Source organism: Luteibacter jiangsuensis (genome assembly GCF_011742555.1).
GTDB classification, from domain to species: domain Bacteria; phylum Pseudomonadota; class Gammaproteobacteria; order Xanthomonadales; family Rhodanobacteraceae; genus Luteibacter; species Luteibacter jiangsuensis.
Genome location: NZ_JAAQQR010000013.1, coordinates 1 through 54,379 on the forward strand (window position 1 = coordinate 1; position 54,379 = coordinate 54,379).

The 54,379-nt window shown below is 66.7% G+C and carries 45 protein-coding genes; 36 read left to right on the forward strand and 9 right to left on the reverse strand.

Features of this window, described 5'->3' with window-relative positions; genetic code table 11:
* Window positions 1-288 precede the first annotated feature (288 nt).
* From HBF26_RS18820 to glpK, 4 genes are all read left to right on the forward strand, one after another.
* On the forward strand, window positions 289-1,059 hold the full coding sequence (locus tag HBF26_RS18820; protein ID WP_240151431.1) for a DeoR family transcriptional regulator: 771 nt from the start codon (window positions 289-291) through the stop codon (window positions 1,057-1,059).
* Window positions 1,060-1,285: 226 nt separating this feature from the next.
* Window positions 1,286-2,773 carry a glycerol-3-phosphate dehydrogenase gene (glpD, locus tag HBF26_RS18825; RefSeq protein WP_167129688.1) on the forward strand — a complete coding sequence of 496 codons (1,488 nt, stop codon included), beginning with the start codon at window positions 1,286-1,288 and terminating at the stop codon, window positions 2,771-2,773.
* Between the two features lie 69 nt (window positions 2,774-2,842).
* Window positions 2,843-3,547, forward strand: coding sequence for an MIP/aquaporin family protein (locus HBF26_RS18830; RefSeq protein WP_167129690.1), 705 nt, complete (start codon window positions 2,843-2,845; stop codon window positions 3,545-3,547).
* Window positions 3,548-3,563: 16 nt separating this feature from the next.
* On the forward strand, window positions 3,564-5,075 hold the full coding sequence (gene glpK, locus HBF26_RS18835) for a glycerol kinase GlpK (protein WP_338039709.1): 1,512 nt from the start codon (window positions 3,564-3,566) through the stop codon (window positions 5,073-5,075).
* Window positions 5,076-5,236: 161 nt separating this feature from the next.
* Here glpK and HBF26_RS18840 read toward each other — a convergent pair whose 3' ends face one another.
* A complete protein-coding gene (locus HBF26_RS18840) occupies window positions 5,237-6,172 on the reverse strand; it encodes a carbohydrate kinase family protein (RefSeq protein WP_167129694.1) in 936 nt (311 codons plus the stop codon).
* Window positions 6,173-6,441: 269 nt separating this feature from the next.
* Between HBF26_RS18840 and HBF26_RS18845 the strand changes: the two genes are divergently transcribed.
* The 18 genes from HBF26_RS18845 (at window position 6,442) to HBF26_RS18935 (ending at window position 30,514) form a co-directional block, all read left to right on the forward strand.
* Entirely contained in the window at window positions 6,442-7,488 is a 1,047-nt protein-coding gene (locus tag HBF26_RS18845; RefSeq protein WP_072322142.1) for a rod shape-determining protein, read from the forward strand.
* Between the two features lie 50 nt (window positions 7,489-7,538).
* Window positions 7,539-8,525 carry a rod shape-determining protein MreC gene (mreC, locus tag HBF26_RS18850; RefSeq protein WP_167129696.1) on the forward strand — a complete coding sequence of 329 codons (987 nt, stop codon included), beginning with the start codon at window positions 7,539-7,541 and terminating at the stop codon, window positions 8,523-8,525.
* Window positions 8,522-9,013 (forward strand): rod shape-determining protein MreD, encoded by a 492-nt coding sequence (mreD, locus tag HBF26_RS18855; protein ID WP_167129698.1) that lies wholly within the window; start codon window positions 8,522-8,524, stop codon window positions 9,011-9,013. The genes mreC and mreD overlap by 4 nt, the downstream gene beginning before the upstream one ends.
* Complete coding sequence (gene mrdA / locus HBF26_RS18860; protein WP_167129700.1) at window positions 9,010-10,989, forward strand: penicillin-binding protein 2; 1,980 nt, start codon at window positions 9,010-9,012, stop codon at window positions 10,987-10,989. The genes mreD and mrdA overlap by 4 nt, the downstream gene beginning before the upstream one ends.
* Window positions 10,986-12,101: a rod shape-determining protein RodA gene (gene rodA, locus HBF26_RS18865; protein ID WP_167129702.1), complete on the forward strand. Its 1,116-nt coding sequence runs from the start codon at window positions 10,986-10,988 to the stop codon at window positions 12,099-12,101. Before mrdA ends, rodA begins: the two co-directional genes overlap by 4 nt.
* A gap of 186 nt (window positions 12,102-12,287) precedes the next feature.
* Window positions 12,288-13,319, forward strand: coding sequence for a lytic murein transglycosylase B (gene mltB / locus HBF26_RS18870; RefSeq protein ID WP_167129704.1), 1,032 nt, complete (start codon window positions 12,288-12,290; stop codon window positions 13,317-13,319).
* Between the two features lie 179 nt (window positions 13,320-13,498).
* Window positions 13,499-14,803, forward strand: a complete 1,305-nt coding sequence (locus tag HBF26_RS20000; RefSeq protein ID WP_425483012.1) for a septal ring lytic transglycosylase RlpA family protein — start codon at window positions 13,499-13,501, stop codon at window positions 14,801-14,803.
* Between the two features lie 39 nt (window positions 14,804-14,842).
* Complete coding sequence (locus HBF26_RS18885; RefSeq protein WP_167129705.1) at window positions 14,843-16,066, forward strand: D-alanyl-D-alanine carboxypeptidase family protein; 1,224 nt, start codon at window positions 14,843-14,845, stop codon at window positions 16,064-16,066.
* Between the two features lie 13 nt (window positions 16,067-16,079).
* Entirely contained in the window at window positions 16,080-16,370 is a 291-nt protein-coding gene (locus tag HBF26_RS18890; RefSeq protein WP_167129707.1) for a DUF493 family protein, read from the forward strand.
* 227 nt (window positions 16,371-16,597) lie between these two features.
* Window positions 16,598-17,266: a lipoyl(octanoyl) transferase LipB gene (lipB, locus tag HBF26_RS18895; RefSeq protein ID WP_167021763.1), complete on the forward strand. Its 669-nt coding sequence runs from the start codon at window positions 16,598-16,600 to the stop codon at window positions 17,264-17,266.
* A 12-nt stretch (window positions 17,267-17,278) separates the two neighbouring features.
* A complete protein-coding gene (lipA, locus tag HBF26_RS18900) occupies window positions 17,279-18,277 on the forward strand; it encodes a lipoyl synthase (protein WP_167129709.1) in 999 nt (332 codons plus the stop codon).
* Between the two features lie 28 nt (window positions 18,278-18,305).
* A complete protein-coding gene (locus tag HBF26_RS18905) occupies window positions 18,306-20,633 on the forward strand; it encodes a carboxy terminal-processing peptidase (protein WP_167129711.1) in 2,328 nt (775 codons plus the stop codon).
* Window positions 20,634-20,852: 219 nt separating this feature from the next.
* Complete coding sequence (locus tag HBF26_RS18910; RefSeq protein WP_167129713.1) at window positions 20,853-21,731, forward strand: mechanosensitive ion channel family protein; 879 nt, start codon at window positions 20,853-20,855, stop codon at window positions 21,729-21,731.
* Between the two features lie 376 nt (window positions 21,732-22,107).
* Window positions 22,108-23,805: a dihydrolipoyllysine-residue acetyltransferase gene (gene aceF, locus HBF26_RS18915; RefSeq protein WP_167129714.1), complete on the forward strand. Its 1,698-nt coding sequence runs from the start codon at window positions 22,108-22,110 to the stop codon at window positions 23,803-23,805.
* 15 nt (window positions 23,806-23,820) lie between these two features.
* The gene (gene lpdA, locus HBF26_RS18920) at window positions 23,821-25,632 is read left to right on the forward strand and encodes a dihydrolipoyl dehydrogenase (RefSeq protein ID WP_167129716.1); all 1,812 of its coding nucleotides are present in this window, start codon (window positions 23,821-23,823) and stop codon (window positions 25,630-25,632) included.
* Between the two features lie 62 nt (window positions 25,633-25,694).
* Entirely contained in the window at window positions 25,695-26,150 is a 456-nt protein-coding gene (locus tag HBF26_RS18925) for an REP-associated tyrosine transposase (RefSeq protein ID WP_167129718.1), read from the forward strand.
* A 665-nt stretch (window positions 26,151-26,815) separates the two neighbouring features.
* Window positions 26,816-28,147: an APC family permease gene (locus HBF26_RS18930; RefSeq protein WP_167129720.1), complete on the forward strand. Its 1,332-nt coding sequence runs from the start codon at window positions 26,816-26,818 to the stop codon at window positions 28,145-28,147.
* 165 nt (window positions 28,148-28,312) lie between these two features.
* Window positions 28,313-30,514, forward strand: coding sequence for a beta-agarase (locus HBF26_RS18935; protein WP_167129722.1), 2,202 nt, complete (start codon window positions 28,313-28,315; stop codon window positions 30,512-30,514).
* On the opposite strand, the gene HBF26_RS18940 is transcribed toward HBF26_RS18935, so the two are convergent.
* The 4 genes from HBF26_RS18940 to HBF26_RS18955 all read right to left on the reverse strand — a co-directional run bounded on the left by HBF26_RS18940 (window position 30,500) and on the right by HBF26_RS18955 (window position 32,606).
* Window positions 30,500-30,679, reverse strand: a complete 180-nt coding sequence (locus HBF26_RS18940; protein ID WP_167129724.1) for a DUF2061 domain-containing protein — start codon at window positions 30,677-30,679, stop codon at window positions 30,500-30,502. The two genes, HBF26_RS18935 and HBF26_RS18940, sit on opposite strands and share 15 nt — an antisense overlap.
* A gap of 91 nt (window positions 30,680-30,770) precedes the next feature.
* Entirely contained in the window at window positions 30,771-31,181 is a 411-nt protein-coding gene (locus HBF26_RS18945) for a hypothetical protein (protein ID WP_167129726.1), read from the reverse strand.
* 10 nt (window positions 31,182-31,191) lie between these two features.
* Window positions 31,192-31,659 carry an Mpo1 family 2-hydroxy fatty acid dioxygenase gene (locus HBF26_RS18950; RefSeq protein WP_167129728.1) on the reverse strand — a complete coding sequence of 156 codons (468 nt, stop codon included), beginning with the start codon at window positions 31,657-31,659 and terminating at the stop codon, window positions 31,192-31,194.
* Window positions 31,660-31,709: 50 nt separating this feature from the next.
* Window positions 31,710-32,606: a phosphoribosylaminoimidazolesuccinocarboxamide synthase gene (locus HBF26_RS18955; protein ID WP_167129730.1), complete on the reverse strand. Its 897-nt coding sequence runs from the start codon at window positions 32,604-32,606 to the stop codon at window positions 31,710-31,712.
* Window positions 32,607-32,858: 252 nt separating this feature from the next.
* Between HBF26_RS18955 and HBF26_RS18960 the strand changes: the two genes are divergently transcribed.
* From HBF26_RS18960 to HBF26_RS19010, 11 genes are all read left to right on the forward strand, one after another.
* On the forward strand, window positions 32,859-33,170 hold the full coding sequence (locus HBF26_RS18960) for a c-type cytochrome (RefSeq protein WP_167129732.1): 312 nt from the start codon (window positions 32,859-32,861) through the stop codon (window positions 33,168-33,170).
* Complete coding sequence (gene djlA / locus HBF26_RS18965; protein WP_167129733.1) at window positions 33,167-33,973, forward strand: co-chaperone DjlA; 807 nt, start codon at window positions 33,167-33,169, stop codon at window positions 33,971-33,973. Before HBF26_RS18960 ends, djlA begins: the two co-directional genes overlap by 4 nt.
* 142 nt (window positions 33,974-34,115) lie before the next feature.
* Window positions 34,116-34,787 (forward strand): ribulose-phosphate 3-epimerase, encoded by a 672-nt coding sequence (gene rpe, locus HBF26_RS18970; RefSeq protein WP_167129735.1) that lies wholly within the window; start codon window positions 34,116-34,118, stop codon window positions 34,785-34,787.
* A 197-nt stretch (window positions 34,788-34,984) separates the two neighbouring features.
* Window positions 34,985-35,731: an SEL1-like repeat protein gene (locus tag HBF26_RS18975; RefSeq protein WP_167129737.1), complete on the forward strand. Its 747-nt coding sequence runs from the start codon at window positions 34,985-34,987 to the stop codon at window positions 35,729-35,731.
* A gap of 96 nt (window positions 35,732-35,827) precedes the next feature.
* Complete coding sequence (locus HBF26_RS18980; RefSeq protein ID WP_167129739.1) at window positions 35,828-36,595, forward strand: SEL1-like repeat protein; 768 nt, start codon at window positions 35,828-35,830, stop codon at window positions 36,593-36,595.
* 587 nt (window positions 36,596-37,182) lie between these two features.
* Complete coding sequence (gene pdsR / locus HBF26_RS18985; RefSeq protein ID WP_167021781.1) at window positions 37,183-37,872, forward strand: proteobacterial dedicated sortase system response regulator; 690 nt, start codon at window positions 37,183-37,185, stop codon at window positions 37,870-37,872.
* Between the two features lie 123 nt (window positions 37,873-37,995).
* Window positions 37,996-39,993 (forward strand): ATP-binding protein, encoded by a 1,998-nt coding sequence (locus HBF26_RS18990; protein WP_167129741.1) that lies wholly within the window; start codon window positions 37,996-37,998, stop codon window positions 39,991-39,993.
* Window positions 39,994-40,158: 165 nt separating this feature from the next.
* On the forward strand, window positions 40,159-41,634 hold the full coding sequence (gene trpE / locus HBF26_RS18995) for an anthranilate synthase component I (RefSeq protein WP_167129742.1): 1,476 nt from the start codon (window positions 40,159-40,161) through the stop codon (window positions 41,632-41,634).
* A gap of 209 nt (window positions 41,635-41,843) precedes the next feature.
* Complete coding sequence (locus HBF26_RS19000; RefSeq protein WP_167129744.1) at window positions 41,844-42,503, forward strand: hypothetical protein; 660 nt, start codon at window positions 41,844-41,846, stop codon at window positions 42,501-42,503.
* A gap of 160 nt (window positions 42,504-42,663) precedes the next feature.
* Window positions 42,664-43,158 (forward strand): DUF4019 domain-containing protein, encoded by a 495-nt coding sequence (locus HBF26_RS19005; RefSeq protein WP_167129746.1) that lies wholly within the window; start codon window positions 42,664-42,666, stop codon window positions 43,156-43,158.
* A 170-nt stretch (window positions 43,159-43,328) separates the two neighbouring features.
* Window positions 43,329-43,619 carry a hypothetical protein gene (locus tag HBF26_RS19010; protein ID WP_167129748.1) on the forward strand — a complete coding sequence of 97 codons (291 nt, stop codon included), beginning with the start codon at window positions 43,329-43,331 and terminating at the stop codon, window positions 43,617-43,619.
* 136 nt (window positions 43,620-43,755) lie between these two features.
* Here the strand turns inward: HBF26_RS19010 and HBF26_RS19015 are convergent, their stop codons facing one another.
* The 4 genes from HBF26_RS19015 to HBF26_RS19030 form a co-directional block, all read right to left on the reverse strand.
* On the reverse strand, window positions 43,756-45,129 hold the full coding sequence (locus HBF26_RS19015) for a leucyl aminopeptidase family protein (RefSeq protein ID WP_167129750.1): 1,374 nt from the start codon (window positions 45,127-45,129) through the stop codon (window positions 43,756-43,758).
* 69 nt (window positions 45,130-45,198) lie between these two features.
* A complete protein-coding gene (locus HBF26_RS19020) occupies window positions 45,199-45,897 on the reverse strand; it encodes an HAD-IA family hydrolase (protein WP_167129752.1) in 699 nt (232 codons plus the stop codon).
* A gap of 3 nt (window positions 45,898-45,900) precedes the next feature.
* Window positions 45,901-47,382, reverse strand: coding sequence for a LysM peptidoglycan-binding domain-containing protein (locus HBF26_RS19025; protein WP_167129754.1), 1,482 nt, complete (start codon window positions 47,380-47,382; stop codon window positions 45,901-45,903).
* Between the two features lie 369 nt (window positions 47,383-47,751).
* Window positions 47,752-49,122, reverse strand: a complete 1,371-nt coding sequence (locus tag HBF26_RS19030) for a Do family serine endopeptidase (RefSeq protein WP_167129756.1) — start codon at window positions 49,120-49,122, stop codon at window positions 47,752-47,754.
* 375 nt (window positions 49,123-49,497) lie between these two features.
* On the opposite strand from HBF26_RS19030, the gene HBF26_RS19035 reads away from it, so the two are divergent.
* The 3 genes from HBF26_RS19035 to HBF26_RS19045 are packed head-to-tail and all read left to right on the forward strand — an operon-like array spanning window position 49,498 to window position 53,425.
* The gene (locus HBF26_RS19035) at window positions 49,498-51,645 is read left to right on the forward strand and encodes an adenosylcobalamin-dependent ribonucleoside-diphosphate reductase (protein ID WP_167129758.1); all 2,148 of its coding nucleotides are present in this window, start codon (window positions 49,498-49,500) and stop codon (window positions 51,643-51,645) included.
* A gap of 22 nt (window positions 51,646-51,667) precedes the next feature.
* On the forward strand, window positions 51,668-52,588 hold the full coding sequence (locus HBF26_RS19690) for a hypothetical protein (protein ID WP_240151432.1): 921 nt from the start codon (window positions 51,668-51,670) through the stop codon (window positions 52,586-52,588).
* 57 nt (window positions 52,589-52,645) lie between these two features.
* Entirely contained in the window at window positions 52,646-53,425 is a 780-nt protein-coding gene (locus HBF26_RS19045; protein ID WP_167129760.1) for a TSCPD domain-containing protein, read from the forward strand.
* The last annotated feature ends 954 nt before the right edge of the window (window positions 53,426-54,379 follow it).

Genomic DNA, 54,379 nt, shown 5'->3' on the forward strand with positions numbered 1-54,379 from the left:
GAAGTGAAACGCGCATGCGCCGATGGTAGTGTGGCTCAAGCCATGCAAGAGTAGGTCACCGCCAGGGGCTTTATCCTAAAAACCCGGTCTCGAATGAGGCCGGGTTTTTTCTTTGCCTGTGGGAGCCGGCTTTGCCGGCGATCCCGGGGCAGCGGGCATCCCTTGCCGCCAGCACCCATCGCCGCTGAGGCGGCTCCCACACAAAGCGCGCTACACATAGCGCGACTGCGGCATGACACTCCTGCGGCAACAGGTCATCATGTCCGTGTGCGGCGAAACGGGAAACCCATGGATCCACGACTCAACCGACGGCAGGAAGAACTGATTGCCATCGTTCAGCGCGAAGGCTTTGCCGGCGTGGACGAGCTGGCCAGCCACTTCGACGTGGCGCCGCAGACGATCCGCCGCGATCTGAACCTGCTGGCCGACGCCGGACTGATCCGGCGTTATCACGGCGGCGTCAGCGCGCAGTCCAGCGTGGAAAATGTCGCCTATGCCGCAAGGCAGTCCCTGCAGGCCGCGGAGAAGAATCGCATCGCGGCGTCGATCGCCAGGGAGATTCCCGATGGCTCCTCGCTCTTCATCAACCTTGGCACCACCAACGAAGGTGTCGGTCGCGCGCTGCTCGACCATCGCGACCTCAGGGTCATCACCAACAACCTCAATATCGCCATCCTGCTGAGTGACAACCCCACCTTCGAGGTGATCGTCGCCGGCGGCGTCGTGCGTGGCCGGGATCACGGGGTGACAGGGGAGGCCACGATCGAGCTGATCCGTCAGTTCAAGGTGGACTTCGGCATCATCGGCATCTCGGGCATCGAGCTCGACGGCACCCTGCTCGATTTCGACTTCCACGAGGTACGCGTCGCGCAGGCGATCATCGAGCACTCGCGGCAGGTGTTCCTCGGTGCGGACCACAGCAAGATCGGCAGGAATGCGATGGTCCGGCTCGGCGATTTCTCCCACGTCGACGCCTGGTTCACCGATCGGCCGCCTCCCGACGCGCTTCTTCCCATCCTCGAGGCGGCGGGCACGCAGGTGCACGTGGCCGGAGGCTGACCGCGACAGAGCGCCCCGGCCGATAGCCGGGGCGTTTTACGCTGCACTGCGGCGTGCGATGTTCGGTAATGTTCGAATATGCTCGCTTTGGCTCGATAGCGGCTTATCGATGTCGTAAGAATGTTCGTTTTCGCTGCGAACGTGTTCTTAACGACTGGAAACGAACATGGCGGGCGCGTGCGCCACTGAGCGAACGCGCCTCGTCCCCTGCAGAACGGAGCACCCGATGGTCGAGCAGGTCGATGTACTGGTGGTCGGCGGTGGCGTGAACGGCGTCGGTATCGCTCGCGATGCCGTGGGCCGCGGGCTGAGCGTCTGGCTCTGCGAGCGCGACGACCTCGCTTCCCATACGTCCAGTGCCGCCACCAAGCTGATCCACGGCGGCCTGCGTTACCTGGAGCAGTTCGAATTCGCGCTGGTCGGCAAGGCGCTCGCAGAGCGCGAGGTACTGCTGCGCGCGGCGCCGCACATCATCTGGCCGCTACGCTTCGTGCTGCCGCACCAGCCTCACTTGCGCCCGGCGTGGATGATCCGCATCGGCCTGTTCCTGTACGACCACCTCGGCCGAGGCCGTCGTACGCTTCCCGGTTCGCGCAGGGTCCGTTTCGGTAAGCATGTAACCGGGGCGCCACTGCGCGACGAGTTCGCCGTCGGTTTCGTGTACTCGGACGCCTGGGTGCAGGATGCGCGCCTGGTGGTCCTGAATGCGATGGATGCCGCGCGCCGCGGTGCGCGCATCGAAACCCATACCACCTGCGTCAGCGCCCGTCGCGACGGTGACGGCTGGACGGCGGAACTGGCGGCACGTGACGGAACGCGGCACTTCGTGCGGGCCCGCGCGCTGGTCAACGCGGCGGGTCCTTGGGCCGCGAGCTTCCTGGACGAGGTGGTGCATCTCAAGCACAAGCACACCCTGCGCCTCATCAAGGGTAGCCACATCGTGGTCCCGAAGATCTTCGAACACCGCTACGCGTACATCTTTCAGCAGCCCGACCGCCGCATCGTCTTCGCGATTCCCTACGAGCGCGACTTCACGCTGATCGGCACCACGGACATCGAGTATCACGACGACCCTTCGCATCCGCGCATCGACGCAGACGAAAGCAGCTATCTGTGCGACGCCGTCAATCGCTACTTCAAGAAGCAGCTGACTCCGTCCGATGTCGTCTGGAGCTACAGCGGTGTGCGTCCGCTGTTGCAGGACGAAGCCGGCAGCGCGTCGGAAGTTACGCGCGACTACCTGCTCGACATCGACGAGGACGGTGCGCCGCTGCTCAACGTCTTCGGCGGCAAGCTCACCACCTATCGCAAGCTCTCGGAAGAAGCGCTCGACCGGCTTGCCCCCCTGCTTGGCAACAACAAGCCGGCCTGGACAGCGGACGCGCCGCCGCTGCCCGGGGGTGGCGAACGTGACACGGACGAATTGCTGGCCGACATACGGTCGACCCGTCCGTGGCTGCCCGAAAAACTCGCCTGGCGTCTCGTGCACAGCTACGGCACCCGCGCGCGCGACCTGCTTGGCGAGGCTCGCGGGCTCGACGCCCTGGGCGAGAACTTCGGCTCCGATCTCTACCAGGCCGAGGTCGACTACCTCGTGCGTCACGAATGGGCCACCGAGGCCGAGGACATCCTCTGGCGCCGCACCAAGGTCGGCTTGCGCGTCACGCCGCCCGATGTGGAACGCCTGTCCGCTTATCTCGCGGGAAAGCGCTGACGCGCGAGCCTGCTAGTCCACCCTGCGCGGTCGCACTGATGACCTGCCGCGCGACGAAGGAGTATTGGCATGTCGGTGTACCTGAGTGAATTCCTCGGAACGATGGTGATGATCCTCCTGGGCGACGGCGTAGTCGCCGGCGTCCTGCTGAAGGATTCCAAGGCGGAGAATGCGGGCTGGGGCGTGATCACGTGGGCGTGGGGCCTCGCCGTGCTCATGGGTATCTTCGTCGCTGCGAAGAGCGGCGCGCATATGAATCCCGCGATCACGCTGGCCATGGCTGCCATCGGCAAGCTTTCCTGGTCGCTCGTTCCCGGTTACATCGCAGCGCAGATGGCCGGTGCGTTCACCGGCGCCGTGCTGGTGTACCTGGCGTATCTCGCGCATTGGCGCGGGACCGACGATCCGGCGAAGAAGCTCGGCATCTTCTGCACGATCCCGGCGATCCGCTCGTTCCCCGCCAACATTCTCACCGAGGTGATCGGCACCTTCGTTCTGGTGTATTGCGTACTCGCCATCGGCAGCAACGATCTTTCCAAGGGCATCGCGCCCATCGCCGTCGCGCTGCTCGTGGTGGTGATCGGCATGTGCCTCGGTGGCCCGACCGGTTACGCCATCAACCCGGCGCGCGACTTCGGGCCGCGTGTCGCGCACGCGCTGCTTCCCATTCCCGGCAAGGGCGGTTCCGACTTCGCCTATGCACCGGTTCCCATCGTCGGTTCGATCATCGGCGCCTTGCTCGCCGCCTTCGCCTACACCGCTCTCGCGGCCTGATTCGAGAGGACCTATCGTGACCAAGAAGACCTACATTCTCGCCATCGACCAGGGTACGACCAGTTCGCGCACGATCCTGTTCGACCACGACGGCAACATCGCCGGCACCGCGCAGCGCGAGTTTCCGCAGATCTTTCCGCAACCGGGCTGGGTGGAGCACAACCCGCGGGAGATCATGACCAGCGTGCTGTCGACCATGACGGAGGTGATCAGCAGTTCGCAGATCGATCCGGCCGCGATCGAAGGCATCGGCATCACCAACCAGCGCGAGACCGCCGTGGTCTGGGACCGGCACACGGGTCAGCCGATCTACAACGCGATCGTGTGGCAGTCGCGCCAGACGGCGGAAATATGCGAACGGCTGAAGGCCGAAGGCCATGAAGCCATGGTCCGCGAGAAGACGGGACTGCTCATCGACGCCTATTTCGCAGGCACGAAAGTGCGCTGGATCCTCGACCATGTCGACGGCGCGCAAGCCCGGGCCGAAGCGGGCGACCTGCTGTTCGGCACCATCGACACGTGGCTGATCTGGAACCTCACCGGCGGCAAGGTCCACGTCACCGACTACACGAATGCCTCGCGCACGTTGATGTACGACATCCACAAGCGCGAGTGGGACGACGAGTTGCTGAAGATGCTGAACGTACCGCGTGCCATGCTGCCCGAGGTGAAGTCCTCGAGCGAGGTGTACGGCAACACGTTGGCGAAACATTTCTTCGGACGGGAAGTGCCCATTGCGGGCATCGCGGGCGATCAGCAGGCCGCGTTGTTCGGCCAGGCGTGTTTCGAGGAAGGGCTGGCCAAGAACACGTACGGCACCGGTTGCTTCATGCTGATGAACACGGGCGAAAAAGCCGTGCGTTCGAAGAACGGGCTGCTGACCACCATCGCCTGGGGCGTCGACGGCAAGGTGGAATATGCCCTGGAAGGCAGCATCTTCGTGGCGGGCTCGGTGATCCAGTGGTTGCGCGACGGCCTGCGCATGCTTGGCAAGGCATCCGATTCGCAGGAGTACGCGGAGCGGGCGAAGGACAACGACGGTGTGTACTTCGTGCCTGCCTTCGTCGGTCTCGGTGCGCCGTACTGGCAAAGCGACGTGCGTGGTGCCGTGTTCGGCCTGTCGCGTGGCACCTCGAAAGAGCAGTTCATCCGAGCGGCACTGGAATCGATGGCCTACCAGACACGCGACGTCCTTGAAGCGATGCAGGCCGATTCGGGGATCCAGCTGAAGGAGTTGCGCGCGGACGGCGGCGCCATCGCCAATGACTTCATGGCGCAGTTCCAGGCCGATATCCTCGACGTGACGCTGCTGCGGCCAAAGGTGCAGGAAACCACGGCGCAGGGTGCGGCGTATCTCGCCGGCCTCGCGGTCGGGTTCTGGAAGGACAAGCAGGACATCGCAAGCCGCTGGGCCGTCGATCGCGAGTTCAAGCCGGCGATGACGAAAGAGCGCCGCGACGAACTCTACGACGGCTGGAAGCGCGCGGTGAACGCCACGATGGCTTTCAAGCCCGGCAAGGCGGGCTGACGACTGTGGGAGCCGCTTCAGCGGCGATCCCGCGGTAGCGTGAGCGGGCAAGCTCGCCGCGCGCACCCGTCGCCGCTGAAGCGGCTCCCACACAAAGCGCACAACAAGAAGGGGCGGCGCATCGCTGCGCCGCCCCTTCGTTCGAGCACAGCGGCGAGCGCTCAGCCCAGCGCGTAACCGAACTGATCCTGGAACTCCGCAGCGAACTGGTCGTACGTGAAGTACTGGTTCTGCGTGCCCGGATGCTCGACCTTCAACGCGCCCATCAGCGAGGCCATGCGACCGATGGTGGGCCAATCGTAACCCTTCATGATGCCGAAGATGAGGCCGGCGCGGTATGCGTCGCCGCAACCGGTGGGGTCCACCACCTGGCGTTCGCGAGCCGGCGGAATCTCCGTCGTCTGGCCGTCCACATGGATGAGCGAACCGCGCGGGCCCTGCGTGACGATATAGGCGGTGACCTTCGACGCGATCTCCGCGGCACTCCATCCCGTGCGCTGCTGCAACAGCTGCGACTCGTAGTCGTTGACGATGACGTAGTTGGCCTTCGTGATCATCGAGCGGAATTCCTCGCCGTTGAACAACGGCATGGCCTGGCCCGGATCGAAGATGAAGGGCACGCCGCGCGCGGCGAATTCGTCCACGTGCTGCAACATGGCCTCGCGGCCGTCCGGCGCCACGATGCCGAACGTGCAATGCGCGATGTCGCGCACGTGGTTTTCCTGCGCGCTGGACATCGCGCCGGGATGGAAAGCGGTGATCTGGTTGTTGTCCAGGTCGGTGGTGATGAAGCACTGCGGGGTGAACTGGTCGTCGAACTGGCGGACGCCGTCGAGACGGATGCCGTGTTTCTCCAGGTGCGCGCGGTACGGCGCGAAATCCTGGCCCACCGTGGCCACCGGCATGGGTTCGCCACCCAGCAACTTGAGGTTGTACGCAATATTGCCTGCGCAGCCGCCGAACTCGCGGCGCATGGCCGGCACCAGGAACGACACGTTCAGGATATGCACCTGGTCCGGAATGATGTGGTTCTTGAACTGGTCCTGGAACACCATGATGGTGTCATAGGCGAGCGATCCGCAGATTACGGCAGTCATGCGTTGGGTGGCCCTGGATATGGATTGGCACGACCGGCGAGGTCGCGAGAAGCGCCGCCCGCATGGGGTCCGGCAAACCTGACGATCCTACCGAAAAACCTTCCCCGAGGCGACCGGCCCGGCACCCCCGACCCCACCCCGAAAGGGCAGATTCCGCTCGCATCATCCGGACTTACAAGGCTTTCTTAACGACTCCGCCCTTGCGTGGGGAAGGGCGCCAATCTAGACTCGCACGCTTACTTTTTCCCGCTATGGGCGCCCGCCGCATCATGTTTAAGAAGTTCCGCGGACTCTTTTCGAACGACATCTCCATCGATCTCGGCACGGCGAATACGCTTATTTATGTGCGCGGGCAGGGCATCGTCCTGAACGAACCCTCGGTGGTGGCGATCCGCCAGGACCGCGGCCCGGGCGGCCCCCGCGCCGTGGCGGCGGTGGGCGGCGATGCCAAGCGCATGCTCGGCCGCACCCCGGGCAACATCGCCACGGTGCGCCCCATGAAGGACGGCGTCATTGCCGACTTCACCATGACCGAAGCGATGCTGCAGCACTTCATCAAGCAGGTGCACCGGTCGCGCATGCTGCGCCCGAGCCCGCGAGTGCTCGTTTGCGTGCCGTGCGGGTCCACCCAGGTGGAGCGCCGCGCCATCAAGGAATCGGCCGAAGGCGCCGGTGCCCGCGACGTCTTCCTCATCGAAGAGCCCATGGCCGCCGCGATCGGCGCCGGTATCCCGGTGCACGAGGCCCGCGGCTCCATGGTGCTGGACATCGGTGGCGGCACCTCCGAAGTGGCAGTCATCTCGCTCAACGGCATCGTCTACTCGCAGTCCGTGCGCGTGGGCGGCGACCGCTTCGACGAGGCCATCATCAACTACGTGCGCCGCAACCACGGCACGCTGATCGGCGAGTCCACCGCCGAGCGGATCAAGCTCGAAATCGGCTGCGCCTTCCCGCAGAGCGAGGTGCGCGAAATCGAGATTTCCGGCCGCAACCTCGCCGAGGGCGTGCCGCGCATGTTCACCATCAACTCCAACGAGGTGCTGGAAGCCCTGCACGAGCCGCTCTCCGGCATCGTGGCGGCGGTGAAGGCCGCGCTGGAGCAGACGCCTCCGGAGCTCTGCTCCGACGTGGCCGAGCGCGGCATCGTGCTCACCGGTGGCGGTGCGCTGCTGCGCGACCTGGATCGCCTCATTTCCGAGGAAACCGGCCTGCACGTGCAGGTAGCCGACGACCCGCTCACCTGCGTGGCGCGCGGCGGCGGCAAGGCCCTGGAGATGATCGACCAGCACGGCAGCGACTTCTTCGCGTTCGAATGATGAGGGCGCGCACGGGCTGGATGTCCGAGCGCACGGGGACCTCCTGACCCATGGCCCTCAATCGCGACGACCAGTCGCCCCTGTTCGCGGCCGGCGTGGTGGGCACGCTCCGGCTCATCGTCTACCTCGCACTCGCCTGCGTGCTGATGGTCCTCGACCATCGCGGCGGCTGGCTGCCCAGCGTGCGCTATGGCTTGTCCCTCGTGGTCGAGCCGGTCTACCGCATTGCGGGGCTTCCGTCGCAGGGCTTCCATGCGGCGACGGTGGCCTTCGCCGATCGCCAGCGCCTCACCGACCAGAACCAGCGGCTGCGTGAAGACCTGCTGCTGGCGAACGCCAAGCTCAACCGCATGGCCTCGGTCGCGGAGCAGAACCAGCGCCTGAAGGAACTGCTCGACACCCAGCACAGCCTGTCGCTCAACGTGCAGCTTGCGCGCCTCATCGGTGTGGACCTCGGCAGCTTCCGCCACCGCATCGTCCTGAACGTGGGCGCGCGCGACAAGGTGCGCCCCGGGCAGGTGGTGATCGATGCGCGGGGCGTCATGGGCCAGATCGTGGAGGTACTGCCGACCACGTCGGTGGCCATGCTCATCACCGACCCGAACCATGCCATCCCCGTGACGATCGAACGAACCGGCCTGCGCACCATCGCCTACGGCTCGCGCGCGGGCGACATGCTCATGCTGCCCAATATCCCCGTCTCGGCCGATGTGCAGGTGGGCGACAAGCTGGTCACATCCGGTCTGGGCGGACGCTTCCCACCTGGTTTCCCCGTGGGCGAGATACGCGACGTGGCACAGACGCCCTCCGGCACCTTCCTGTCGGCACAGGCGCGGCCCGCGGCGGACCTCGATCGCAGCGAGGATGTGCTCCTGCTGCACGACCTGGCCGAAAATGCCGGCCCGCCGGAGCCGGCGCAGGAAGCGGGTCCGCCCGCCAGCCTGGCGCCGGACCCCAATGCGCCGCCTGCGGCCACGCCGGCGCCGGCACCGACGGGCGCGTCCACCGCTGCCGCACCAGCGGGAGGGGCGCCATGAACAAGACGCGCGTTCGTCAGCTGTGGTTTGCCGCCACGCTGCTCATCTCGCTGTTCCTCATGCTCATTCCGCTGCCGGGGCCGCTCATGCCGCTGAAGCCGTACTGGCCCGCGCTGGTGCTGCTCTACTGGTGCCTGCAGTCGGGCGATCGGGTCACGCTGGGGCTGGCCTTCTGCCTTGGTGTGGCCGCGGATCTATTCGACGGGGTGCTACTCGGCGAACAGGCGCTGCGCCTCACCGCCATGGTGTTCATCGCGCTGCGGTTCCGGTCGCGCCTGCGCTTCTTCCCCATGTGGCAGCAGTCGCTGGCGGTGCTGGGCCTGCTCGTGAACGACCGCATCCTGCTGATGCTGGTGCGCGTGTTCAGCGGCGATCCCCTGCCGCCGCCCGAATATTGGATCTCGCCGCTGGTCGGCGCGGCGCTCTGGCCGTTCCTGTTCCTCATCCTCGACGACCTGCGCGCGCGCCTGCGCATCCACGAGGCATGAGCCGGCGGCGCGCCTCGATCAAGGAGGTCCGCGGCGAGGTGGCGCTGTTCCGCCGCCGCGCCCTGACGGGCTTCGCGCTGATCCTGCTGGGGCTGGCAGGCGTCTGCGTGCGCTATGTGTATCTCCAGGTGCTGCACCACGACGAATTCGTGGTGCGCTCGGACCAGAACCGCGTGAAGCCGCGTGCGATCCCGCCAGCACGCGGGCTCATCTACGACCGCAACGGCGTGCTGCTCGCCGACAACGTGCCGGCGTTCCGGCTCGAAGTGACGCCCGAGCAGGTGACCGACATGGACCGCATGCTGGCGGACCTCGGCCAGGTGGTGCCTCTCTCGGACGAGGACATCGCCAGCTTCAAGAAACAGGTGAAGCAGAGCCGCCGCTTCGAGGGCGTGCCGCTGAAGCTGAAACTCAACGAGGACGAGATCGGCCGCTTCGCGGTGAACCGCTGGCGCTTCCCCGGCGTGGACGTCGTGCCTTACCTCACACGGCGCTATCCGATGGGCGCGCAGATGGCCCACGTCATCGGTTACGTCAGCCGTATCGACGCCGAAGACCTCGAGGCCATGGACGAAGAGGAAGAGGCGAGCTACAAGGGCACCACGCACATCGGCCGCATCGGCATCGAGCGCTACTACGAGAAATTGCTGCATGGCGAGCCCGGTTACGAACTGGTCGAGGTGAATGCCGACGGCCGCACGCAGGCCGTGCTGGACACTACGCCGCCCACGCCGGGCAAGAACATCTACCTCAGCATCGACGTGCGCCTGCAGAAGGCGGCGGAGGAAGCAATGAATGGCCGCGCCGGCGCCGCCATCGCCATCGATCCGCGCAATGGCCAGGTGCTGGCCTTTGCCAGCGAGCCGAGCTTCGATCCGAACCTCTTCGTGAACGGTATCAGTTCGGCCGATTACAAGGCGCTGACCACGGCGCCGGACAAGCCGCTGTACAACCGCGCACTGCGCGGTGTCTACCCGCCGGGTTCCACGGTGAAACCGTTCCTTGCCCTCGGCGGCCTTGCGCTGGGTATTCGTCGGCCCAGCGACACCGTGCTTTCCACGGGCGAATTCTGCATTCCGGGGCAATCTCGCTGCTACCGCGACGACAAGCGCGGTGGCGACGGCACGGTGAACCTCCAGCGCGCCATCGAGAAATCCACCAATACGTATTTCTACCGCCTCGCGCTCGACATGGGCATCGACCGCCTTTCCGCCTGGATGTCCCGTTTCGGCTTCGGCCAGAAGACCGGCATCGACCTGGTGGGCGAAGTGGAAGGCATCCTGCCGTCGCGGGAATGGAAGGCGACCCGCAGCAAGAACGGCTGGTACCCAGGAGAAACGATCATCGCCGGCATCGGGCAGGGCTATTGGGCCGTGACCCCGCTGCAGCTCGCGCATGCCACCGCGACCTTCGCGGGCCATGGCATCCCTTACAAGCCGCATTTCCTGCTGGACACGCAGGACGGCGTGGACAGCCCGCGCGTGCGGCAGTCGTTTCCCCCTACCGGCCCCTCGCTCGTCAAGAAAGCAGCGGACTGGGATGCGGTGGACGAAGGCATGATCGCGGTGATCAACGGCGAGGGCACCGGCAAGGGTCTCGGCAAGGGATTCCCTTATGTCATCGCGGGCAAGAGCGGCACCGCGGAACGTTTCTCCCGCACCACCAATGCGTATAACGAGAACAAGAACACCGCCTATCTCGCCTCCCGTCACCGCGCGCTCTTCATCGCCTACACGCCCGCCGAAGACCCGCGCATCGCCGTGGCGGTGGTGCTCGAAGCCGGCGCATGGGGTGCGAAGGATTCCGGCCCCATCGCCCGCAAGATCCTCGACCAGTGGGTGGTGGACGAAGGCGGCGCGAGGCCGGAAGACCCGTCGCCCACCGATATCGTGACCTCGGACGCACTGCCGGAGGCGGCACCCTCGGGCGAAAACCCGGCGCAGGGCGACGACAGCGGCGAGGAGCCGGCGCAATGATCCGAAACCTCACCGTGCGCATGCGCCGCTTCGGCATGCGGCTTCTCAGCCGCCCGCGGCTCGACCTGCCGCTGCTGCTGGCGCTGGTTGTCCTCGCCTGCGCGGGCCTGGCCACGCTCTACAGCGCAGGCGGCGGCAATTACTCGCTGGTGGGCGGGCAGGCCGCGCGCTTCGCGCTCGGCGGCGTGCTGTTGCTGATCATCTCTCGCATCCCGCCGCCGGTACTGCGGTCGTGGACGCCTTGGCTCTACATGGGCAGTACGGCGTTGCTGGTGGTAGTGGCGGTGCTGGGCGAGGGGAGGGGTGCCTACCGCTGGCTCGATCTCGGCGTCATGCGTTTCCAGCCGTCCGAACTGCTGAAGCTGACCATGCCGATGATGGTGGCCTGGTACCTGCACCCCCGCCAGTTACCGCCCAGCTGGAAAGACATCGTGGTGGTGGGGCTGCTCATCGCGGTGCCGGCGGGGCTTATCGCCGAACAGCCAGACCTCGGCACGGCCCTGCTCGTGGCCGGTGCCGGCGCCTTCGCGTTGTTCCTGTCGGGCATGGCGTGGTGGCGCATCGGGCTGCTGGTGGGCGGTGTGGCGGCCGCGGTTCCCGTGGCCTGGCAATTCCTCCACGAGTACCAGCGCAATCGCGTGCGCACCATGTTCGATCCCGAATCCGACCCGCTGGGCAACGGCTGGCACATCATCCAGTCGAAGATCGCGGTGGGCTCGGGCGGCGTGTTCGGCAAGGGCTGGCAGCACGGCACGCAGTCGCGCCTCGACTTCCTGCCCGAGCACACCACCGACTTCATTTTCGCGGTGTTCTCGGAAGAATTCGGCCTGGTGGGCGTCGTCGCCATCATGCTGCTCTACGCCTTCATCATCGGCCGCTGCCTGTGGATTGCGATGAACGCACGCGACACCTATTCGCGCCTGCTGGCCGGCGCCATCGGCATGAGCTTCTTCGTCTACGTGGCCGTGAATGGCGGCATGGTGGCCGGCATCCTGCCCGTGGTGGGCGTGCCCATGCCGCTGGTGAGCTACGGTGGCACCTCCGCCGTATCGCTGCTCACGGGCTTCGGCGTGCTGATGTCGATCCACGCGAACCGCAAACTGCACGATTAGCGCCGCCCCGGCGACATGTAGGAGCGCGCCCTGCGCGCGACAGGTTTTCGCACCTGTCTCCAACCTTGCGCGCCAGCTCCGGGTCACGGCCTCAAAACCTGTCGCGCGCAGGGCGCGCTCCTACAGCCTGAACGCGCGCCCAGCCTCGCCCGGGACACGCCAGAAACGCGTGTTACGCTTCGGTCCATGGATGAAGTTCTCTCCGCGCGCCGCGCACGACCCGCACGCCGTTTTCCGCGCCTCGCCGGCGCGTTGATCGCTCTCCCCCTCCTGTTTACCTCCACCGCCCATGCCGCCACCCATCCGGGGCAGGAGCAACTGGTGCGCGAAGTGGCGAAGGACACGGGCAAGAGCAAGGCCTCGCTGAATGCGCTGCTCGACGGCGCGAAGAAGCAGCAGGCCATCCTCGATGCGATCAGTCGGCCCGCCGAGGGCAAGCCGTGGCGCGATTACCGGCCCATCTTCCTCACCGAAAAGCGCATCGAGGCGGGCGCCGACTTCTATCGCGAGCATCGCGCGCTGCTCGAGGCCATCGGCCGCAAGTACGGCGTGCCACCCGAGTACATCGTGGCCATCGTGGGCGTGGAAACCTTCTACGGCCGCAACACCGGCAAATGGAAGGTGCTGGACGCGCTGACCACGCTGGCTTTCTACTACCCGAAGCGCGCGCCGTTCTTCCGCGAGCAGCTGAAGGTGCTGCTTGAGCTTCCCTCGAACCACCTCGGCGGCCCGCTCGATACGCTCACGGGTTCGTACGCGGGCGCACAGGGCTGGGGCCAGTTCATGCCCTCGTCCATCCGCGACTGGGGCGTGGATTACGACCACGACGGCCGCATCGACATGAAGGGCTCGATGGGCGACATCTTCGCAAGCGTGGCGAATTATTTTGCGCAGCACGGTTGGGAAGCCGGCGGCCCTGTCGCCGCACGTGCCCAGCCCGACGCGCGCGCCGTGGCACCGGGCGTGCCCAAGGACTGGCGCCCTGCGGCGCCCGTGGAATCCTTCGTGGCCGAGGGCTTCGCCCCTTTGCAGCACCTGAACCCGGGGCGCGACGCGCAGCTGGTGCGGCTCGACGGCCCCGCCGGCGACGAATACTGGTTCGTGTTCCAGAACTTCTACGTCATCACCACCTATAACCGCAGCCCGATGTACGCCATGGCCGTGGACCAGCTCGCGCAGGAAATCCGCGCACGTGTGAAGGGGCCGGGCGCGCGATGAAGCAGGGCGCCGTGGGGGCGGTGACGACGACGAGTGCCCTGTGGGAGCCGGCTATGCCGGCGATCCCGCGGCAGCGGGCAATTCTGTCGCAAGCACCCATCGCCGCTAAAGCGGCTCCCACACAGAGCCCACCTGTCTTGGTAGCTCCCACGAGGGGGCGCGTCGCGCAAGTCCTCCTCATGGTTCTGATCGCCATGGCCCTCACCGCCTGCGGCGGCTCGAAGAATTCCCGCCCGTCGTCCCGGGGCGGCGGCTCGGTGTCTTCGCCGCGCGGGGGTTACGACGACATCCGCAAAGGGCAGTCCAGCCGCTACCGCAGCCGCAGCGACAGCGTTCCCACCGACATCCCCGACGTCAGCAAGCTGCCGGAGCCGGTGCCGAAAGTGGAGCCGCGTTCGCTCTACGGCAACAAGTCGCCGTATTCGGTGCTCGGGCAGACCTACCGGGTGCTGCCCAGCCCGCATGGCTATGTCGAGCGCGGCATCGCGTCGTTCTACGGCAACAAGTTCCACGGCTACAAGACCTCCAGCCTGGAGGAATACGACATGTACCAGTTCTCCGCGGCGCACAAGACCTTGCCGCTGCCGAGCTACGCACGGGTCACGAACCTGGAGAACGGCAAGAGCGTCATCGTCCGCATCAACGACCGCGGGCCGTTCCACGAAAACCGCATCATCGACCTCTCCTTCGCCGCAGCCGTGAAGATCGGCGTCTGGCCCAAGGGCACGGGCCTCGTGGAAGTGCGCGCCATCGATCCCGGCGATCCCGGCAGCGAACGCAGCGCGCCCTACGTGAACACGGCGCCGAAGCCCGCTCCCGTCACGGCGCCCCGACCGCCCGTGGCTTCGACGGTGGGAGCCGCTTCAGCGGCGATGGGTGCTCGCGACAAGACTGCCCGCTGCCGCGGGATCGCCGCTGAAGCGGCTCCCACAGGAAGCGGCTGCGGCACATCGTCCTCCAGCGCTTCCGTGGCGCCCCGCACGGTCGCGACGCCCGCGGCTGCCGTGGGCGCCATGGGCGCGGCAGCCGCCCCATCAGGGGATGCTGCCGACGACTACGGCGATGGCAGCGTGGCCGGCATGACCGATGCCACCCCGGCCGAGGCCCTGCCACCCGCGCCAGGAAGCACGGCGCGGGCCGCGGGCGCGACCACGCGCATGGCCGCCGCGACGCCGCCGGGCACCGGTGCGGCAACCGCGGCTGCGGCGGTGCCGACGACGGGCAGCATCACGCCCCCCGTGCCCGGCAAACCCAGTATCTACCTCCAGGTGGGCGCCTTCTCCGACGTGGCGAATGCCCAGCGGGTGGCCGACCAATTGAACCGCGCGGGCCTCGGGCCTGTCAGTGTCGTCGAGACCCAGATCGGCGGCCGCAACGTGCGCCGCGTGCGCGTGGGGCCCCTCTCCGACGTGGACACCGCCGACCGCGTTACCGACCAGATCGCAGGCATGGGCCTGCCCAGGCCGCAGGTCGCGGTAGACTGACCTTCTTTTTTTTCTTGCTTTGACTGGACCGCTGACACGATGAAGCTCTTGCCCCGCTCCCTGTTCGCTTTCGCCGCCGCCGCGCTCGTCGCCGGTGTGACCGTGGCGCAGCAGACGCCGCCCCGTCCCTCCGTGCCGCGCCCCGTGGTCCCCGAGGCGCCGGTGCCGCCGCCGCCGGACGTGGAGGGCAAGAGCTGGGTCCTGATGGACTACAACACCGGGCAGATCATCGCCTCGAAAGACCCGGACATGCAGGTGGAGCCGGCCTCCATCACGAAAGTGATGACCGACTACGTCGTGTCCGCCGAGATCGGCAACGGCAAGATCCACATGACCGATCCGGTCACCATCAGCGAGAACGCGTGGCGTGGCGGCGGTGCGGGCACCGACGGTTCCACCAGCTTCCTGAAGCTCAACAGCCAGGTGCCGCTGAAGGATCTGCTGTACGGCATGATCATCCAGTCGGGTAACGACGCCGCCATCGCACTGGCCGAGCACACCGCCGGTTCCGAGCCCGCGTTCGCCAACCTGATGAACGCGTACGCGAAGCAGCTGGGCATGACCCACTCGAACTTCCAGAACGCGTCCGGCTACCCCATCGCCAACCACTACACCACGGCTCGCGACATCGCGATCCTCTCGCGTGCGCTCATCCACGACTTCCCCGAGGACTACGCCATCTCCGCGGTGAAGGAGTTCGAGTGGAACGGCATCAAGCAGCACAACCGCAATCTGCTGCTGTGGCGCGACAACACGGTGGACGGCATCAAGACCGGCCACACCGCCGCCGCCGGCTACTGCCTGGCTGCTTCGGCGAAGCAGGGCGACGCACGCATGATCGCCATCGTGATGGGTGCGAACAGCGAGAAGGGCCGCGCCGATGCCGCGCTGGCGCTGCTCAACTACGGCTTCCGTTTCTACGAGTCGCACAAGCTGTATGAGGCCAACAAGCCGCTGGCCACGCCGAAGCTCTGGAAGGGCGCCGAGAACACCATTCCGCTGGGCCTTACCGAAGACGCCATGGTGTCGGTCAAGCGCGGCGACTACGACAAGCTCAAGGCCAACCTCGACATTCCCGCCACCCTGATCGCCCCCTTCAAGAAGGGCCAGCAGGTGGGCACGCTGCGCGTCACGCTCGACGGACAGCCGGTGCTGACAAAGCCGCTGGTAGCACTGGCCGATGCACCCGAGGGCGGGTTCTTCTCGCGCCTGTGGGACACCATCATGCTGTGGTTCCACAGCGACGACGGCGACAAGAAGTAAGAGGGCATTCGTTATGCGCGAGATCGATTTCAGCCAGGCGCAGAAGGAAGGGAAGGGATTCCAGTTCCCCGGCGAGTTCGAGATCACCGCGATCGGCAACGCCAACGCGGGGCTGGACAAGCAGGTGCCGGCGCTGCTCCTGGGCATCGGCGTGGAGGTTCTCCACGAAACGCTGTCGACCAAGCTCACGCCCGCCGGCAATTACCAGTCCGTGACCGTCACCTTCGTGGCGGTCACCCGCGAGAAGTACCTCGAGGCGCACAGCACGCTGCGGGCGGACGAGAATATTCGTTTCACGATGTGAGTGAGTCGGCCGCTGCGCGGCCTGTAAGTCGGCCGCGAAGCGGCCTGTGAACCGTAAGAAGAGTGCTCTTACGCACTGGCCGCGCAGCGGCCGCTGACGGTTCACAGGCCGCTAGCGGCCGACTCGCAGGCGCGATGCGCCGACTCACACAACCCAACCCTTGCATCCCCGGGCCGCCACCCGCAAATTGCCAGAACCCGCCCGCTCAGGCCTCACCGCTCATCCCCATGACCCTCCCCCTCAACGTCCGCCGGCTGGGGCGCGTCCCCTACGAATCCACCTGGAAGGCCATGAGCGCCTTCACCGACAACCGCACCGACGACACCGTCGACGAGTTGTGGCTGCTGGAGCACGATCCGGTGTTCACGCTGGGCCAGGCGGGCCTGGAGGAACACGTGCTGTTCGCCGGGGACATCCCGGTGGTGCGCGTGGATCGCGGTGGCCAGGTGACCTATCACGGCCCCGGCCAGATCGTGGCCTACCCGATGATCGACCTGCGCCGCACCGGCGTGGGCGTGCGTGAACTGGTCCACCGGATCGAGCAGGCCATCATCGACACCCTGGGCGAATGGAACATCGGGGCCGACCGCCGCGAGGGCGCCCCGGGCGTCTACGTGGCGGAGGCCAAGGTCGCCGCGCTGGGCCTGCGCATCCGCCGTGGCTGCAGCTTCCACGGCCTGGCCTTCAACGTCGACATGGACCTCGAACCCTACCACCGCATCAATCCCTGCGGGTACAAGGGTTTGGAAGTCACCCAGGTGGTAGACTTAGGTGGTCCGTCGCGGTTGGCGGACGTGGAAGACGTCCTGGTTCAGGAATTCTGCAAGCAGTTCGGCTTCCACGCCGTGCCGGCCGATCCCATCCTCCCCGAACTCCCCGCGCGCCTTGCGGTCTGAGGCTGTAGCCCCATGAGTCAGACTTCCGCTTCCCCCTCCCGCAGCATCCCCATTGCCGTGGTCGACAAGCCCGGTGAGAAGATGCTCGGCAACGACAAGATCGGCCTCAATCGCGCCGGTTTCGACGCGTCGCAGCCCGCGCTGCGCAAGCCCGGCTGGATCCGCGTACGCCTGCCGCAGGGCAACGCCGTGCAGCAGCTGAAGGCGCGCCTGCGCGAGAACTCGCTGGTCACGGTGTGCGAGGAAGCCTCCTGCCCGAACATCCACGAGTGCTTCTCCAAGGGCACGGCCACCTTCATGATCCTCGGCGAGGTCTGCACCCGCCGCTGCTCCTTCTGCGACGTGGCCCATGGCCGCCCGCTGCCTCCCGATCCGCTTGAGCCAGCGCGCCTGGCCGAGACCATCCGCGACATGCGCCTGCGCTACGTGGTGATCACCTCGGTCGACCGCGACGACCTCCGCGACGGCGGTGCCGAGCATTTCGCCTCGTGCATCCGCGCGGTGCGCCACGCCAGCCCCGACATCCGCATCGAGATCCTCACACCGGATTTCCGCGGCAAGGGCCGCATGGAGCGCGCGCTGGACGTCCTGAAGGACTTCCCGCCCGACGTCTTCAACCACAACCTGGAAACGGTGCCGCACCTCTACCGCGAGGTCCGCCCCGGTGCCGACTACCAGTGGTCGCTCGACCTCCTGAAAAACTTCAAGGCCCAGCACCCCACCGTGCCCACCAAGTCCGGCATCATGCTGGGCCTGGGGGAAACGATGGAACAGGTCCTGGAAACCATGCGCGATCTACGCGCCCATGACGTCGACATGATCACCATCGGCCAGTACCTGCAGCCGACGGCGCACCACCATCCGGTGGTCCGTTACTGGACGCCGGACGAGTTCGAAGCCCTGCGTGTCGCCGGCGAAGCCATGGGTTTCTCCCATGTCGCCTCCGGTCCGCTGGTGCGATCCTCCTACCATGCCGACCTGATGGCTCACGCCGCCGGTGTCGTCGAATAACCGCCAAGCACACCGAGGCTCCGACTACATGACTCTCCGCCCCGCGATCGCCCTCCTGCTGGCCTTGTCGGCCGCGGGCGTCCAGGCACAGGCCGCCGCCCCGCAGCAGCGGCCCGACACGACCGCGCCGGCGACGAAGTCCGCCCCGCAGCCGAAGGATGCTTCCGAGGCCGCCACCTCGCCTCAGCCGCAGCGGAAAGAGTCCACCCTTCCGTTGAAGCCCACGTCGGCCGAGACGCAGGCGGCGCAGTTGTCGGCGCGCTTCCTCACGCGGTTCCACTACCAGGCCCAACCGCTCGACGACGCCATGTCGGGCAAGATCTACAAGGCCTACATCGAGTCGCTCGACGGCGAGAAAGTCTTCTTCACCCAAGAAGACCTCGCGAAGTTCGAGCCCCTGAAGACGCAATTCGACGACGCCATCTGGAACCAGGACCTCTCCGGTCCGTTCTCGGTGTTCAACCTGTACATCACGCGTGCGGTCGAACGCATGGAATACGCGCGCAGCCTGCTGAAGAAGGGCTTCGACTTCAGCGGCAACGAGAGCTTCAACTTCGACCGCAAGAAGGCCGCGGCGCCGAAGAATCAGGCCGAGCTCGACGACGTGTGGCGCAAGCGCACGATGAACGACTGGCTGCGCCTCAAGCTGGCCGGCAAGAACGACGACGACATTCGCAAGACCCTCGACAAGCGCTACGCCACCTACATCACGCGCGTGCGCCAGCTCGACGACGAGGACGCCACGCAGGCCTTCATGACCGCGTACGCGAACTCCACCGATCCGCACACCGACTACCTCGGTCCCCGCGCGGCCGATGCGTTCGACATCGCCATGCGCCTGTCGCTGGAAGGCATCGGCGCGGTGCTCCAGGCGCGCGACGACTACACCACCATCCGCGAGCTCGTTCCCGGCGGGCCGGCCATCAAGTCCGGCAAGATGAAGCCGGGTGACCGCATTGTGGCCATCGGCCAGGGCGAAACCGGCCCCATGGTCGACGTGGTCGGCTGGCGCCAGGACGACGTGGTCAAGCTGATCCGCGGCAAGAAGGACACCACCGTTCGCATCGAGATCCTCCCGGCCGACGCCGGCGTGGACGGCAAGCATGAAATCGTCACCCTTGTCCGCAAGAAGGTCACGATGGAAGAGCAGGCGGCGAAGTCGAAGGTCATCGACGTGAAGGACGGCGACGTCACGCGCAAGATCGGCGTGATCGAACTGCCCACCTTCTACCAGGACTTCGGCGCGCGCCGTAACGGCGACGCCAACTTCAAGAGCGCCACTCGCGACGTCTCCAAGCTGCTCACCGAGCTGAAGGCGCAGAAGGTGGAAGGCGTGATCATGGATCTGCGCAACAACGGCGGCGGTTCGCTCAACGAAGCCACCGAACTCACCGGCCTGTTCATCGACACCGGCCCCGTGGTGCAGGTGCGCGACGCGCGCGGCCAGGTCGAGGCCCAGGGCGACGACGCGCCGGGCATGGCCTGGGACGGCCCGATGGCCGTGCTGGTGAACCGCGGTTCTGCGTCCGCGTCGGAGATCTTCGCGGCCGCCATCCAGGACTACGGCCGCGGCATCATCATCGGCGAGCCCACCTTCGGGAAGGGCACCGTGCAGAACCTGGTGGACCTCGACCGCTTCGGCAAGGCCACCACCGGCGAAGACGCCAAGTACGGCGAGCTCAAGATGACCATCGCCGAGTTCATCCGCATCAACGGCGACAGCACGCAGTTGCGTGGCGTCACGCCCGACGTGCAGTTCCCGCAGAACGGCGACGCCAAGGAATTCGGCGAATCCACGTACGACAACGCGCTGCCGTGGCGGCATATCGATCCGGCCGATTACAAGCCGGTGGCCGACCTCAAGCCGATCGTCGGGCCGCTGAACCAGAAGCACCAGGCGCGCGTGGCGAATTCGCCAGCGTGGAAACTGATGCTCGACGAACTGGCCCAGTACCAGAAGCTGCGCGACAAGACCGACATCTCGCTCAACTTCGCCACCCGTCAGGCCGAGCGCAAGCAGTACGAGGCCACGCAGGCCGACTTCCGCGCCCGCCGCAAGGCGATCTTCGGCGGCGACGGCAGTCCCGCGGAACTGGGCGACACCGGCGATACCGCCGACGACGGCCTGAACCCGAACGAGCGCAGCATCAAGTCGGAGATCAAGCAGGAAGCCGAGGCGAAGAAGGCCAAGGACACTCCGCTGGACGAAGCCGCACACATCGTTGGCGACGAGGTCGCGATGATCAAGGCGGATCCGAAGCTCGCTGCGGAAGTGCTGCCCTACGGCGGCCGCAAGATCGACGCGCCGCAGACGGCGCAGGTGCCCGCGAAGCCGACAGGCGACAGCACGCCGTAAGAACGAAGGCGCCGCAAGGCGCCTTTTTTCTGCTGCCGTATCGTCTATCAAGGACACTGTGGGAGCCGGCTGCGCCGGCGATCCCGCGGCAGCGGGCCGGCTTGTCGCAAACGCCCATCGCCGCTGAAGCGGCTCCCACACAAAGCCGGGGCAACTGCACTTTCAACGGCGCCCTGCTAGCCTCGTTGCGGATTTCAAACGCAACAAAGGCAGGGACACATGATCGACTTCCTCGACCGCCTCGGTATCGACCAGGCCATGCGTGCGCTGGCCCTCACTTACGCCATCCGCATCGGTCTGGCGATCCTCCTGCTGGTGGTCGGCTTCTGGATCGCCGCCCGGCTCGCCAACTTCGGTCGCCGTGCCCTGGAGCGCGCCCGCGTCGACGTCACCCTCGCGCTGTTCCTGCGCAACCTCATCTACGGCGTTCTGCTCGCGCTGCTCTTCATCCAGGTGCTGGGCACCATGGGCGTGCCGACAGCCTCATTCATCGCCGCCATCGGTGCCGCCGGGCTGGCCATCGGCCTTGCGCTGAACAGCTCGCTGTCCAACCTTGCGTGGGGCGTGCTGCTGATCCTGTTCCGTCCGTTCCGCGTGGGCGACTTCGTGACGGTGGGCGGTATCGACGGCACGGTGGAGAGCGTGAATCTCATGCACACGTACCTCGTCACGCCCGACAACCGCCAGGCCGTGGTGCCGAATGCCAAGGTGGGCGGCGATGCCATCATCAATTACAACGTGCGCGGTACGCGCCGTTTCGAACTGAAGGTGGGCATCGGCTACGGCGACGATATCGGCAAGGCGATGCAGGTGGTGCAGGAACTATTCGCCGAAGACGCCCGCATCCTCAAGAACCCCGCGCCGGGCGTATGGACCGAAGGCCTCGGCGATTCCAGCGTGAACCTGGTGATCCGCGGCTGGACCACGGTGCCGGACCTCTGGGAGGCGCAGACCACGCTGCTCCGCCGGATCAAGGAACGCTTCGCCGAGGAAGAGATCACCATCCCGTACCCGCAGAGCGAGATTCGCCTGGTGGGGCCGGCGTCCGGTCAGGAAGGGAAGACCCCGTCGCCGCAGGCATCGTCGAACGACGGTTAGATCGGGCGCCTCCCCCAAAAGCATGGCCTTTTCGCAAGCAGGCTCTGTGTGGGAGCAACTGTCTTTTTCGGAAGCCCCCCCAAGCACAGAGGTTTCCCACAGGAATGCGAGCTTTGTGTGGGAGCCGCTTCAGCGGCGATGGGGGCTCGCGACAAAGCTGCCCGCTGCCGCGGGATCGCCGGCATAGCCGGCTCCCACAGGCTCATGACCTCCACGCGGACGGGAATCCGCCCCAAACGACCGTTTTAATCGTGGAAAACGGGTCCGGGCGCGCTCCTGAGGGATTACAATCGTCCGGTTGCGCCGCAGCACGGGCGCCCATCTTCCCCCGCCAGCGGGTTCGTCCGCCCGCAAGCGCCTGTTTCTAGGAGGTTCCATGGCCGACGTCAAAGAAGCCCGCATTCCCGATATCGGCGGCAAGCCGGTGCCGATCATCGAAATCATGGTCAAGGCAGGAGACCGCGTCGAGAAGGACCAGAGCCTCCTCACGCTCGAATCCGACAAGGCCACGATGGAAGTGCCGGCGCCTTTCGCTGGCGTCATCAAGGAATTGAAGGTGAAGGTCGGCGACGAAGTCGACGAGGGCGCGATCATCGCGCTGATCGAGGCCGAGGGCGATGCCCCCGCCGCTGCGCCGAAGGCTGAAGCCGCCGCCGCCCCGGCACCCGCTCCGGCTCCGGCTCCCGCCCCGGCCCCCGCGGCCGCCAAGGCGCCGTCCGCGTCGAAGTCGTCGGGTCCGGTGGACGTGAAGGTGCCGGACATCGGCGGCAAGCCGGTGCCGATCATCGAGATCATGGTGAAGGCCGGCGACCGCGTCGAGAAGGACCAGAGCCTGATGACGCTCGAGTCCGACAAGGCCACGATGGACATTCCCGCGCCCGCCGCGGGCACGATCAAGGAACTCAAGGTCAAGGTCGGCGACGAGGTCAACGACGGCCACGTCATCGCCATCCTGGACAGCGAGGGCGGCGAGTCCGCCGCGGCTGCCGCAGCCGATACGCAGCCCGCGCCGTCCACGGATAAACCCGGCATCGCCGAGGCACCCGCGCCGGCGCCGCAGCGCGAAACCGCAGCGGCTCCCGCATCCGACACTCCGGCCGGTGGCGCGCCGCGCACGCCGCCGGTGTCCTTCGACGCCAGCGTCATCATGCCGGCCAACGCGCCGTACGCCAGCCCGGCCGTGCGCGCCTTCGCGCGCGAGCTCGGCGTCGACGTGGCGCAGGTGAAGGGCAGCGGCCGCGGCGGCCGCATCCAGCGCGAAGACGTCAGCAACTACGTGAAGCAGGTGATGACCTCCGGCGCGGCACCGTCCGCCGGTGGCGCGGTGGCCGCAGGCGGCGGGCTCAGCCTGCTGCCATGGCCGAAGGTGGACTTCTCCAAGTTCGGCGAAGTGGAAGAGAAACCGCTCGGCCGCATCCCGAAGATTTCGGCAGCGAACCTCGCGCGCAACTGGGCGATGATTCCGCACGTCACGCAGTTCGAGGACGCCGACATCACCGAACTGGAAGCCTTCCGCAAGAAGCTCGGCGAAGAGAACAAGGACCTCAAAATCACCCCGCTCGTCTTCCAGATCAAGGCGGTGGTCGCGGCGCTGAAGAAGTTCCCCACTTTCAACGCGTCGCTCGACGCGTCGGGCGAGAACCTCACGCTGAAGAAGTACTTCAACATCGGCATCGCCGTGGACACGCCGGACGGCCTCGTCGTGCCGGTCATTCGCGACGCCGACAAGAAGGGTCTGCTCGAACTCGCCGCTGAACTGGCGGAGATCTCGAAGAAGGCGCGCGACAAGAAGCTCACCGCCAACGACATGCAGGGCGGCTGCTTCTCCATCTCCTCGCTCGGCGGCATCGGCGGTACGGCGTTCACGCCGATCATCAACGCACCCGAAGTGGCCATCCTCGGCGTGTCGAAGGCGCAGATGAAGCCCGTCTGGAACGGCAAGGAATTCGCGCCGCGCCTCATGCTGCCGCTGTCCCTGTCGTACGACCACCGCGTGATCGACGGTGCCCTGGCCGCGCGCTTCGCCGTGTACCTCGCCACCCAGCTCGGCGACATCCGTCGCCTCTTGCTCTGACGGAGGCCGGCACGCATGGCTAACACGATCGAACTCAAGGTTCCCGATCTCGGCGGCTCGCACGACGTACCCGTCATCGAGATCCTGGTGAAGGTCGGCGACACCGTCGCCAAGGACCAGAGCCTCATCACGCTGGAATCCGACAAGGCCACGATGGACGTGCCCGCCTCCCAGGGCGGCAAGATCGTCGAACTGAAGGTCAAGGTCGGCGACGAGGTCAACGATGGCACCGTCATCGCCCTCGTCGAGGCCGAGGGTGGAGCGCAAGCGCCGGCTGCGGAGAAAGTGGTCGGGCAGTCCGTGACGAAGGACGCGCCCCCGCCGGCACCGCCGTCGCCCGCGCCCGCACCGCCGAAGCAGGCGGCCGCCGCTTCGGCTCCCACGCCCACGGCGGCCGGCGACTCCGGCCGCAAGGCCGACATCGAATGCGAACTGGTCGTTCTCGGCTCCGGCCCGGGCGGCTATACGGCGGCGTTCCGCGGCGCGGACATCGGGCTGGACACCGTGCTGGTCGAGCGTTTCGAATCGCTCGGCGGCGTGTGCCTCAACGTGGGCTGCATTCCGTCGAAGGCACTGCTGCACGCGGCCGCCGTCATCGACGAAGCGGCCGCCATGGAAGCCCACGGCATCGCGTTCGGCAAGCCGAAGATCGACCTCGACAAGCTCCGCACCTTTAAGGAGAAGGTGGTCGGCAAGCTCACCGGTGGCCTCGCGCAGATGGCGAAGGCACGCAAGGTGCGTACCGTCACCGGCGTCGGCAGCTTCATTTCGCCGAACGAAATGGAAGTCCAGACGGCCGAGGGCACCAAGCTCATCCGCTTCCGCAACGCGATCATCGCGGCAGGCTCGCAGCCGGTGAAGCTGCCTTCGGTCCCGTGGGACGACGAGCGCATCATCACGTCCACCGGCGCGCTCGAACTGCGCGACGTGCCGAAGAAGCTGCTCGTCGTGGGCGGCGGCATCATCGGCCTGGAAATGGCCACGGTGTATGCCGGTCTGGGCTCCGAGGTCACGGTGGTCGAACTCGCCGATCAGCTCATCCCGGGCGCCGATGCCGATCTCATCAAGCCGCTGCAGGCGCGCATCGCCAAGCGCTACAAGGGCATCCACCTGAAGACGAAGGTGGTGGAAGCCAAGGCCACGAAGAAGGGCATCGAAGTCACCTTCGACGGCGAGAGCATTCCCGAAACCACCGTGTACGACCGTGTGCTGGTTTCCGTCGGCCGCGTGCCGAACGGCGGCAAGGTCGGCGCAGAGAAGGCGGGCGTCGAAGTCAGCGATCGCGGGTTCATTCCCGTCGACCGCCAGATGCGCACGAACGTGAAGCACATCTTCGCCATCGGCGATCTGGTGGGCCAGCCGATGCTGGCCCACAAGGCCACGCACGAAGCCAAGGTGGCGGCGGAAGCCGCGGCAGGGCAGAAGAGCTTCTTCGACGCGCGCGTGATTCCGTCGGTGGCGTACACCGACCCGGAAATCGCCTGGGTGGGCGTGACCGAGCGCGAGGCGAAGGAAAAGGGCCTGAAGATCGGCGTGGGCAAGTTCCCTTGGGCGGCCTCCGGCCGCGCCATCGGTATCGATCGCACCGAAGGCTTCACCAAGCTCCTGTTCGACGAGGAAACCCACCGCATCGTGGGCGCCGGCATCGTCGGCCCGCACGCGGGCGACCTCATTTCCGAACTGGCCCTGGCCATCGAGATGGGCGCGGAAGCCGGCGACATCGGCCGCACCGTCCACCCCCACCCGACGCTGGGCGAATCCGTGGGCATGGCCGCCGAGGTGTACGAAGGCACCATCACGGATCTTTACATTCCGAAGAAGAAATAACGCGCCTACGCCCGCGGTGCTCACCGGCATCGCGGGCGTTCTGTGTGCGGCATGGTTGGGGTATGCAGCAGCCCCATTCCAAAGACCTTCGTCGAGGCCGAATATCAGAGCCTGGGCAGATCTATCTGATCACTGCGGTGACGTGGAATCGCGCACCGATCTTTCGTGACATCTCCCATGCGCGTCGTGCTTCGCGGATCTGCCATTCGCCATCCGCCTGGAAAGGTGCGAATTGCCTGGCATGGGTACTTATGCCCGATCACTGGCATGGACTGGTGGAGTTGCGCGAAGGAGACATCTCCCGCGTTGTCGCCCGCTATAAGGCCCTCGTCTCCAGTGCCGTCAAGCGCTCGAGCGGGCGTAAATCTCCTGTTTGGCAGAAGTCGTTTCAGGACCGGGCGCTACGTAAGGACGACGACATAGTGGCCGCCGCACGCTACCTCGTGGCGAATCCCCTTCGGGCGGGGCTGGTGGACCGGATCGGTAACTACCCCTATTGGAACGCAGTCTGGCTCTAACGGCGCTGCCCAGGCGATCGTCTTTGCAGGAGTCGCCAGGGCGGGCGAGCTCTGTGTGGGAGCCGCTTCAGCGGCGATGGGTGCTTGCGGCAAGCTGGTCCGCTGCCGCGGGATCGCCGGCGTAGCCGGCTCCCACAGAAGACACTCGACACCTCACAAGGCAAGCAGGCTTTGTGTAGGAACCGCCAAAGTGGGCGCGCTTTGTGTGGGAGCCGCTTCAGCGGCGATGGGTGCTTGCGGCAAGCTGGCCCGCTGCCGCGGGAACGCCGGCGTAGCCGGCTCCCACAGAAGACACTCGACACCTCACAAGGCAAGCAGGCTTTGTGTAGGAACCGCCAAAGTGGGCGCGCTTTGTGTGGGAGCCGCTTCAGCGGCGATGGGTGCTTGCGAGATTGCCCGCTGCCGCGGGATCGCCGGCGTAGCCGGCTCCCACAGAAGACACTCGACACCTCACAAGGCAAGCAGGATTTGTGTAGGAACCGCCAAAGTGGGCGAGCTCTGTGTGGGAGCCGCTTCAGCGGCGATGGGTGCTTGCGGCAAGCTGGCCCGCTGCCGCGGGATCGCCGGCGTAGCCGGCTCCCACACGAACAGCGGGGCCCCGCATAGACCCCGGTTTCCCGCTCGAACCCTATCGCTCCTGCGCGCGCTTATGGCATCGTCGCCGGATGCCAGCCCCTCAGCCAGCCCACTACTTCCGTCGCCTTGGCATCTGGGATGCCGCGATGATCGTCATCGGCGGTGTCATCGGCGCGGGTATCTTCCGCACGCCGGCCACCGTTGCGCAGCTCACCAGTTCCGGCACCGAGGTCATCGTGCTCTGGACGCTCGGCGGCCTGCTCACCCTCGCCGGGGTGCTCTGTTACGCCGAACTCGGCGCGCGGAGACCGCAGGCAGGGGGCACCTATGTCTACCTGCGGGAGGCCTTCGGGCAACTGCCGGCGTTCCTCTTCGGCTGGACCATGGCGCTCATCAACTACCCCGGCAGCGTCGCCGCGGTCGCCACCACGTTCGCCGACTATGCGTGTCGTGCCATCGGCCTGCCGACCGAATGGGTGAAGCCCGTGGCGGTCGGGGCGATCAGCTTCATCGTCGCCGTGAACCTCTTCGGCATCCGCGCCGGTGCCTTGGTGCAGAACACCTTCACCGTCCTGAAGCTCGGTGCCGTCGCGCTCCTGATCGTGGTGGGCCTGTTCCTGGCGCGCGGTCATCTCGGCCTCGCGTTCGCCGCCGACCCGACGCACGATGTGCCGGTGGGCACGATCGTCGGGGCGCTGCTTCCCGCGCTGTTCGCCTACGGCGGATTCCACTACCTCAACGATCTGGCCGGCGAAGTGCGCGAACCGCAGCGCACGCTGCCCCGCGCGCTGGGCCTCGGCATGCTCAGCGTCGTGGTCTGCTACGTGCTGGTGAACGTCGCCTACATGGCGGGCCTCGGTCATGCCGGCCTGGCGGCCAGCACCGCGCCCGCCGCCGACCTCATGCGGCGCGTCTTCGGGGAATCCGGCGCCACGATCATCGCCGTGGGCATCGCGTGTTCCACCTTCGGCTATTGCAGCATCGCCATTGCAGGCGGCGCGCGCGTGCTGCAGGTGATGAGCGCGGACGGCATGTTCTTCCGGCCCATCGCGCGCATCGAACCCCGCACGGGCGCACCGCAGTTCGCGCTGGCGGCGCTGGGCGGGTGGGCGATCGTGCTGATCCTGTCGGGCAGCTTCAATGCGCTGCTGAACTACACGACGGTGGGCGAATGGTTGTCGCATGCCTTCGGCATCGCCACGATCTTCTGGTATCGCAAGAAGCTGAAGTCGGAGCCCTCGCCATACCTCGTGCCCGGTTACCCGTGGTTGCCGCTGATCTTCACCACGACGGTGCTGTGCGTGATCGCGGCGACGGCGATCGATACGCCTGGCGATGCAGGCATGAGCCTGGTCATCATCGCGCTCGGTGTCCCGGTTTATTATCTGTGGCGACGGCGTTCCGCCGTTGCGAGTCGCTGAAGATATCGGCTGGCGCGGCCTCGTGTGGGAGCCGCTTCAGCGGCGATAGGGAGCGTGCGGCAAGCGTGCCCGCTGCCGCGGGATCGCCGGCAAAGCCGGCTCCCACAACTCGCTGCACAGGAAGGTCGCACAACCCATTCATCTCCACCGTGGCAGAGTGATGCCATGCGTGTCTTGATTGCCATCGCCCTTGGCGGCCTCGCCGTCACCGCTCACGGCGCCACGCTGTCGCCGGTAACGCTGTCGCCGGTACATCCCGGGGACGCGCTACGCATCGCCGGCACCGACGCGACACTCGATCCCACCGTGCGCAAGGCCGCCGGTGGTGAGGAACTGGTAGCGGTGACCTTCGAGCCGGCACCGAGGCCGTCGCTCCTGCTGGCGCCGAAGCAAGGGGCTTGGAGCTGGCCAGTCAACGGCACGATGCGCTGGCGCTTACAAAACGGCATGCCCTGGCCCGTGACGCTGATCGTCGACGTGGCCTCCGGAGCGAAGCACCTCACTGCCACGGTCGGCCTTCCTCCCGGTCCGCCGATGACGCTTTCGCTGCCGTTGCACGCGACATCCCCCCGTGCATTCGGGATGCAGGTGGGGCCGCCGATGCCGTTTGCCGGGACTGCTGGTGGCAAAGCGGGGGGCGGTGCTGCGCTCGCCGTTATAGCGGCCCCTACAGGGGTGGCGGGGCTTCGGCTCGTGGCGACCACCGTGGATGGTGCCATCGATGCGGGAGCCGTCACGGCCGTGACGTTGTCGATGCCGAGTCCCGGCGCGCCGCAGACGATCCTGCTCGGCCAACTCGATACCGCGCCCGGCGACGGGGATCTGCGTGCCGCCTATGCCGGCATTGTCGACCGCTTTGGCCAGTACACGCGAGCCACCTGGCCTGAAAAAGTCGCCGACCATGCGTCGCTGAAGGCCCGGGCCAATGCAGCACCGGCCGCGCCGAAGTCGACGAATCTCGACCGCTTCGGCGGCCGTACCGATCTACCCGCCATGCGGGCCACCGGCTGGTTCCACACGCAGAAGCAGGGCGACCGCTGGTGGCTGGTGTCGCCGGAGGGCCACGCGTTCTTCTCGCTCGGCGTGAACGCGGTGAACCTCACCGACGGTCGCACCTATGTGCAGGGGCGGGAATTCATGTTTGCCGACCCGGCTGCCGCGAACGGGAGGTTCGGCGGCGTGGGCGACAGCCGCAGCGACCAGGGATCGCAGCGCGACAATGGGATGAATCACGGGCGCTGGTGGGACGTCTATGCGAACAACGTCGCGCGCTCGTTCGGCGACGGCGACGTGCGCGCCGCATGGCGCAAGCGCACGATCGATCGCTTGAAGGCCTGGCGCTTCAACACCCTCGGCAACTGGAGCGATCCCGCTTTCTCTGTGGGAGCTTCCGACGAATCCCGCATCGCCTATACCGTCCCGATCCTGATCAAGGGCGACTTCAACTCGGTGAGCACCGGTTTCGACTATTGGGGCCGCATGCCCGATCCGTTCGATCCACGCTTCGCCGCCGCCACGCAGGCAGCGGTCGCGAAGGCGACCACGGGCGTGCGCGACGACCCGTGGCTCCTCGGCTACTTCGCCGACAACGAACTTGCCTGGGCGGGGCAGGGACCGCAGGGGCGTTGGGCGCTCGCTATCGGCACGCTCGCGCAAGGGCCTGCCAGCCCCGCCAAGCAAGCCTTCCTGGCATACCTCGAGAAAACCCATGGCGACATCGCGACGTTCGCCAAGGCGTGGGGCGTGCCGGTCACGCGTTGGGACGCGGTGGCGACAGAAGGCTTCAGGGCGCCTCCACCCGACGAAGCCCATCCCGCGATCGCCGTCGACTACATCGCTTTCCTCAAGCTATACGCGGCGCAGTACTTCCGCACGGTGGCCGAGACGCTCAAGAAGGCCGATCCGCACCACCTGTTCCTCGGCGGCCGTCTGGCCGTCCGAACGCCCGAGGTGGAGGAAGCGAGTGCGGCCTATGCGGACGTCACCAGCATCAACACGTATACCGACGTGCCCGAGCATGGCTTCGACGTCGCCGCTTTCCGCAAGCTCGACAAACCCGTGCTGATCACGGAGTTCCACTTCGGTTCGCCGGACAGGGGGCCATTCGGCAGCGGCCTCGCGGCCGTCGCCAACGAGGAGGAGCGCGGCAAGGCTTACGCCCGTTTCGTGGACGCTGCAGCGTCGTCAGGTGTGGTCGTGGGCACGCACTGGTTCCAGTACGTGGACCAGCCGGTCACGGGGCGCATCCTCGATGGCGAGAACGCGCACATCGGGCTGGTCGGCATCACCGACATCCCGTTCGAGGGCTTCACGCGCGCGGTGACCGAAACCAACGCACGCATCGGCGGTGGATCAGGCGGGCGTTAGCGGAATACCGCGATGCCCGCCGCGCGTGAGATCGCGGCCAAAGGCGAAGGCGATGGGCTCCGCGATGCCGAAGAACGTACTGAGTGCCACGTTCTGGTTCACCGCATAGCTCATGGAAAACGCGATGCTGAAGTGCGTGGCCGCGAATTTGATCTGTCGAGCCATGGCTGCTGACTACCGATAAGAATGAATCTCATTATGGGGACGGGCGGGCCCAAGTCCAACTGATGCTGCGAATGGCGCCGATAGGGCACCCCTATCGCCGAATGGCGGTTCCCACCACCATCGCCACCACCATCACGAGCGCCACCGCCATGCAGGCGCTGGTCGGCTTCACCCGGCGGGCATCCACGCGCGGCACCATCCACCACACCAGCCAGGCGCCCAGCACCATGTCCGCCACCAGCGACGCGCGCATCCAGGGCAGGGTGAAGATGGATGCCCCCGGCGCGCGGCCATGCTGCGCGGCAATGACCAGGCCGCCCGTGAGCACGGCGGCCAGTGCCCAGAGCAGGCTGGCGAGGTAGGCCCGGTTGAACACCACCGGGGTCTTTTCCAGCCAGCGCAGCGACAGCCATACGATCAGGGCGGGAACGACCGCGATGGCGCTGGAGTAGATCACCCACCAGATGCCGGCGGAGAACAGGGTCAGGAGGGACTGGGTCACGGTGGGTCCGTCAGTACGACACGCCGAAGCGGCCGAGCGCCTTGCTCATCAGCCACGCCGGGCCGATCAGCAGGTACTGGAGATCGGTGAAGAAGGAGGGACGCCGGCCTTCGATCCTGTGGCCCACGAACTGGCCGATCCAGGCCAGCACGAACACGCCGATCGCCAGCTTCGTGAGGCCGGTGATGCCGATCTCGCGGTAGAGCATGTCGGTGAACAGCGCCAGCGCGACGAAGGCGCCGGCCATGGCCAGTCCGATGACGCGGGAAAGCCGGAAGTAGTAGAAGCAGAAGGCCAGGAACATGGCGAACACGGCCCAGAAGCCGGGTTTGCCGAGCCATTGCGGTACGGGGATCAGCCAGACGAAGGCCACCACCGTCCAGGTGATGGCCGGCACGCAGATCCAGTGGATCAGCTGGTTGGTCGGGTTCTGGTGGTCGCGGCTGTAGTTGCCGAACCACGTTGCTGCGTCACGCATGGGGACCCCCGTGAACCGTGAACCGTGAACCGTGAACCGAAAGCGGCGACTCAATCTAGGCGGATGCCGGCGAGCTTGTCGAGGGCTTCGGCGTATTTCGCGGCGGTACCGTCGATGACTTCTTTCGGGACCTTCGGTGCCGGCGGCGTCTTGTTCCAGCCGACGCGTTCAAGGTAGTCGCGCACGAACTGCTTGTCGTAGCTGGGCGGGCTGATGCCCACGGCGTATTCGTCGGCCGGCCAGAAGCGCGAGGAATCGGGGGTGAGCATCTCGTCCATGATGTGCAGCACGCCGTGCTCGTCGGTGCCGAACTCGAACTTGGTGTCCGCCACGATGATGCCCCGTTCGGCGGCATAGGCCGCGGCGAAGGTGTAGATATCCAGCGTGGCCTTCCGCACGGCGTTGGCCAGCGTTTCGCCCACCGCCGCCACCACGTCATCGAAGCTCACGTTCTCGTCGTGGTCGCCCACGGCCGCCTTCGTCGACGGCGTGAAGATGGGTTCGGGCAGTTTCTCCGCCTGGCGCAGGCCCGGCGGCAGCGTGATGCCGCAGAGCGCTCCCGTGGCCTGGTAATCCTTCCAGCCAGACCCGATGAGGTAGCCGCGCGCGATGGCCTCCACCGGCACGGGCTTCAGGCGCTTCGTCACCACGGCACGCTTCGCGTACAGCGCGGGATCCACGCCCTTCGGGAGCACCGAGGCCACGTCGTCACCGGTGAGGTGGTTGGGGATGATGTGCGCCGTTTTCGCGAACCAGAAGTTCGAGATCTGGGTGAGCATCTCGCCCTTGCCCGGAATCGGGTCGGGCAACACCACGTCGAACGCCGAGAGCCGATCGGTCGCCACCATCAGCAGGCGGTTGCCGGGCAGGGCGTAGACGTCGCGCACCTTGCCGCGGTGGATGAGTTCCAGGCCGGGGAGGTCGGATTGCGAAAGGGTGGTGGGCACGGTGGGCTCCAGATAGGGCGGCTAGCCTTCCATTGTAGCGCTCGCCACCGGCGTTTCCCCGCGTAGGAGCGCGCCCTGCGCGCGACGTCTTTTGAGGCCGTGACCGGGGGCTTGCGCGCCAGCCTCGAGCCTGACGCGAAAAGACGTCGCGCGCAGGGCGCGCTCCTACGCGAATGGCGTCGCATGCTGCGGGAGGAGGCCCCTGCCACCGGGCCTGCTAGAATCCCGGGTTACCGCCCCCATAGCCTTGCCATGCGAATCCTTTCGACCGCGGCGCTAGCCCTGGCCCTGTCCGCCCCTGTCCTCGCCGCGCCGCCCGAGAAGCCGGCGCGCCTCGGCCTGTGCGCCGCCTGTCACGGTGAAGACGGTGTCGGCAGGATCCCCGGCGCCCCCAACCTGGCGGGGCAGAAGCTCGACTACCTGCGCGAGGCACTGCGCCAGTACCGCGACGGCCGCCGCGACATTCCCGTGATGCGCGCCGCGACCGGCCCTCTCACCGATGCGGAACTCGACCGGCTCGCCGAGTGGTATTCCGCCCTTCCGCCTCCCAAGGCCGCTCAATGAATTTCACCGGCACGCTCATCGGCGCCGTCCTCGGCATGTGGATCACCCACAACCTCCTCGGCGCCATCGTCGGCGGCGCGCTCGGCTTCATGTTCGACGCCAGTCGTCAGCAGCAACGGCGGCGCACCCCGGCCCAGGGCGGCTATATCGCCCCGCTGTTTGCCCTGATCGGCGCGGTCGCGAAGGCCGACGGCCGCGTCTCCGAGGCCGAGATCGCCATCGCCGAGCGGCTCATGGCGCGCATGGGGCTCGACCAGGACGACCGCCGCACCGCCATCGACGCCTTCAACGAGGGCAAGCAGCCCGAATTCAATGCCACCGCGGTGATCGACGAGTTGCGCCATTGGGTCGGCCACCGCCGCGACCACGCGTTCCCTGTGATCGACGTGGTGATCGAAACGGTGCTGGCGGAAGGCAATCCCTCGCCGGAGAAGATGGCCCTGCTTCGCCAGCTGGCCTTCGCCCTGCGTGTCAGCGACATGGAACTCATGGCGCTCATGGCGATGAAGGGCTACGCATGGAACGCCGGCGCCGGCGGCCGCGCCTACGGTGGCCGGGCCAGCGGCGGCGGCTATGTGCCCCCGCAACGGAACACCCAGGGGCCCGACCCCTACGCCATCCTCGGCATCCAGCGCGACGCCGACGACCGCGCCATCAAGCGTGCCTACCGCAAGCTCATTTCCGAACACCACCCCGACCGCCTGGGCGACCTGCCGGAAGACATGCGCCGACGCGCCGAAGCCCGCGCCAGCGAGATCAACGCGGCTTACGAACGCATCAAGGCGGAGCGGGGGTTCAAGTAATCCCATGGCAGCCGCGTATGATTCGTCCGGCGTGCGTCTGTGGGAGCCGGCTATGCCGGCGATCCCGCGGCAGCGGGCCAGCGTTTCCGCGAGCAGCCATCGCCGCTGAAGCGGCTCCCACATAAACGAACCGGTGTCCGCCATGGCCAAGCAATCCCCCGTCATCGCCCCGTCCATCCTTTCCGCTGATTTCGCCCGTCTGGGCGAAGACACGCGCAAGGTGCTCGATGCCGGCGCGCAATGGGTGCATTTCGATGTGATGGACAACCACTACGTGCCCAACCTCACCATCGGGCCCATGGTGCTGAAGGCGCTGCGCAACTACGGCATTACCGAGCACATCGACGTGCACCTGATGGTGAAGCCGGTGGATCGCATCGTGCCGGATTTCGCCAAGGCCGGCGCGCGCAGCATCAGCTTCCACCCGGAAGCCACCGAGCACGTGGACCGCACCATCCAGCTCATCAAGGACGAAGGCTGCGAGGCCGGCCTGGTGTTCAATCCCGCCACGCCGCTCTCGTGGCTGGACTACGTGATGGACAAGATCGACATGGTGCTGATCATGTCGGTGAACCCGGGCTTCGGCGGGCAGAAGTTCATTCCCACGGCGCTGGACAAGATCCGCCACGTGCGCGAGCGCATCGACGCGAGCGGCCGCGCCATCCGCCTGGAAGTGGACGGCGGCGTCACGCCCGACAACATCGGCCAGATCGCCGCCGCGGGCGCGGATACCTTCGTGGCCGGTTCGGCCATCTTCAACGCGCCGGACTATGCCGATGTCATCCGCCGCATGCATGCGGCCATTGGCGGTTGATCGCCTGGCGGGCGACGGTTTTCACATGTCGATAGCAATTCCACTGCTAAGGTGAAGCGGCCCACCGGGAAGTGATGTCCCCGCCGGGTTGGGACGCCGCTCCGGACCGTGACGGCGTTTCAGGGGAGGACTCCACAGCGCGGTCCGAAGCTGCTCCGTGTACCGGGGGTACCGTGAGACAACCGTCGGAGTCGATCATGAAATGCATCGCATCGTTCGTTCTCTCCTTCGCGGCACTTTCCGCCGCGCCTCTCGCCGTTGCGGGCGAGAAACCCCAGCCGCTGCCCGATCAGAAGGACGCCGTTTCGCGTTCCCTCATGCCTTGTCCGGGTGGCCTGGAGCGCTTCCTCCCGGGCGATTACTACTTCTGCTCCGCGGCCCGCAGCTACTGGAGCGGGCATGACGGTCTTGCCCGGCAGAGCCTGCTCAACGCCGCCGCGTGGGGCAGCAAGCCTGCGCAGTACGCGCTCGGCGTGATGTACTTCAATGGCGATCATGCGGAGAAGAATCGCCCGCTTGGCCTCGCGTGGCTGGCGTTGGCCTCGGAACGGCACGACCCCGCTTACGAGCCGACCTTCGTCTCGGCTTACCAGCAGGTGACGCCGGATGAGCTTTCCCAGGCGAATGCCTATTGGAAAGACATGAAGGGCACCTACGCCGATGCCGTGGCGGCACCACGCGCGGAACGCCGCTTCGACCGCGAATACCGGCAGATCGCCTGGGCGGTGAATTTCGGCGGCAGCATCTTCATCGACGGCGTGACGCTGCCTTACGGATACGCCGGTATTCCCGGCGGTGAGCCGCTGCAAAGCGGCTTCTCGCTCGGCCGCATACTGCAGACCCAGAAGGCCATGTACTTCTACGGGTACAACAGTCACGTGTTCGTGGGCGATGCCGAACTGGTGCCGATCAGCCAGGTGACCACGGCGGCCCGACACGACTAGCCGGATCGGAGTAACCTCCGGAAAGCCGTCCGTCGCTCGACGGACGGCCCGCGGGGGCGGGGGCTCAAAAATCCAACGAACATGGAGGCAGTGATCATGCCAGCCGTAAGGATCTTCGCGTTCGTACTGTTCTGCGTTTCGACCGCCGCCGTTGCCGGCGAAGCGGTGCCCGACAACCCCAGGGAGGCCATCAAGGCGTCCGTCAGGTCCTGCGCCACCGGACTCGAACGGCTGCTTCCCGGGGAGTACTACTTTTGCGCCGGCGTGCGCGATTACGGCCAGGGCCACGACAGCCGTGCGGAGGAGCGCTTCCGCGACGCAGCCTATTGGGCGAGCAAGCCGGCTCAGTACGTGCTGGGACTCATGTATTTCAACGGCGACAGGGGCAAGGTGAACCGCCCCCTGGGCGTGGCATGGCTGGCGCTGGCGGCCGAGCGCCACGATCCGCTGTATGAAAAGGCCTTCACGCGTGCCTACCTCGGAAGCTCGCCGGAGGAACGCGCGCAGGCCGATACCTACTGGCGCGACTTGCGCGATCGGTACGCCGATCCCGTGGCGGGCAAGCGCGCGCACCGGCGTTATCTTGCCGAGATGCGGATGATCGAAGCCGCGACCGCCGTCGGCGGTTCCATCTTCATCAACGGGCTGTCGCCGCCGAATGGCGAATCCCTCGGGCAGTTCGGCGCCGACGGCGATCCGAACCGCGTCGGAGGAGGCTCCAGTTTCAGCATGAACAAGTTGCTGTCGCACGCGGGCGAGGATTATTTCCGCGGCATGGCCGGCACCGTCACGGTGGGTGAAGTACAGCAGACGGAGCTGCTGCCGATCGGACAGGTGGCCTCGCGCGTTCGCGCGCCCCAATAACGGCTCGCAAAAAGCTCCCCCGTCCATGTGGATGGGGGAGTGAAGGAGGCTCCGGGGGGAGGAGCTCAGGGGAAAGGGTTAAACGGGCTGCCAGTTGGGGTCGGGTTCCGCCGGCCCGGCGACCGGCGCGCTTCCGTGCGCGCCGGCCGCGCCAAGGCCTTCCATGGCCGGTTCCACGAAGTCGTCGAAAAGATCCATGGTCATGCCTCCGTCAATGCACGCCGAAAAGCAGGCCCAGCAGCAGCGCGCCCAGGGCAAGGGCGACGCGCAGGGGTTCGAAGTCGCGTTCGAGTTCGGTGTTGTCGGCGTCGGGCTTGGTTTTCATGGGTTCTCCTCCGGCGCCGGATGTCACGCCGTCATGCACAGTTGAAAGCCGCACGCGGCGGGCGGGGCGTCCTGTCCAGGGCAATCCGCGGATCGTTTATGGCAAAAGGGGGGCAAAGACTTCGTTCACGGCCGGAGGGGCCGGAATCGTGCTTGCGGGCGGCGTTCAGGGAGGCGAAACGCGGGCAATGCGGGTGCGGGTCTTGCAGCGCGGGCGGGCACATAGCACGCTGCGCACGCCGAACCCATCCACGGAATGCCCCATGGCCCGCAGTATCGCCATCGTCGAAGACGAACCCCTCATCCGCGCCAATTACGTGGAGGCCCTGAATCGCTTCGGTTACGAAACGCGCGGTTACGGCTCGCGGGGCGAGGCATCGAACGCCTTCGCCATGCGCCTGCCCGAACTCGTGATCATCGACATCGGCCTGGGCGACGAGCCCGAAGGCGGCTTCGACCTCTGCCGCGAACTCCGTGCGAAGTCGGCCACGCTCCCGATCATCTTCCTCACGGCGCGGGATTCGGACTTCGACGTGATCTCGGGCCTTCGCCTCGGCGCGGACGACTACCTTTCCAAAGACACCAGCCTGCACCAGTTGGCCGCCCGCATCGCCGCGCTGTTCCGCCGCATCGAGTCGCTGAAGACGCCCACGGCCAGCGAGACCGTGATCGAGCACGGCCCGCTGAAGCTGGAATCGGAGCGCATGCGCGTGCTGTGGAACGGCATCGAGATTCCGCTGACCGTGACCGAATTCTGGATGGTGCACACGCTGGTGCGTTTCCCCGGCCACGTAAAGAATCGTGACCAGCTCATGCGCGAAGCGGAACTGGTGGTGGACGATGCCACCATCACCTCGCACATCAAGCGCATCCGCAAGAAGTTCGTAGCCCTGGCGCCGGACTTCGATGCCATCGAGACGGTGCACGGGGTGGGCTATCGCTGGACGCCGTGATGTAGGAGCGCGCCCTGCGCGCGACATGTTTTGGGGCCTTGCCCCGGAGCTGGCGCGCAGGCTTGTGGACTGGCGCGAAAAGAAGTCGCGCGCAGGGCGCGCTCCTACAATGCCCTGCATACCATGACCCTCCGCCAAAAACTCCTCCTGGTCGCACTGTGCACGCTGGCGCTTCCCGTCGCCGGATGGCTTTACGTGCGGCAGATGGAAACGCTGCTGCGCGAAGGGCAGGCCCAGGCCCTGCTGGCGTCGGCGCGCGCGATGGCGCGCAGCCTCGTGGTGGTGGATGCGCCGCTGCCGCCCGCCGGCCCCGCGTGGTATCTGCAACGCACGCCGGTGCCGATCACGATCGACGGTTACGGCGACGACTGGGCGTCCCTCAGCCCTTGGGCACAGACCTTCGGCAGCAACGCGAAGGTGATGCTCGCCGAAGACGATCACTGGCTGTATTTCAGCGTGGAAGTGCGTGCGCCGCAGCGGCGGCGTGCGGACGCCGGCGACCGCCTGGCGCTCAGCGCGGACCATCTCATCGTCTCCATCGCCAGCGGCGAGGACGCGCAGCGCTACCTGCTGGCCAGCGCGGCGCCGGGCCCCACGACTGCCATCGCGCTCGATGCCGAGGCGGGCGTGCTGCCCGACCGCATCAGCGCGCAATGGCAGGAAGACGGCAGCGGTTTCCGTGTGGAGTTCAAGCTGCCGCGCGGCCTTCGCCTCGATCGTTTCGGCCTCGGCGTGCACGTGGCCGCCGCCGGCGACAATGAACCGCTGAGCGCCGAGAGCCGCCCGCTCGTCGACTTCTCCCCGGCGCTGTCGCAGGAACTGGCGCGCCTGGCACCGGACGGTGTGCGGGTGCGCCTGCTGTCCCCCGATGCGTGGCTGGTGGCGCAGAGTGGCAGGCTGGACCTGCCGGATCTTCCCGCGTCCGAGCGCCCCGGCTGGTTCGCGTCGCTGGTGTACCGCTCGTTGCTGGCCACCCGCTTCGACGCGGAGAGCGCCTGGGCGGAAGATGCGCCGCGCATCGATCTTCCGGAGGTGCGCGAAGCTATCGCAGGAAAACCCGCCACCGCATGGCGTGCCGGCGAGGCGCGAAGCAGCGTCGTGCTGGCCGTGGCAATGCCCGTGCAGGCGCGCGGGAAACTGCACGGCGTGGTGCTTCTGGAGCAGCCTAGCCGCGCCGTGCCGCTGCTGGCAAACCGGGCCTTGTTCGGCCTCCTGCTTACCAGCTTCGCGGTGCTGCTCGTGGCGGGCGGCGTGCTGCTGCTGTTCGCCACGCGGCTGACGATTCGCCTTCGCCGGCTGCGCAACGCGGCCGAGCGCGCGCAGGCGAACGACGGGCGGTTCGACGGGCCTTTCCCGCTGACCGACGCCGGCGACGAACTGGGCGACCTCGCGCGCAGCTTCGAGCGCCTGTTCGACGTGGTGGGTGGCTATACCGATTACCTGCGCACGCTGGCCTCGAAGCTCTCGCACGAGTTGAACACGCCGTTGGCGATCGTGAAATCCTCGCTGGACAACCTCGATCACGCCGGCTTGCCCGCCGAGGCGGAGCCTTATCTGGCGCGCGCCCGTGACGGCGTGGCGCGCCTGGGGGCGCTGGTGCGCGCCATGAGCGAAGCCAGCCGCATGGAACGGGCCATTGCCGCCGCGGAAGCCGAGGACGTCGACCTGGCCGACATCGTCCGCGGCTGCGCCGAAGGCTACCGGGTGCTCGCGGGCGAGCGCCGGCTGGAGGTGGAACTGCCCGGAACGCCGGTCTTCATGCACGTGTCGCCGGAACTCGTGGCCCAGGCGCTGGACAAGCTGTTCGACAACGCGCTGTCCTTCACGCCGGCCGATGGATGGATGCGCATCGCGCTGCGTGCGGCGCCCGACGGCGCGGACATCGAACTCGCCAACCAGGGCCCGCCGCTGCCGGCGGCGATGCAGGGGCGGCTGTTCGACTCGCTGGTGAGCCTGCGCGACAAGGCCACGCCGGGCGATGCCCCGCATCTCGGGCTGGGTCTGTACGTGGTGCGCCTGGTGGCCGAACGGCACCAGGGCAGCGCCAGCGCCCGCAACGTCGAGGGCGGCGTGGCCTTCACCCTTCACCTGAAAGGCCTGCCTCGCCAGCGTCTGGCCTGAAATGACGAGAAGGCCCCGGTAGGAGCGCGCCCTGCGCGCGACAGCCTTTCGCCCAGGTCCGCAAACACACTTGCAGAGGCTCGCGAAAAGCTGTCGCGCGCAGGGCGCGCTCCTACCGGGGGGATCGCCTACAATCGGGGATTCATCCCCACAGTCCCGCCTTCGATGATCTCCCGCGAACAATTCGACGCCTACGCCGCGCAGGGCCACACGCGCATTCCGCTGGTGCGCGAGGTGTTTTCCGACCTCGACACGCCGCTGTCGGTGTACCTGAAGCTGGCCGACGGCCCGTACACCTTCCTGTTCGAATCGGTGGAGGGCGGCGCTACCTGGGGACGCCATTCCATCATCGGCCTGCCGGCGCGCCGGGTGTACCGCCTGCGCGGGCACGAACTGGAAGTGGAGGAAAGCGGCGAGGTCGTCGAACGTCGCCACCTCGACGATCCGCTCGGCGAGATCGAAATCTTGCGCAAGCAGTACGACGTGCCGAAGCTCCCGGGCTTGCCCGACTTCACCGGCGGCCTCGTCGGCTACTTCGGTTTCGAGACCATCGGCTACATCGAAAAGCGCCTGGCGCAGTGGGACAAGAAGGACGAGCTCGGCACGCCCGACGTGCTGCTGATGCTTGCCGACGAAGTGGCGGTGTTCGACAACCTCAAGGGGCGCCTCTACCTCATCGTCCATGCCGATCCGTCGCGTCCGCAGGCGTACGCGGAAGCCTCGCGTCGGCTCGACGCGCTCGCCTTCCGCCTGCGCCAGGGCGGTGTGTCGTATCCGCAGCTGCTGCAGCCCGAAGCGCTCGACGAGTCCGACTTCAAATCCTCGTTCACCCGCGAGGAATACGAGACGATGGTGCGCACCGCGCAGGAATACATCCGCGCCGGCGACATCTTTCAGGTGGTGCCTTCGCAGCGCCTCAGCATCGGTTTCAACGCGCGCCCGGTGGATGTGTACCGTGCGCTGCGCGCGATGAACCCGTCGCCGTACATGTTCTTCATCGACATCGGCCCCACGCAGATCGTGGGCTCGTCGCCGGAGATCCTGGTGCGCCTGAAGAACGGCCGCGTGGTACTGCGCCCCATCGCCGGCACGCGCCGCCGCGGAAAGGACGAAGCGGAAGACGTCGCCCTGGAAACGGAACTGCTCGCCGATCCGAAGGAACGCGCCGAGCACCTCATGCTCATCGACCTCGGCCGCAACGACGTGGGCCGGGTGAGCAAGACGGGCACGGTGGAGCTTGCCGAATCCTTCGTAGTGGAGCGCTATTCGCACGTGATGCACATCGTGTCGCAGGTGGAAGGCGAGATTGGCGACAACCTGTCGTACATGGACGTGATCAAGGCCACGTTCCCTGCGGGCACCGTGAGCGGCGCGCCGAAGATCCGCGCGCTGGAAATCATCCAGGAGCTGGAGCCGTTCAAGCGCAACATCTACGCCGGCGCCATCGGTTGGCTCGGCTGGTGGGGCGATGCGGATACGGCCATCGCCATTCGCACGGCCGTGATCCAGGACGGTCGCCTGCACGTGCAGGCCGGCGGCGGCGTCGTTTTCGACTCCGACCCTGCGGCTGAGTGGGAAGAAACCATGAACAAGGGCCGCGCGCTGTTCCGCGCGGTGGCACAAGCGGCGAAAGGGCTGTGATCTCTGAGAGCCGACTTATGTGCAAGTCGGCTCCCATGTACAAGCCGGCTTTATGTGGGAGCCGGCTTTATGTGGGAGCCGGCTTTGCCGGCGATCCCGCGGCAGCGGGCCATCTTGCCGCGAGCACCCATCGCCGCTGAAGCGGCTCCCACAAAGTGCAACGAAGCGCCGCGGCCACCGGACCATACGAACACCGTGAAGGATTACCCATGAACAGCCGTACCATTCTTGCCGCCACCTCCATCGCCGTCCTGGCCGCCACCGCGCAGGCGCGCGAGCCGTGGAGCGACGACGTGGCGTCGCGCACGCAGGCGCTGGCGCTGCTGCAGACGCTCAACGCCGACCTGCTCAGCCATCCCAGTGCCACGCTCACGCTGGAACGCTGGTGCGGCGGCCACGGCCTGGCGCCGGAAGCGAAGATCCTGGCCCGCCGCGTGAAAGGGCAGGACAAACCGTTGCCCGACGCCGAGCGCGCCACCCTCGGCATCGGCGCGGATGAGCCGGTGCGGTATCGCCGCGTGCAGCTGGCATGCGGCGAGCACGTGCTGTCCGAAGCCGACAACTGGTACGTGCCCTCGCGCCTCACACCGGAGATGAACCGCATCCTCGACACCACCGACCAGCCCTTCGGCAAGGTGGTGCAGGCGCTGCACTTCCGCCGCCAGACGCTCAGCGCCGATCTGCTGTGGTCCCCGCTTCCCGCCGGCTGGGAGATGGACGCGCCGTTGCCCCCGCCGCACAAGGGGCCGCTGGCCATCCCCTACGAGGTGCTGCGCCACCGTGCGGTCCTCTACACCGAGGCCAACCAGCCCTTCAGCCTGGTGGTCGAGACCTACACGTCCGAGGTCCTGGCCTTCGGGCGGCGCTAGTCGCCCCGCGAAGCGCGCTGTCTGTGGGAGCCGGCTCCGCCGGCGATCCCGCGGCAGCGGGCATTCCGGCCCCAGCCAACCCGCTTATCCCATCCGGCCGACTTGGCAGCGGGCAGCGGGCACCGGAAGCTGGGCCTGTCCCCATGACGGAGGAGGGACCATGTCCACGGTGCCCGCACCCGCACGAAAGCCTGCCCCGACCGGCGTTCCCGGAACGAACGCGCTCGGTTCGCTGTTGAGCATCAGCAATGCGCCGCGGCTCGGTCCGCAGCCGAATTCGCTGGACAACGCCGTGAGTTGCGCCACCCACTGGGTACGCATGTCCGACGGCCGCCGTGCCGACGCCATGTGGCTGGAGGCCGGCGCGATGATGCAGAAGATGGTGCCCCGCGCGGAATGGGTGCGCTACCTGCGCAAGATCCGTCTCGACCGCGGCCAGCTTGTCGGTCGCGAATGGTTCGAAGTGACGCGCGTGCGCGATCCGGTGGGGCTTCCCGCCGGCGATTACCTCAACGTGATCTTCGTATCGCACTACACACGCGCCGTGCTGTTCGAAACCGTGTCGCTCGCGCCCGGCGGCCCGGGCGGCGGCAACTGGTTGCCGGTGGGCTACGTGATTCGCCCGGTGCAGCGCGAGATCGCATTCGTGTCATAGGCGCGGCCTGAGACACTCCGCGTGTGGCGGACTCACCTGCAGGCAGGCGCCTGCAGGGATGGTGCGCCGACCCCGGGCAGGAAAACGCTGAACAGATCCAGGCCGTGCGCCGATTTCCCTCGCAGGTGTCGTTGTCATACTTGCCGGCACGCGCAAGCAGGGAGTACACCATGAGCCACTTCGACGCACCCGCCCGCGGCTACACCCGCCCGCCGATGACACGCGGTGTGGACCCTCAACGCATGAACTGGCTATGGCAGCTGATTCTCGAAGCCACGGGGCTCGATTCCGCCGACGTACGCGACGCGTTGAACGCATGCGGCGTGCCCGTGACAGACAAGCGGCTGGCCAGTTGGCGGGTAACCGACAAAGACGACGACTATTTCCCGCTCACCATCGCGGAACTGGAGCGCAACCTGCGTTCCGTCGTGGCGTGGAAGGCTAAGCGCGCCACCTCATAGGAGCGCGCCCTGCGCGCGACATGTTTTGAGGCCGTGCCTGGGAGCTGCCGCGCCAGCTTGCGGACCGGCGCGAACACATGTCGCGCGCAGGGCGCGCTCCTACCGGGCGACGGCACCGGCACCGGCAACGAGCCTGTCAGGAATACCGCTCGGACAGAAAACGGAAGAACGCGCGCAGGCCCTGGGCCTCGCCGCCGCGCGGGTGCGCCGGGCGGTCGCCGTCGTTCCAGGCGTAGGTGTCCAGGTGCATCCAGTTCTGGTTGTCGGGGACGAAACGTTCCAGGTACAGCGCGGCGGTGATCGCGCCGGCATGGCGCGAGGGGCCCGCGTTGGCGAAGTCGGCCACGTACGACTCCAGCATGCGCCGGTACGGGCGCCACAGCGGCAAGCGCCACAGCGGGTCGTTCGTCAATTCGGCGGCACCGATCACCTGGTCGGCCAACTGGTCGCGGTTCGTGAACAGGGCAGGCAACTCCGGCCCCAGCGCGACACGCGCCGCACCGGTGAGCGTGGCGAAATCCACGATCAGATCCGGCGCCTGCTCCACCGCGTAGGCCAGTGCGTCGCACAGCACCAGGCGGCCTTCGGCGTCGGTGTTGTCCACTTCGACGGTATGCCCCGCGCGCGTGCGGATCACCTCGCCCGGACGCATCGCGTTGCCGGCAATGGCGTTTTCCACAGCGGGCACCAGCAGCGTGAGCCGCACGGGCAGCTTTGCCTTCATCACCAGACCGGCGAGGGCGATGGCGTGTGCCGCGCCGCCCATGTCCTTCTTCATCCAGCGCATGCCGTCGGCAGGCTTGATGTCGAGGCCGCCGGTGTCGAAGCACACGCCCTTGCCCACGATGGCGAGCTTCGGGTTCGAGGCCTTGCCCCAGGTGAGTTCGATGAGGCGCGGCGCGCGGTGGCTGGCACGGCCCACCGCATGGATGGTGGGGAAGTTGTCCTTCAGCAGTTCGTCGCCGACCCACTCTCGCACGGTGGCCTTGTGCTGCTCCGCGTGCGCGTGGATCGCCTGTGACAGGTGCTCGGGGCCCATGTCCTCGGTGGGCGTGTTCACCATGTCGCGCACTTCGAAGGTGGCGTCGATCAAGGGCTGCAGCGCGCGGATCGTGGCCGGCGTGACCAGAAGCTGCGCGGGCTTGCGCTCGTACGAGCGATAGCGGTCGAAGCGGTACGAGCCCAGCGCCCATCCCAGCACGACGAGTTCGCGATCCTCGAACACGCCATCGGCGGACAACTCGTAGAGACCTTCCGGAAGGCGGAAGGGAAGGCCGCCCAGCGCGGCAAGGGGATTGTGCCGATCCACACCGACCAGCACCCGCGCTATCTCACCCGCGCCGCCCGGCAGCACCGCGAGGGCGCCCGGCTTGGGCCGGAAGCCGGTGGATGCGAGCCACTGGCGCTGTGCCGCATCCAGGCGCGCTTCGGCGGCCTGCATGTTGGCGGCATCGACGGTTTCGATAGGGACGGCGCGTTTGCCGGACTTGCGATCGATCAGCGGTGACATCAGGCCTCCCGTGCCTCGCGGTCGCGCACGGCCGCGTCAAAGGGTTCGTGCTATCAGTGAACCACCATTCTAGCGGTCCGTCGCCGCCGACGCGTCAATCCAGTCCGCAAGATGGGTCATGTCCGGAAATTCGTAGTCGGGGGCCGGGCCGTGCGACCAGCGCTCGCCGGTGCGGTTGAGCCACACCGTGGTCATGCCGGCGTCGCGCGCGCCCACCACATCGAGCAGCGGATCGTCACCGACATGCACGATGTCGGCAGGGGCGATATCGAGGGCTTCCGCCGCCGCAAGAAAGATCTGCGGGTGCGGCTTCGCCACGCCCACGCCGCTGGCGTTCAGGCGTGTGTGGAAGAGATGGTGCAACCCGATCACTTCCAGATCGGCGTTGCCGTTGGAGATGCTCACCAGGGGCACCCGGGCGGCGATACGCTCCAGGGCGGGCAACGTGTCGGGGTAGAGTTCCACGGCGTTGCGGGCGGCGAAGTAGATGCGCCACACCTCGTCCACCGGTGCATCGTCGATGCCGCAGGCGGCGAAGGCGTGGCGAATGGTGAGGCGCCGCTGCTCGCTGAAGTCGTGCGAGAGGTGGGTGTTCTCCTGCGCGATCTTCTCGCGCAGTTCGCGCATGGCCTCGATGGGCCATGCGCTTGCCACATCCGGGTGGTGTTCCATGAGCCAGCGGTTCACGCAGTGCTCGGCCTCGATCAGGGCCGGGAGCACCGGCCACAGGGTGTCGTCGAGGTCGAGCGAGACGGCGCGAACCGGCACGGCTCAGCGTGCGCCGACTTTCAGCACCTGGCCGAGGCGGACGTTGTTGTCCTTCAGGCCATTCATGGCGCGGAGCTTGTTCACGTCGATCGCGTTCTTCTTCGCGATGGAGTACAGCGTGTCACCCGCCGCCACCTTGTAGGTGCGCGAAGCCGACGACTTCTCGGCGGCCGCCTTCGGCGCGGCCTTCGCCGGCTTGGCTTCCGCCACCTTTGGGGTGGCGACGGCGGTGGATTTCTCCGAGGCGTCCGGCTTGGCGGCGGCGATGGCCTTCGCCGAGGGCTTGCCGCGCACGGTGACGGCATCGCCGTGCACCTTGGCGAAGCGGCCGCCGACCTTGGCGTTGTCGGACATCGTGAACGCTTCCGAGCGCACGCCCGCGAAGCCCATGCGCGCCGTGGTGCTGACGCTGGCGACCACGCGAGCGAACTTCGACGGCTCGGCGGTGGTGGCGGCGACGGAACCCTTGGTTTCCTTCGCGGCCTTGGCACCCTTGCTTGCCACCTGCGCCTTGGCGAGCGCGGTTTCCTTCGCAACGCTGGCGGCGCTCGGGGCGGCGGCGACGGCGGTCGGCGTGGTCATCGCCTGGCCGGCGTTGGCGCGCGTGCCCACGGCCGAAGCGATGGCGGCGCGGCGTGCGGCGTCCTTCGAGGCCAGGGCCATACCGTCGGCATACGGCACGAGGCTGTGCGAGCGAAGCAGGGAGCTACCCTGGCTGGAGGTGACGAAGGAAATGAACTCCTTCACCTCGGCCGACTTCGGGTCGTTCTGGTTCGTGACCAGGTACAGCTCGGTGTAGAGCGGATAGGTGCCGCTGCTGACGGTGGACACGGAGGGCGCCACGCCGTCGATAGAGAGGATCTTCACCTTCTTGTTCGACGACGCGCCCGCGAGCGTGCTGGCACCGAGGCCCTGCTTGTCGAGGGTGACGCCCTCTTCGAGCTTCGCCACGTTCACGTACAGACGCGGTGCGGCTACAGGTTGGTTGCCGCGGCCGAAGAGCAGGCGGCGCAGGCTGTATTCCACGCCGTCGCCCGGGCTGGCCACCGCGTAGAGGTTGATGGGGGCATCGTTGCCGCCCAGTTCCTTCCAGTTGGTGATGTGCCCCATGTAAATCTCGTGGAGCTGCTTCAGCGTGATGTTGCTGACCGGGTTGGACGGGTAGGTGACCATCACCAGGGCGTCCCAGGCCACCGGCGTGAAGGTGAGCGACTGCTCGGCGGCACCCACGGCGGGGCGGGCCGAGCCCGCGAGGTCGGCGGAACCCTTCACGACAGCGTCGATGCCGGAGGCCGTATTGAACGGCTGGAGTTCGATCTTGCCCTTGCCGGATTTCTCCCAGGCCTTGGCAACGTCGGTAACCACGCCGCGCGCGGTGGTGACGTCGCCGCGCCAGACAAGTTGCGGGCCGGCGGCAAGGACGGTGGCAGAGGCGCTAAGGCCGATCAGCGTGGCGGTGAACAGTCGCGCGAAACGAAGAGACATGGACGGCTGGGACCTCGGGACGGACGGGACTAGTAGGCAAGCAAGCCGCCATTGTGGGGCATCCCGCCGCCACGCGCAGCATTGACTTCATTCAGCATCCTGCCGTCGGGAAACGGAACGTAGGCTGTAGGGGTTTCCTTTCACATTTGACTCGGGCCTTATGCCGTTGTGAAAGCCTGACCTTGTGAAAGCCTGACCTTGTGAAAGCCGGACCTTGTGGGAGCCGGCTACGCCGGCGATCCCGCGGCAGCGGGCATGCTTGCCGCCAGCACCCATCGCCGCTGAAGCGGCTCCCACACAAAGCTTGCCTGCCTCGGGGCTCCCAAACAAAGCCCGCCTGCCTTGGGGCTCCCACACAAAGCGAGCGCTTCAGAGCACCGCGTAATACACCGCATCGTCTCGCACCACCGTGAGTAGCAGCTGTCGCCCGCCCAGGGAGCCCGTGGTGGGCAGGCCCTTCACGCCGGTGATGCGGCGCTGGCCGATCGCCACCACGATGTCGCCGTCCTGCAACCCGGCCTCGGCGGCCGCGGAGCCACGGCGGATGCCGCTCAGCGCCACGCCGTACAACCCTTGCGACTTCTGGTCGGGCGTCAGGTCGCTCAACGTGACCCCGGACAGGCGCTTGTCCACCGTGGCGCCGTCCAGCGTGGCGATCTTCTCCGCGGCGACGGTGGCTTCCACGTTGCGCGTGGTGCCCTCGCGCTGCACGGTGAGCTGTGCCTTCGCGCCCAGCGGCAACAGGCCTTCCGCGTTGCGCAGATCCTGCGCCGCCCGCACCGGCTTGCCGTTCACCGCGGTGAGCACGTCGCCCGGCTGCAACCCGGCGTTCTCTGCCGGCGAGCCCTCGTTGATGCGCGTGACCACCGCACCGACGGTGTCCTTCAGCCCGAGCGCCTTCGCAATGCGCGGCGTGATGTCCTGCACCTCCACGCCCAGGTTGCCGCGCCGCACCTTGCCGTACGCCAGCAGTTGCTTCATCACGCCCGTGGCCAGATCGGTGGGGATGGCGAAACCGATGCCCACGTTGCCGCCGGATGGCGTGAAGATCATGGAGTTGATGCCCACCAGTTCCCCGCGCAGGTTCACCAGCGCGCCGCCGGAGTTGCCCGGATTGATGGAAGCATCCGTCTGGATGAAGTTCTGGATGCCCTTGCCCAGCCCCGAGCGCCCCAGCGCGGACACCATGCCCGAAGTGGCCGTCTGCCCCAGGCCGAACGGGTCGCCCACGGCCACCACGAAATCGCCCACGCGCAGCTGCGAGGAATCGGCGATGGGCAGGGCCTGCAGGCGCTCGGCCGGAATCTGCAGCACCGCCACGTCGGTGTCCGGGTCGCTGCCCAAGAGCTTCGCCTTCAGGTTGCGGCCGTCCTGCAACGTGACCGTGATGTCGTCCGCGCCGCCCACCACGTGGTTGTTCGTCAGCACATAGCCCTTCGCCGCATCGACCACCACGCCCGACCCCAGGCTCTGTTCCACCCGCTCGCGCGGCATACCGCTGCCGCCAAAGAGCTGGCGGAACAGCGGATCGTCGAAATACGGATCGCGCACGCGCACGTGGGTTTTCGTGGAGATGTTCACCACCGCCGGCGTGACCTTCGCGAGCATCGGCGCCAGGGAAGGCATCGGCTGGCCGTCGACGGCCGGGGGCAGGGAGGCGAAGGCAGGCGATGTCAGGCCAAAAGCGAGGGCAAGACCGAGGGCGAGAAAGGTGGTTCGCCGGTAACGCGAGGCGGGCATGGGAAATCTCCTTGACTGGTGTGCTCCGGGCACGAGGAACGGCGCCTTCGACAACAACCCGCGCCGCGGGTTTCAGACCTTGAGACGGACGTCGCGGATACTTTACATCGCCCCCTTGCCGGTTTAAGGTTCACTCCGGCCGCAACCACAACATCTTGTGTTCCGTCGTTCGCCACTTACCAAGTGCTGGTGCTGCGGATAGTCAGGTACAAGCTTCAAACCATCGTCGGCAAAGGCTTTTTTGAAAGGCTGGCGAAGGGTAGACAGGGATGGTCGACAGGTATCTCCGGGGGGAGGGACCGTCGACGGTAATGCGCCGACGCATGCCAATAAGAAGGCCTTCAAAAGGCCAAGCACATCGAGGACGACACATTCATGAGCACTGCACGTGCGCAAGCCATGGGGCTTGAGACCGCGGCCATTCCGCTTCAGCCCGCCTCGTATGACATCTGGGACAAGAAGTACCGCCTGAAGTCGAAGACCGGCGAGCCCGTCGACGGCTCGGTGGACGAGACCTACAAGCGCGTGGCGCGTGCGCTCTCCGACGTGGAAGCCACCGACGAACTGCGCGCCCACTGGTACGAGCGTTTCCTCTGGGCCCTGCGCCGCGGTGCCATCCCCGCCGGCCGCATCACGTCCAACGCCGGCGCGCTGGAGCACAAGCCCGCCACCTCCACGATCAACTGCACCGTGTCGGGCACCATCCACGACTCGATGGACGACATCCTCGAGAAGGTGCACGAGGCGGGCCTTACGCTGAAGGCCGGCTGCGGCATCGGCTACGAGTTCTCCACGCTGCGCCCGCGCGGCGCCTACGTGTCCGGCGCCGGCGCCCACACCTCGGGCCCGCTGTCGTTCATGGATATCTACGACAAGATGTGCTTCACCGTCTCGTCCGCCGGCGGCCGCCGCGGCGCGCAGATGGGCACGTTCGACGTGAGCCACCCGGACGCCAAGGAATTCATCCGGGCCAAGCGCGAGGACGGCCGCCTGCGCCAGTTCAACCTGTCGCTGCTGATCACCGACGGCTTCATGGACGCCGTGGAGAACGACCAGGACTGGCCCACCGTGTTCCCGGTGCACGTGAAGGAACAGGGCGAGATCGACCTCGACGACCCCAGCAAGGTCGTGTGGCGCGAATGGCCCACCAGGGAAAACTACGTCACCCGCGAAGACGGCCTGGTGGCCTGCAAGATCTACGGCCACATCCGTGCCCGCCATCTGTGGGACATGATCATGGTCTCGACGTATGACTACGCCGAGCCGGGCTTCATCCTCATCGACCGCGTCAACGAGATGAACAACAACTGGTGGTGCGAGCACATCCGCGCCACCAACCCCTGCGGCGAGCAGCCCCTGCCGCCGTACGGCTCGTGCCTGCTGGGCTCGGTGAACCTCACCACCTTCGTGCGCGACCCGTTCGGCCCGAAGGCCCGCTTCGACTGGGACGAATACCGCGAAGTGGTGCGCGTGTTCACCCGCATGCTCGACAACGTGGTGGAGATCAACGGCCTGCCGCTGCCGCAGCAGCGCGACGAGATCCTCTCCAAGCGCCGCCATGGCATGGGCTTCCTGGGCCTGGGTTCCACCCTCACCATGCTGAAGATGCGCTATGGCGCCGCCGAGGCCGTGGCCTTCACCGAGGACGTGTCCCGCGAGATGGCGGTGGCCGGCTGGGAAGTGGCCCTGAACCTCGCCAAGGAAAAGGGCCCAGCCCCGGTGCTGGCGCGCGACTACGAAGTGACCGGCGACATGCTGCGCAAGCGCCCGGAGATGGTGAAGGACGGCTGGAAGGTCGGCCAGACCATCAAGGGCAGCGTGCTGCACGCGAAGTACTCGCGCTACATGCAGCGCGTGGCCGAGGTGGCTCCGGACCTGGTCGAGGCCCTGGCCGAAACCGGTGCGCGCTTCACCCACCATTCGTCCATCGCGCCCACCGGCACGATTTCCCTCAGCCTGGCCAACAATGCCTCCAACGGCATCGAGCCCAGCTTCGCGCACCACTATTCCCGCAACGTCATCCGCGAAGGCAAGAAGTCGAAGGAGAAGGTCGAGGTCTACAGCTACGAGCTGCTGGCCTATCGCGCCCTCATCAACGGCGATGCCCTGCCGTTCTCCGACGACCCGAAAACCCGCCTGCCGGAGTACTTCGTTTCGGCCGACGACATCAGCCCGAAGGAACACGTGGACATCCAGGCGGCCTCACAGAAGTGGATCGACTCGTCCATTTCCAAGACGGCCAACGTGCCCACCGACTACCCGTACGAAGACTTCAAGGACATCTACTTCTACGCGTACAAGCAGGGTCTGAAGGGATGCACCACCTTCCGTTTCAACCCGGCCGCGTTCCAGGGTGTGCTGGTGAAGGAAACCGATCTCGAGAACACCCTCTATCGCTTCGAATTGGAAGACGGTAGCGTTGTCGAACTGAAGGGTAACGATGAAGTGGAATACGACGGTGAAATGCACACCGCGGCCAACCTCTTCGATGCCCTGAAGGAAGGTTATTACGGCAAGTTCTGACCCCGCGGAGAGGGAAAAAAGTATGTCGATCGAAAACCAGACCGTCGAGGACGAAACGTCCTCGGTCGATACCAGCGATGCCGGCACCACCCCGGACACCGAGGCCGGCACGGCCGACGTGACCCCGGCACCGGTGGTTGCAAAGAAGGTCGTCAAGCGCAAGCCCGTCGCCCGCAAGGTGATCGAGCCCACGCCGGCCCCGGGCGAAAACGCGCCGGTGGAAGACGAAACCAGCAAGCCCGCCGTGCGCACCACGCGCGCGGCGAAGGCGCCGAAGAAGTCCGCCGCGCAGAGCAGCGGTTCCGCCGAATCCACCGAGACCACGGCCGTGCCGGCGGCCCCGGCGGCAAAGAAGGCTGCCAAGCGTGCGCCGGCCAAGAAGGCCGCTGCCGCGAAGAAGGGCACCGCCAAAAAGGCTGCGGCAAAGAAAGCCGCTCCCAAGAAGGCTGCCGCGAAGAAGGCGGCGGTGAAGAAGTCGGCTGCCAAGAAGGCCGCGGTGAAGAAGGCCCCGGCCAAGAAGGCGGCCGCCAAGAAGTCCGTCGTGAAGAAGGCTGCTGCAAAGAAGGTCGCCGGCAAGAAGGCGGCTGCCAAGAAGGCACCGGCGAAGAAGTCGGCTGCGAAGAAGGTTGCCCGCAAGGCCACGGTGAAGAAGTCGGCCGGCCGCAAGGCTGCCGCGAAGAAGGTCGCCCGCAAGGGCGCGACGAAGCGCACGGGTGCCCGCAAGGCCGCCGGTCGCGTCGCGAAGAAGTCCACGCGTACGGCCGCTCGCAAGGGCACCGGCCGCAGCGCCACGAAGAAGACGGTCCGCAAGGCCGCCGGCAAGACGACCGCCCGCAAGGCTGTCGGCAAGAAAACCGCCTCCAAGGCGGCAAAGAGGTCCACTGCCAGCAAGACCGGCCGTACGTCGGCGCGCAAGTCCGCCGCCCGTGGCCGCCGCAAGTAAGTAGTACCCATCCGGCCCGGCGCATGCGCCGGGCCGGATACCTATAAGAGAAGAGTCATGGCGATCAAGATCGAAAAGAAGATCAAGGGCTACAACGTCGTTAAGCCCGAGGACAAGGCCGCAGCGGCCCCCGCCCCCGCGCCGGTGAAAGACACCGCGCCCGTGGCCGAGGTCATCCAGATGCACGAAAGCCTGGAGCGCCCAGAAACCCTCGTCGGCAACACGTACAAGATCAAGTCGCCGCTCTTCGAGCACGCGCTGTACGTGACCATCAACGACATCGTCCTGAACGCCGGCACCCAGTACGAACAGCGCCGCCCCTTCGAGCTCTTCATCAACTCGAAGAACATGGACCACTTCCAGTGGATCGTGGCGCTCACCCGAATTCTCTCCGCCGTCTTCCGCAAGGGTGGCGACGTGACCTTCATCGTCGAAGAGCTAAAAGCTGTCTTCGACCCCCGCGGCGGCTACTTCAAGGCCGGCGGCGTGTACATGCCCAGCATCGTCGCCGAGATCGGCGCCGTGATCGAACAGCACATGAAGTCGATCGGCCTGATCCACGACCCCGACATGAGCGACGCCACCCGCCAGCTCATCGCGGAAAAGCGCGCGGCTTACGAAAAGGCCAACGCGAAGCCGGCGACAGCCGCCGCGACGTCGGCTGCTGCCCCTGTGGGAGCCGGCTCCGCCGGCGATAACCAGGCTGCCTCGGACACCACGAATGCCTCCGGCTTCCCCCCCGGCGCCACCCTCTGCGCGAAGTGCAACACGCAGGCACTGGTGCTGATGGATGGGTGCCAGACTTGTTTGAATTGTGGGTATTCGAAGTGCGGGTGAGGTAGGACTGGGCGAGGATGTGGGGATACCCGTTGTGGGCATGCCCATAAAGTGCCATTTGAGGCCCCATAAAGTGCTAGTACCGCCCCCATGAAGTGCTATCGCGCATTACCTCATCTAGCGGGGTTTGCACGGGACACGCAGGAGGAGGCGTTTGCCCGTAGGTATCTCTCTGGCTGGGGATCGTTAAGCGCGTTCATTGCACCAGCTGCATCCCGCAGGCGCTTGATCTTTAGTCGAGCCGAGCCGCGTACCCTTGGCGGTCTAGCTATAACGGGCTGTGACGGACGATCCACGCCCACGATGATGGCGTCGCCTCGGCCTAAGGGCAGCAAGAAGGCCACGGCGCCCGCGTCGAGATTCCTGCGGGGCATTTCCACCAAAGCCCGGTCGGACTGACTAATACGGGCCGATTGGATCGACGAGCCGGGCATGATCACCTCGCAGATTCTTTAATGTCTAAGCGGTTGAAGCTGGCTATCGCTGACTTGTCTTATCCCAATCCCAACGTGTTTTACCAGGCCGCGCTTTAGCACACCCTTCGGCTTCCTGTGGCGCAGAACATTCGCAAAAGCGCGCCCATGTGCTTTCCCAGGACGCGGCTCAAATCCAAAGCAAAATTCACCAGCCACTGCACACGCTGGCGATCTAGTCTTGCCGGCTGCTCATCCGCAGCGCCCGTTTAGATGTCTTTCTATGGGGCTTGTCCAGCGGGCCGCATTAGTCGAGACGGCCGCAAAGGAAACCGGTGCTGACGTATTAGCCGCCGGGTATGAGACCCCGGCAATGACCGTGTCCGAAAATGCGCATGATTTCATGCGTCGTTGCCTCCCTCGCCGACGTCCCCCCGCTTTCAGTAGCGGAGCGAATTAGAGTCCGGGGGGTTACTTTAGCTGCTCGGCGTAGGCGGCGGGAGTCAGTCCGCCCAACGCCTTCTTCGGCCGCTCCTCGTTG

Coding starts and splice junctions, on each gene's coding strand:
- HBF26_RS18820 (WP_240151431.1), top strand. CDS start 289: ATGGATCCACGACTCAACCGACGGCAGGAAGAACTGATTGCCATCGTT.
- glpD (WP_167129688.1), top strand. CDS start 1,286: ATGGTCGAGCAGGTCGATGTACTGGTGGTCGGCGGTGGCGTGAACGGC.
- HBF26_RS18830 (WP_167129690.1), top strand. CDS start 2,843: ATGTCGGTGTACCTGAGTGAATTCCTCGGAACGATGGTGATGATCCTC.
- HBF26_RS18840 (WP_167129694.1), bottom strand. CDS start 6,172: ATGACTGCCGTAATCTGCGGATCGCTCGCCTATGACACCATCATGGTG.
- HBF26_RS18845 (WP_072322142.1), top strand. CDS start 6,442: ATGTTTAAGAAGTTCCGCGGACTCTTTTCGAACGACATCTCCATCGAT.
- mreC (WP_167129696.1), top strand. CDS start 7,539: ATGGCCCTCAATCGCGACGACCAGTCGCCCCTGTTCGCGGCCGGCGTG.
- mreD (WP_167129698.1), top strand. CDS start 8,522: ATGAACAAGACGCGCGTTCGTCAGCTGTGGTTTGCCGCCACGCTGCTC.
- mrdA (WP_167129700.1), top strand. CDS start 9,010: ATGAGCCGGCGGCGCGCCTCGATCAAGGAGGTCCGCGGCGAGGTGGCG.
- rodA (WP_167129702.1), top strand. CDS start 10,986: ATGATCCGAAACCTCACCGTGCGCATGCGCCGCTTCGGCATGCGGCTT.
- mltB (WP_167129704.1), top strand. CDS start 12,288: ATGGATGAAGTTCTCTCCGCGCGCCGCGCACGACCCGCACGCCGTTTT.
- HBF26_RS20000 (WP_425483012.1), top strand. CDS start 13,499: ATGGTTCTGATCGCCATGGCCCTCACCGCCTGCGGCGGCTCGAAGAAT.
- HBF26_RS18885 (WP_167129705.1), top strand. CDS start 14,843: ATGAAGCTCTTGCCCCGCTCCCTGTTCGCTTTCGCCGCCGCCGCGCTC.
- HBF26_RS18890 (WP_167129707.1), top strand. CDS start 16,080: ATGCGCGAGATCGATTTCAGCCAGGCGCAGAAGGAAGGGAAGGGATTC.
- lipB (WP_167021763.1), top strand. CDS start 16,598: ATGACCCTCCCCCTCAACGTCCGCCGGCTGGGGCGCGTCCCCTACGAA.
- lipA (WP_167129709.1), top strand. CDS start 17,279: ATGAGTCAGACTTCCGCTTCCCCCTCCCGCAGCATCCCCATTGCCGTG.
- HBF26_RS18905 (WP_167129711.1), top strand. CDS start 18,306: ATGACTCTCCGCCCCGCGATCGCCCTCCTGCTGGCCTTGTCGGCCGCG.
- HBF26_RS18910 (WP_167129713.1), top strand. CDS start 20,853: ATGATCGACTTCCTCGACCGCCTCGGTATCGACCAGGCCATGCGTGCG.
- aceF (WP_167129714.1), top strand. CDS start 22,108: ATGGCCGACGTCAAAGAAGCCCGCATTCCCGATATCGGCGGCAAGCCG.
- lpdA (WP_167129716.1), top strand. CDS start 23,821: ATGGCTAACACGATCGAACTCAAGGTTCCCGATCTCGGCGGCTCGCAC.
- HBF26_RS18925 (WP_167129718.1), top strand. CDS start 25,695: ATGCAGCAGCCCCATTCCAAAGACCTTCGTCGAGGCCGAATATCAGAG.
- HBF26_RS18930 (WP_167129720.1), top strand. CDS start 26,816: ATGCCAGCCCCTCAGCCAGCCCACTACTTCCGTCGCCTTGGCATCTGG.
- HBF26_RS18935 (WP_167129722.1), top strand. CDS start 28,313: ATGCGTGTCTTGATTGCCATCGCCCTTGGCGGCCTCGCCGTCACCGCT.
- HBF26_RS18940 (WP_167129724.1), bottom strand. CDS start 30,679: ATGGCTCGACAGATCAAATTCGCGGCCACGCACTTCAGCATCGCGTTT.
- HBF26_RS18950 (WP_167129728.1), bottom strand. CDS start 31,659: ATGCGTGACGCAGCAACGTGGTTCGGCAACTACAGCCGCGACCACCAG.
- HBF26_RS18960 (WP_167129732.1), top strand. CDS start 32,859: ATGCGAATCCTTTCGACCGCGGCGCTAGCCCTGGCCCTGTCCGCCCCT.
- djlA (WP_167129733.1), top strand. CDS start 33,167: ATGAATTTCACCGGCACGCTCATCGGCGCCGTCCTCGGCATGTGGATC.
- rpe (WP_167129735.1), top strand. CDS start 34,116: ATGGCCAAGCAATCCCCCGTCATCGCCCCGTCCATCCTTTCCGCTGAT.
- HBF26_RS18975 (WP_167129737.1), top strand. CDS start 34,985: ATGAAATGCATCGCATCGTTCGTTCTCTCCTTCGCGGCACTTTCCGCC.
- HBF26_RS18980 (WP_167129739.1), top strand. CDS start 35,828: ATGCCAGCCGTAAGGATCTTCGCGTTCGTACTGTTCTGCGTTTCGACC.
- pdsR (WP_167021781.1), top strand. CDS start 37,183: ATGGCCCGCAGTATCGCCATCGTCGAAGACGAACCCCTCATCCGCGCC.
- HBF26_RS18990 (WP_167129741.1), top strand. CDS start 37,996: ATGACCCTCCGCCAAAAACTCCTCCTGGTCGCACTGTGCACGCTGGCG.
- trpE (WP_167129742.1), top strand. CDS start 40,159: ATGATCTCCCGCGAACAATTCGACGCCTACGCCGCGCAGGGCCACACG.
- HBF26_RS19000 (WP_167129744.1), top strand. CDS start 41,844: ATGAACAGCCGTACCATTCTTGCCGCCACCTCCATCGCCGTCCTGGCC.
- HBF26_RS19005 (WP_167129746.1), top strand. CDS start 42,664: ATGTCCACGGTGCCCGCACCCGCACGAAAGCCTGCCCCGACCGGCGTT.
- HBF26_RS19010 (WP_167129748.1), top strand. CDS start 43,329: ATGAGCCACTTCGACGCACCCGCCCGCGGCTACACCCGCCCGCCGATG.
- HBF26_RS19015 (WP_167129750.1), bottom strand. CDS start 45,129: ATGTCACCGCTGATCGATCGCAAGTCCGGCAAACGCGCCGTCCCTATC.
- HBF26_RS19025 (WP_167129754.1), bottom strand. CDS start 47,382: ATGTCTCTTCGTTTCGCGCGACTGTTCACCGCCACGCTGATCGGCCTT.
- HBF26_RS19030 (WP_167129756.1), bottom strand. CDS start 49,122: ATGCCCGCCTCGCGTTACCGGCGAACCACCTTTCTCGCCCTCGGTCTT.
- HBF26_RS19035 (WP_167129758.1), top strand. CDS start 49,498: ATGAGCACTGCACGTGCGCAAGCCATGGGGCTTGAGACCGCGGCCATT.
- HBF26_RS19690 (WP_240151432.1), top strand. CDS start 51,668: ATGTCGATCGAAAACCAGACCGTCGAGGACGAAACGTCCTCGGTCGAT.
- HBF26_RS19045 (WP_167129760.1), top strand. CDS start 52,646: ATGGCGATCAAGATCGAAAAGAAGATCAAGGGCTACAACGTCGTTAAG.